Annotated in this window: 48 protein-coding genes and 1 tRNA gene (1 of these 49 only partly in view); 17 read left to right on the top strand and 32 right to left on the bottom strand. The window is 71.3% G+C overall.

Annotated features, from left to right (window positions below; translation table 11 throughout):
• Positions 1-19: 19 nt before the first annotated feature.
• From QSK30_RS17300 to QSK30_RS17280, 5 genes are all read left to right on the top strand, one after another.
• Entirely contained in the window at positions 20-994 is a 975-nt protein-coding gene (locus QSK30_RS17300; protein WP_285503981.1) for a helix-turn-helix domain-containing protein, read from the top strand.
• A 63-nt stretch (positions 995-1057) separates the two neighbouring features.
• The gene (locus tag QSK30_RS17295) at positions 1058-2005 is read left to right on the top strand and encodes a helix-turn-helix domain-containing protein (protein ID WP_285503980.1); all 948 of its coding nucleotides are present in this window, start codon (positions 1058-1060) and stop codon (positions 2003-2005) included.
• Between the two features lie 141 nt (positions 2006-2146).
• Positions 2147-2500: a VOC family protein gene (locus tag QSK30_RS17290; protein ID WP_285503978.1), complete on the top strand. Its 354-nt coding sequence runs from the start codon at positions 2147-2149 to the stop codon at positions 2498-2500.
• Positions 2501-2631: 131 nt separating this feature from the next.
• The gene (locus QSK30_RS17285; RefSeq protein WP_285504019.1) at positions 2632-5091 is read left to right on the top strand and encodes an ATP-binding cassette domain-containing protein; all 2460 of its coding nucleotides are present in this window, start codon (positions 2632-2634) and stop codon (positions 5089-5091) included.
• Between the two features lie 73 nt (positions 5092-5164).
• Positions 5165-6619, top strand: a complete 1455-nt coding sequence (locus QSK30_RS17280) for a caspase family protein (RefSeq protein ID WP_352231584.1) — start codon at positions 5165-5167, stop codon at positions 6617-6619.
• A gap of 9 nt (positions 6620-6628) precedes the next feature.
• On the opposite strand, the gene QSK30_RS17275 is transcribed toward QSK30_RS17280, so the two are convergent.
• Positions 6629-7600, bottom strand: coding sequence for a helix-turn-helix transcriptional regulator (locus tag QSK30_RS17275; protein ID WP_285503975.1), 972 nt, complete (start codon positions 7598-7600; stop codon positions 6629-6631).
• A 92-nt stretch (positions 7601-7692) separates the two neighbouring features.
• On the opposite strand from QSK30_RS17275, the gene QSK30_RS17270 reads away from it, so the two are divergent.
• The 3 genes from QSK30_RS17270 to QSK30_RS17260 all read left to right on the top strand — a co-directional run bounded on the left by QSK30_RS17270 (position 7693) and on the right by QSK30_RS17260 (position 11307).
• Positions 7693-8253, top strand: coding sequence for a DinB family protein (locus tag QSK30_RS17270; protein WP_285503974.1), 561 nt, complete (start codon positions 7693-7695; stop codon positions 8251-8253).
• A 44-nt stretch (positions 8254-8297) separates the two neighbouring features.
• Positions 8298-9395 carry a winged helix DNA-binding domain-containing protein gene (locus QSK30_RS17265; RefSeq protein WP_285503972.1) on the top strand — a complete coding sequence of 366 codons (1098 nt, stop codon included), beginning with the start codon at positions 8298-8300 and terminating at the stop codon, positions 9393-9395.
• Positions 9396-10326: 931 nt separating this feature from the next.
• Positions 10327-11307, top strand: a complete 981-nt coding sequence (locus QSK30_RS17260; RefSeq protein WP_285503970.1) for a YdcF family protein — start codon at positions 10327-10329, stop codon at positions 11305-11307.
• Between the two features lie 16 nt (positions 11308-11323).
• On the opposite strand, the gene QSK30_RS17255 is transcribed toward QSK30_RS17260, so the two are convergent.
• Entirely contained in the window at positions 11324-12271 is a 948-nt protein-coding gene (locus QSK30_RS17255) for a TIGR01777 family oxidoreductase (protein WP_285503969.1), read from the bottom strand.
• A gap of 245 nt (positions 12272-12516) precedes the next feature.
• Here QSK30_RS17255 and QSK30_RS17250 point away from each other — a divergent pair, with 245 nt between their 5' ends.
• Positions 12517-15330 carry a polysaccharide lyase family 8 super-sandwich domain-containing protein gene (locus QSK30_RS17250; RefSeq protein WP_285503967.1) on the top strand — a complete coding sequence of 938 codons (2814 nt, stop codon included), beginning with the start codon at positions 12517-12519 and terminating at the stop codon, positions 15328-15330.
• A 51-nt stretch (positions 15331-15381) separates the two neighbouring features.
• Here QSK30_RS17250 and QSK30_RS17245 read toward each other — a convergent pair whose 3' ends face one another.
• The 5 genes from QSK30_RS17245 to QSK30_RS17225 all read right to left on the bottom strand — a co-directional run bounded on the left by QSK30_RS17245 (position 15382) and on the right by QSK30_RS17225 (position 20857).
• A complete protein-coding gene (locus QSK30_RS17245; protein WP_285503965.1) occupies positions 15382-15636 on the bottom strand; it encodes a hypothetical protein in 255 nt (84 codons plus the stop codon).
• A gap of 598 nt (positions 15637-16234) precedes the next feature.
• Positions 16235-17392 carry a cystathionine gamma-synthase gene (locus QSK30_RS17240; protein ID WP_285503963.1) on the bottom strand — a complete coding sequence of 386 codons (1158 nt, stop codon included), beginning with the start codon at positions 17390-17392 and terminating at the stop codon, positions 16235-16237.
• 105 nt (positions 17393-17497) lie between these two features.
• Positions 17498-18049 carry a hypothetical protein gene (locus tag QSK30_RS17235; RefSeq protein WP_285503962.1) on the bottom strand — a complete coding sequence of 184 codons (552 nt, stop codon included), beginning with the start codon at positions 18047-18049 and terminating at the stop codon, positions 17498-17500.
• Positions 18050-18139: 90 nt separating this feature from the next.
• The gene (locus QSK30_RS17230; protein WP_285503961.1) at positions 18140-19360 is read right to left on the bottom strand and encodes a hypothetical protein; all 1221 of its coding nucleotides are present in this window, start codon (positions 19358-19360) and stop codon (positions 18140-18142) included.
• A 117-nt stretch (positions 19361-19477) separates the two neighbouring features.
• The gene (locus tag QSK30_RS17225) at positions 19478-20857 is read right to left on the bottom strand and encodes a cystathionine beta-synthase (RefSeq protein WP_285503960.1); all 1380 of its coding nucleotides are present in this window, start codon (positions 20855-20857) and stop codon (positions 19478-19480) included.
• A gap of 136 nt (positions 20858-20993) precedes the next feature.
• Here QSK30_RS17225 and QSK30_RS17220 point away from each other — a divergent pair, with 136 nt between their 5' ends.
• From QSK30_RS17220 to QSK30_RS17205, 4 genes are all read left to right on the top strand, one after another.
• Positions 20994-21809 carry an SGNH/GDSL hydrolase family protein gene (locus QSK30_RS17220; RefSeq protein WP_285503959.1) on the top strand — a complete coding sequence of 272 codons (816 nt, stop codon included), beginning with the start codon at positions 20994-20996 and terminating at the stop codon, positions 21807-21809.
• Positions 21810-21896: 87 nt separating this feature from the next.
• Positions 21897-23117 carry an acetyl-CoA C-acetyltransferase gene (locus QSK30_RS17215; RefSeq protein ID WP_285503958.1) on the top strand — a complete coding sequence of 407 codons (1221 nt, stop codon included), beginning with the start codon at positions 21897-21899 and terminating at the stop codon, positions 23115-23117.
• A gap of 238 nt (positions 23118-23355) precedes the next feature.
• Positions 23356-23604: a hypothetical protein gene (locus tag QSK30_RS17210; RefSeq protein ID WP_285503957.1), complete on the top strand. Its 249-nt coding sequence runs from the start codon at positions 23356-23358 to the stop codon at positions 23602-23604.
• On the top strand, positions 23601-24662 hold the full coding sequence (locus tag QSK30_RS17205; protein WP_285503956.1) for a helix-turn-helix domain-containing protein: 1062 nt from the start codon (positions 23601-23603) through the stop codon (positions 24660-24662). The genes QSK30_RS17210 and QSK30_RS17205 overlap by 4 nt, the downstream gene beginning before the upstream one ends.
• A 539-nt stretch (positions 24663-25201) precedes the next feature.
• Here the strand turns inward: QSK30_RS17205 and QSK30_RS17200 are convergent.
• The 7 genes from QSK30_RS17200 to QSK30_RS17170 form a co-directional block, all read right to left on the bottom strand.
• Positions 25202-25372 carry a hypothetical protein gene (locus QSK30_RS17200; protein WP_285503954.1) on the bottom strand — a complete coding sequence of 57 codons (171 nt, stop codon included), beginning with the start codon at positions 25370-25372 and terminating at the stop codon, positions 25202-25204.
• 12 nt (positions 25373-25384) lie between these two features.
• Positions 25385-26281: a coiled-coil domain-containing protein gene (locus QSK30_RS17195; protein ID WP_285503952.1), complete on the bottom strand. Its 897-nt coding sequence runs from the start codon at positions 26279-26281 to the stop codon at positions 25385-25387.
• Between the two features lie 2178 nt (positions 26282-28459).
• Entirely contained in the window at positions 28460-30454 is a 1995-nt protein-coding gene (locus QSK30_RS17190; RefSeq protein WP_285503950.1) for an SDR family oxidoreductase, read from the bottom strand.
• 75 nt (positions 30455-30529) lie between these two features.
• Positions 30530-31489, bottom strand: a complete 960-nt coding sequence (locus QSK30_RS17185; protein ID WP_285503949.1) for an ATP-binding protein — start codon at positions 31487-31489, stop codon at positions 30530-30532.
• 85 nt (positions 31490-31574) lie between these two features.
• A complete protein-coding gene (locus tag QSK30_RS17180; RefSeq protein ID WP_285503947.1) occupies positions 31575-32714 on the bottom strand; it encodes a polysaccharide deacetylase family protein in 1140 nt (379 codons plus the stop codon).
• 136 nt (positions 32715-32850) lie between these two features.
• Positions 32851-33615 carry a class F sortase gene (locus QSK30_RS17175; RefSeq protein WP_285503945.1) on the bottom strand — a complete coding sequence of 255 codons (765 nt, stop codon included), beginning with the start codon at positions 33613-33615 and terminating at the stop codon, positions 32851-32853.
• 5 nt (positions 33616-33620) lie between these two features.
• Entirely contained in the window at positions 33621-35084 is a 1464-nt protein-coding gene (locus tag QSK30_RS17170) for an MSCRAMM family protein (RefSeq protein ID WP_285503944.1), read from the bottom strand.
• A 427-nt stretch (positions 35085-35511) separates the two neighbouring features.
• Between QSK30_RS17170 and QSK30_RS17165 the strand changes: the two genes are divergently transcribed.
• Positions 35512-36321 carry a Bax inhibitor-1/YccA family protein gene (locus QSK30_RS17165; protein ID WP_285503942.1) on the top strand — a complete coding sequence of 270 codons (810 nt, stop codon included), beginning with the start codon at positions 35512-35514 and terminating at the stop codon, positions 36319-36321.
• 117 nt (positions 36322-36438) lie between these two features.
• Positions 36439-36825: a hypothetical protein gene (locus QSK30_RS17160; protein ID WP_285503940.1), complete on the top strand. Its 387-nt coding sequence runs from the start codon at positions 36439-36441 to the stop codon at positions 36823-36825.
• A gap of 491 nt (positions 36826-37316) precedes the next feature.
• On the opposite strand, the gene QSK30_RS17155 is transcribed toward QSK30_RS17160, so the two are convergent.
• From QSK30_RS17155 to QSK30_RS17095, 13 genes are all read right to left on the bottom strand, one after another.
• Complete coding sequence (locus QSK30_RS17155; RefSeq protein WP_352231583.1) at positions 37317-38036, bottom strand: PDR/VanB family oxidoreductase; 720 nt, start codon at positions 38034-38036, stop codon at positions 37317-37319.
• A 311-nt stretch (positions 38037-38347) separates the two neighbouring features.
• Positions 38348-39190: a metal-dependent hydrolase gene (locus QSK30_RS17150; RefSeq protein ID WP_285503937.1), complete on the bottom strand. Its 843-nt coding sequence runs from the start codon at positions 39188-39190 to the stop codon at positions 38348-38350.
• A gap of 3 nt (positions 39191-39193) precedes the next feature.
• Positions 39194-40963, bottom strand: a complete 1770-nt coding sequence (locus QSK30_RS17145) for an SDR family oxidoreductase (protein ID WP_285503936.1) — start codon at positions 40961-40963, stop codon at positions 39194-39196.
• Positions 40964-41081: 118 nt separating this feature from the next.
• A complete protein-coding gene (locus tag QSK30_RS17140) occupies positions 41082-41831 on the bottom strand; it encodes a MerR family transcriptional regulator (protein ID WP_285503934.1) in 750 nt (249 codons plus the stop codon).
• A 60-nt stretch (positions 41832-41891) separates the two neighbouring features.
• On the bottom strand, positions 41892-42284 hold the full coding sequence (locus QSK30_RS17135) for an ankyrin repeat domain-containing protein (protein ID WP_285503932.1): 393 nt from the start codon (positions 42282-42284) through the stop codon (positions 41892-41894).
• Positions 42285-42769: 485 nt separating this feature from the next.
• Positions 42770-42843: transfer RNA gene (locus QSK30_RS17130), tRNA-Leu, on the bottom strand.
• 90 nt (positions 42844-42933) lie between these two features.
• Positions 42934-44259, bottom strand: a complete 1326-nt coding sequence (locus QSK30_RS17125; protein WP_285503931.1) for an NAD(P)/FAD-dependent oxidoreductase — start codon at positions 44257-44259, stop codon at positions 42934-42936.
• A 104-nt stretch (positions 44260-44363) separates the two neighbouring features.
• Positions 44364-44873, bottom strand: coding sequence for a hypothetical protein (locus QSK30_RS17120; protein WP_285503930.1), 510 nt, complete (start codon positions 44871-44873; stop codon positions 44364-44366).
• On the bottom strand, positions 44870-46207 hold the full coding sequence (locus QSK30_RS17115) for a DUF58 domain-containing protein (protein ID WP_285503928.1): 1338 nt from the start codon (positions 46205-46207) through the stop codon (positions 44870-44872). The genes QSK30_RS17120 and QSK30_RS17115 overlap by 4 nt, the downstream gene beginning before the upstream one ends.
• Entirely contained in the window at positions 46204-47151 is a 948-nt protein-coding gene (locus QSK30_RS17110; protein WP_285503926.1) for an AAA family ATPase, read from the bottom strand. The genes QSK30_RS17115 and QSK30_RS17110 overlap by 4 nt, the downstream gene beginning before the upstream one ends.
• On the bottom strand, positions 47148-47609 hold the full coding sequence (locus QSK30_RS17105) for a hypothetical protein (RefSeq protein ID WP_285503925.1): 462 nt from the start codon (positions 47607-47609) through the stop codon (positions 47148-47150). The genes QSK30_RS17110 and QSK30_RS17105 overlap by 4 nt, the downstream gene beginning before the upstream one ends.
• 43 nt (positions 47610-47652) lie before the next feature.
• Positions 47653-48330, bottom strand: a complete 678-nt coding sequence (locus QSK30_RS17100) for a DUF4129 domain-containing protein (protein ID WP_285503924.1) — start codon at positions 48328-48330, stop codon at positions 47653-47655.
• An 811-nt stretch (positions 48331-49141) separates the two neighbouring features.
• Positions 49142-49327, bottom strand: coding sequence for a DUF397 domain-containing protein (locus QSK30_RS17095; protein ID WP_285503922.1), 186 nt, complete (start codon positions 49325-49327; stop codon positions 49142-49144).
• A gap of 385 nt (positions 49328-49712) precedes the next feature.
• Between QSK30_RS17095 and QSK30_RS17090 the strand changes: the two genes are divergently transcribed.
• The gene (locus tag QSK30_RS17090; protein ID WP_285503920.1) at positions 49713-50558 is read left to right on the top strand and encodes a helix-turn-helix domain-containing protein; all 846 of its coding nucleotides are present in this window, start codon (positions 49713-49715) and stop codon (positions 50556-50558) included.
• A 24-nt stretch (positions 50559-50582) separates the two neighbouring features.
• Here QSK30_RS17090 and QSK30_RS17085 read toward each other — a convergent pair whose 3' ends face one another.
• Both QSK30_RS17085 and QSK30_RS17080 read right to left on the bottom strand, forming a co-directional pair.
• The gene (locus tag QSK30_RS17085) at positions 50583-50786 is read right to left on the bottom strand and encodes a hypothetical protein (RefSeq protein ID WP_285503918.1); all 204 of its coding nucleotides are present in this window, start codon (positions 50784-50786) and stop codon (positions 50583-50585) included.
• A 227-nt stretch (positions 50787-51013) separates the two neighbouring features.
• Positions 51014-52621, bottom strand: coding sequence for a S8 family peptidase (locus tag QSK30_RS17080; protein ID WP_285503917.1), 1608 nt, complete (start codon positions 52619-52621; stop codon positions 51014-51016).
• A 177-nt stretch (positions 52622-52798) separates the two neighbouring features.
• On the opposite strand from QSK30_RS17080, the gene QSK30_RS17075 reads away from it, so the two are divergent.
• On the top strand, positions 52799-55483 hold the full coding sequence (locus QSK30_RS17075) for an AAA family ATPase (protein WP_285503916.1): 2685 nt from the start codon (positions 52799-52801) through the stop codon (positions 55481-55483).
• A 197-nt stretch (positions 55484-55680) separates the two neighbouring features.
• Here QSK30_RS17075 and QSK30_RS17070 read toward each other — a convergent pair whose 3' ends face one another.
• The 3 genes from QSK30_RS17070 to QSK30_RS17060 all read right to left on the bottom strand — a co-directional run.
• On the bottom strand, positions 55681-55896 hold the full coding sequence (locus QSK30_RS17070) for a hypothetical protein (protein WP_285503915.1): 216 nt from the start codon (positions 55894-55896) through the stop codon (positions 55681-55683).
• Between the two features lie 166 nt (positions 55897-56062).
• Positions 56063-57238, bottom strand: coding sequence for a helix-turn-helix domain-containing protein (locus QSK30_RS17065; protein WP_285503913.1), 1176 nt, complete (start codon positions 57236-57238; stop codon positions 56063-56065).
• Between the two features lie 108 nt (positions 57239-57346).
• Positions 57347-57671, bottom strand: the 3' portion of a protein-coding gene (locus QSK30_RS17060) for a S10 family peptidase (protein WP_285503912.1). Its footprint extends 1148 nt past the window's final position; the window shows 325 of its 1473 coding nt (coding positions 1149-1473); its start codon lies beyond the right edge, outside the window; the stop codon is at positions 57347-57349.

The raw sequence follows: 57671 nt of genomic DNA, 5'->3' as shown, positions 1-57671 counted from the left end.
GCACACGAGGGTGGTCAGCATGCAGACAGATCTCGACGTCGAGGCCGCCACCGAGCAGACGCCCCCGGAACCCCCGACCGCCGGACGGCCGCTCGCGCCGCGCGACGACGCCTTCCCGGAGGCGCTGCGGCGGGCCGTCGAGGCCAGGGGCTGCACCCTGGAAGAGATGCAGGGGTGGCTCGCCGAGCACGACGTCCGGGTCAGCCTCCCTACCCTGAGCTACTGGCGCAGCGGACGCAGCCGCCCCGAGCGGTCCACGTCGCTGCGGGCGGTGCGCCTGCTGGAGCACTACCTGGGACTGCGGTCGGACGCGCTGGTGTCGCTGCTGGGTCCGCGCCGCGCCCGGGGCCGGTGGGCGGCCGGGCGACCGGGCGGCACCGCCCGGGCCGCCGTGCCCGACGACCCCGCCCTGCTCGACGCGCTGGCCGCGATCGGGATCACGCCGCTGGGCCGGGTGCGCCGGGTCAGCACCAGCGTGACCGTCACGGTCAACAGCGAGCGCCTGGTCACCGCCATCCACCTGCGCGACCTGGTGCGGGCCGACCGGGACGGGAACTCGCGCTGCGCGGTGACTCACCTGACCGACGAGGACCCGAGCAACACCCCAGTCCTGGAACAGGTCCGGAACTGCCGGATCGGCCGGGTGCACGTGAACCGGTCCACCGGGATGACCGCGGCCGAGCTGATCCTGGACCGGGTGCTGGAGCCGGGCGAGCCGGCGCTGCTGGAGTACCAGTGGCGGTTCCCGAGCGGCCTGGCGATGGTCAACTACGAACACCGGTTCGCCCAGCCCGTGCGGGAGTTCGTGCTCCAGGTGCGGTTCGAACCCGACGCCGTCCCCGCCCAGTGCCGCCGCTACGTCCGGCGGACCCCCGCCGCGGCCGAGGAGAGCCGCGGCGACCTCTGGATCGGGGGTTCGCACACCGCGCTGCTCGCCGAGTCCGGACTGCCCGCCGGGGTCTTCGGGGTCCGGTGGGCCTGGCCGTCCCCGTGACCGCGGGTCACGGGCCGAATCCGACGAGTCGGGACACCGGCTCCGGCAGTGTCCCGAACGGCCATGCGCACTGAGACCGATCCGGGCGCCCGGCAGGCAGATCGCGCGACGACCGCGGACCTGTTGCGCACCGGGCCGTTCCACGACGCCCTGCGCGCGGCCATCGAGGACAGCGGCCTGAGCCTGGCGCACCTCTGCGACCGGCTGGCGCGCGCGGGCATCAAGGTCAGCCCGGCGAGCGTGAGCCACTGGCAGCGGGGGCGCAGCCGCCCCGAGCGGACCGACTCGCTGCGCGCGGTCCGGGCCATCGAGACCCTCCTCGGGCTGCCCGCCCAGTCGCTGCAGGCCCTGCTCGGCCCGCCGAAGCCGCGCGGCCGGTGGGCGGGGCGCAGGCCCAGCGGGTACGGCGGGCTGCTCGACCTCGCGGCCGAGATCGCCGAGACGGCCGACGGCTCCATCGGCATCGACGGCCGGTCCCTGCACACGCTCTGGCAGGAGACCACCGTCTCGCTGGGCGCGAACCGCGCCATCAGCGCTGTCCGCAGCCGGTTCCTGGTCCGGGCGCTGGCGTCCAATGTGGACAGGCAGGTCGCGGTCTACTGCGCCGAACCGCTCGCCACCCCGGCGAAGCTGACCACGCGGGCGCTGGAGAACTGCCGGGTCGGCAAGCTGCGCAGGCACCGGACGAGTCCGCTCTCGGTCACCGAGCTGCTCTTCGACCGACCGCTGCACGTCGACGAGACCTACCTGTTCGAGTTCGAGTGCGCGGGCAGCGACACGGTGGACGTGGACTACCGGCACGCGTTCCGCACCAGGGCCGACAGCTTCCTGCTCTCCGTGCGGTTCGACGCCGCCGCCCGCCCCACGCGCTGCTACCGGCTGCTCCAGGAGTCCCCACACGTCGAACTCCACCACGACGGCGACCTGACGCTCTCCCGTGCGCGGTCGGCGCACGTCTTCCGCCACGACGTCGGCCCCGGCGTGGTCGGCATCGGCTGGGACTGGGACTAGCGCCGCCGCGTGGTGGTGGCTGCTTGGTCGTGATGATGGTGGTGGTGGTGGTGGGCGGACCGGTCAGGATTCGAGAAGCGTCGGCGCCGGGCTTCACCTAGCGTGACCGGCATCGACGCCACCACGACCTCAGGAGTGACCATGACCGGTTCGCCGACCCAGGGGATCAAGACCGTGCTGCACCCTGTGTCCGACCTCGCCGCCGCCAAGGCCGTCTACACCGCGCTGCTCGGCGTGGCGCCGCAGGCCGACGAGTCCTACTACGTCGGCTTCGAGGCCGCGGGCCAGCACATCGGGCTGGTGCCCGGGGGCGGGCAGGGCATGACCTCGCCGGTGACCTACTGGCACGTGCCGGACATCGAGGCGAAGCTGGCCGAGGTGACCGCCGCGGGCGCCACCGTCAAGGAACCCGCGCACGACGTCGGCGGCGGTCGGCTGGTCGCCACCGTGACCGACCCGGACGGCAACGTGCTCGGGCTGCTCCAGGACCAGTGAGGTCGGCACCCGCCAGGGCCTCGGGCGGCGGGTACCAGAATGCGCAGGAACCAGATCCACCGCTCGACGAGCGCGCCAGGCGACACCGACGGCCCGACCGCGCGCGGTCCGGCCCCACAGATGGAGACACGATCAGCATGGCCACCAGGAAGGGCACGCAGTCGCCTGCGCCGCGCGGTGCCAACAGCCGCAGCACCGACAACCGCCGTACCGACAACCACGGTGCCGACAACCACGATGTGATCCGGGTGCATGGCGCGCGGGTGAACAACCTCAAGGACGTCAGCGTCGAGATCGCCAAGCGCGAGCTCACGGTGTTCACCGGCGTCTCCGGCTCGGGCAAGAGCTCGCTGGTGTTCGGCACGATCGCCGCGGAGTCGCAGCGGTTGATCAACGAGACCTACAGCGCGTTCGTGCAGGGCTTCATGCCGACGCTGGCCCGGCCCGACGTCGACGTGCTCGAGGGGCTGACCACCGCGATCATCGTCGACCAGCAGCGGCTGGGCACCGACCCGCGCTCCACGGTCGGCACCGCCACCGACGCCAACGCGATGCTGCGGATCGTCTTCAGCAGGCTGGGCAAGCCGCACATCGGCTCGCCCAAGGCGTTCTCCTTCAACGTGGCCTCGATCAGCGGCGCGGGCGCGGTCACCGTGCAGCGCGCCGGGAAGGCGGTGAAGGAGCGGCGCAGCTTCAGCATCACCGGCGGCATGTGCCCGCGGTGCGAGGGCCGGGGATCGGTCACCGACCTGGACCTGACCCAGCTCTACGACGAGACCAAGTCGCTCAACGAGGGCGCGATCCTCATCCCCGGCTACAGCATGGAGGGCTGGTTCGGCCGGATCTTCAACGGCTGCGGGTTCTTCGACCCGGACAAGCCGATCCGCCGGTTCACCAAGCGCGAGCTCAACGACCTGCTGCACAAGGAACCGACCAAGATCAAGGTCGACGGCATCAACCTGACCTACGAGGGTCTGATCCCGAAGATGCAGAAGTCGATGCTGGCCAAGGACGTCGACTCGCTGCAGCCGCACATCCGCGCCTTCGTGGAGCGCGCGGTCACCTTCACCACCTGCCCGGAGTGCGACGGCACCCGGCTCAGCGCGGCGGCCCGGTCGTCGAAGATCGACGGGATCAGCATCGCCGACGCCTGCGCGATGCAGATCAGCGACCTCGCCGACTGGGTGGGCGGCCTGGACGAGCCCTCGGTGGCACCGCTGCTGGCGGCGCTGCGGCACGCCCTCGACTCGTTCGTGGAGATCGGTCTGGGCTACCTCTCGCTGGACCGGCCCTCGGGCACGCTGTCCGGCGGCGAGGCGCAGCGGGTCAAGATGGTCCGCCACCTGGGCTCCTCGCTCACCGACGTCACCTACGTCTTCGACGAGCCCACGATCGGCCTGCACCCGCACGACATCCAGCGGATGAACGACCTGCTGCTGCGGCTGCGGGACAAGGGCAACACGGTGCTCGTGGTGGAGCACAAGCCGGAGACGATCGCGATCGGCGACCACGTCGTCGACCTGGGCCCCGGCGCGGGCACCGCGGGCGGCACCGTCTGCTTCGAGGGCACCGTCGACGGGCTGCGGTCCAGCGGCACCATCACCGGCCGCCACTTCGACGACCGGGCCAAACTCAAGGACGCGGTGCGCACGCCAACCGGCGTGCTGGAGATCCGCGGGGCGACCGAGCACAACCTCCAGGACGTCGACGTCGACATCCCGCTCGGCGTGCTCTGCGTGATCACCGGCGTCGCGGGTTCGGGCAAGAGCTCGCTGGTGCACGGGTCGATCCCGGCGGGCGCGGACGTGGTGTCGATCGACCAGGGCGCGATCCGCGGCTCGCGGCGGAGCAACCCGGCGACCTACACCGGGCTGCTCGAGCCGATCCGCAAGGCGTTCGCGAAGGCCAACGGGGTGAAGCCCGCGCTGTTCAGCGCCAACTCCGAGGGCGCCTGCCCCAACTGCAACGGCGCCGGGGTGATCTACACCGACCTGGGGATGATGGCGGGGGTCGCCACCACCTGCGAGGTGTGCGAGGGCAAGCGGTTCGACGCGTCGGTGCTGGACTACCACCTCGGCGGCCGCGACATCAGCGAGGTGCTCGCGATGTCGGTCACCGAGGCCGAGGCGTTCTTCGGCGCGGGTGATGCGCAGCTGCCCGCCGCGCACGCGATCCTCACCCGGCTGGCCGACGTCGGGCTCGGCTACCTCAGCCTGGGCCAGCCGCTCACCACGCTGTCCGGCGGCGAGCGGCAGCGGCTCAAGCTAGCCACCCGGATGGCCGAGAAGGGCGGCGTCTACGTCCTCGACGAGCCGACCGCGGGCCTGCACCTGGCCGATGTCGAGCAGCTGCTCGGCCTGCTCGACCGGCTGGTCGACTCGGGCAAGTCGGTGATCGTCGTCGAGCACCACCAGGCGGTCATGGCGCACGCGGACTGGATCGTCGACCTCGGGCCCGGCGCGGGCCACGACGGCGGCCGGGTCGTCTTCGAGGGCACCCCCGCCGACCTCGTCGCCGACCGCTCCACGCTCACCGGCGAACACCTGGCGGCTTACGTCGGCGCCCGCCCGAAGACCACCAGGAAGCGCTGAGCCGAGGTCGCCGAGGTGGGTCACCGCGCCAACCTCGGCGACCTCGCGGTTGGGCCGGGCAGGCGGAATCCGCGTGTCGGACCGGTCGCGTTGTGTAAGTTGGGCCGCGACTTGTCGTCCTGACAGGAGCCCGCTTGCCGTGCCGCTGCCCAACCGAGCCCGTTCCCGCGCCGTCCTTATCGGGACCAGCGTGTACCAGGACAGTGGGCTGTCGGACCTGCCGTCGGTCTCGAACAACCTCGCCGACCTGAAGGCGGCGCTAACCGACCCGGCCACCGGCGGGTTCACGCACTGCGCGGTCCTGGAGAACTGGTCGGATCCGGCGCGGGTAGCCAGAGAGCTGTCCGAGATCGCGGGCCAGGCCGAGGACGTGCTGCTGATCTACTTCGCCGGACACGGTGTGCTCGGCACCCGGCAGCACGAGCTGTTCCTGGCGCTGGCGGGCACCGACCTGACGCGGCCGCGCTACTCCGCGCTGCCGTTCGAGTGGGTGCGCGACGAGTTGTTGGAGAGCACCGCCGCCACCCGGATCCTCATCCTGGACTGCTGCTACTCCGGGCGGGCCATCGAGGACGCCATGGCCGACCACGAGGGCACGGTGATGGGGCAGGTCAGCGTGCGCGGGACGTACACGATGACCTCGTCGTCGTCGAACGTGCCCTCGCTCGCGCCGGTCGGGGCGCGTCACACGGCGTTCTCCGGGGAGCTGCTGGCGCTGCTCCGCGAAGGGGTGCCCGCGGGCCCTGAGGAGCTGGACCTGCACCTGCTCTACCGGCACCTGTCGCTCAGGATGCGCGAACGGGGCTTGCCCGCGCCGAAGCAACGCGGCACCGACAACGTCCACGAACTCGCGCTCAGCCTCAACCCCAGCTTCTCGACCAGCCGCCCGGTTCCCAGGGCAGAACCCGAGAAGCCCGCCGAAGGAGCTGACCAGGCCGCCTTGACCGAGGCCCGCCGCGACCTCGCGCGGGCGATCCGGGCACTGGCGGTCAAGCGCGAGCAGCGGGCGCCGAGCCCGGCTCCGGCCAAGCCGGCGCCGAGGGCGCCCCGGGTCACCGCTCGCCTGCCGACCCCGGTGTCGACCGGGCCAGCGCCCAAGGCGGTGCCGTCGCACCGGAAACAGCCGCAGGCCAAGCGGGGCAAGGGCTCGGTGCTGCTGGACGTCTTCGCCTACACGCTCACGTTCATCATGTTCGCGATCATCCTCACCTCGCCGTTGCTGAGCCTGGTGCTCGGGGTGGCGGTGTCCCACGTCGACGAGCTCAAGGAGCTCCAGGCAGGCAACTACGTCGCCCTGGTGGTCTCGACACTGCTGGTCGTGGTCATCGCCACGGGCACGGTGGCGATGTACCGGTCGGTGTTCCTCGGCGACGCCGGGACGCCGACGACCCGGCGGGTCACCACCCTGCTGCTGATCGCCGACGGAATCGCGCTCGTGATCGGTCTCTGGTTCTCCGGGTTCATCTGGACCTGGCCGCGCGAGCTGGGCATCGGTCTGATCGAGGCGTTGGCGGGCCGCTTCTCCTGACCGCGCCGCTCAGCGCGGGAGCGCGGCGGCGGCGTACCGGCGGGCCAGGTGCGCGAAGGCGTCCTTGAGCTCGACCGGCCCGACGACCTCGATGTCGGCGTCGAACCTGCCGATGGTGGCGGCCAGGCCGGGCCAGGACCACGAGCCCAGGACGAGCCTGCACCGGTCCGGCCCGAGCTCCTCGACGATCCCGTCCCGGGTGTACTGGGACACCTCGGCCGCGGGGAGGTCGAGGATCACCTCGCCGCGGCAGGGCCAGTCGGTCGAGTCCGCGGAACCGCGGAACCTCGCGGCGACGAAAGCGGCCACGTCACCGCCGGGCAACTCGCGCGGGGTGAAACGGGGGCCGGTCGGGACGCGCGGGGTGATCCGGTCGGCGCGGAAGGTGCGCCAGTCCGCGCGGTCCAGGTCCCAGGCGACCAGGTACCAGCGCCCGCCCCAGGTGACGAGGTGGTGCGGCTCCGCCCGGCGGGGCGGGACGTCCCGCGCTTCGGCCGCTGGGTAGTCGAAGCGCAGCACCTCGCGGGCGTGGACGGCGGCGCTCAGTCCCAGGAGGACACCGCTGTCGACCTGGGGTCCTGGTCCGGCCGCGGAACGTTCGACGGCGGTGAACCGGAGGGTGTCGATCCGGTGGCGCAGCCGTGCGGGCATGACCTGCCGGACGGTGGTCAACGCGCGGGCCGCGGCCTCCTCGATCCCGACGCCGGAGGTCGTGGCGATCTGCAGGGCGACGGCCAGCGCCACGGCCTGCTCGTCGTCGAACAGCAACGGCGGCAGTTCCGTGCCCGCGTCGAGCCGGTAGCCGCCGTCGGGGCCTTTGCTGGCCTGGATGGGATAGCCGAGCTCGCGCAGGCGGTCGACGTCGCGGCGCACGGTGCGCGGACTGATGTCGAGCCGCTCGGCCAGCAGCGCCCCAGGCCAGTCCCGGCGCGCTTGGAGCAGCGAGAGCAACGACAGCAGTCGCGCTGAGGTCTTCGGCATGCCCCGCATTCTGCCCCGAGAAGCGGCCACAACCTGTCCGCTTCTGCTGCGACTGTGGTCCCGTGCCAGTTCAACGACCCGAGGGACTCGACGTGACCACGATTCTCGACAGCGAACGGACCGACCTGATCGCCGAGCTGGCGACCACCCGAGCCGCCCTGACCACTACCGTGCACGGGCTCAGCGACGAGCAGGCCACCGAGCGCCCCACGGTCAGCGCGCTCTGCCTGGGTGGGCTGATCAAGCACGTCACGTCCGTGGAGGAGGGCTGGCTGCGCTTCGTGGTCGACGGCCCCGCGGCGCTGCGCTACGACCTGCCAGAGGGTGTGACCTGGGCCGACATCGCGGCGGGCACCGCGACCGAGTACCCGAAGTGGATGATCGACCACCAGGCCGAGTTCCAGGTCGCACCCGGTGAAACGCTGGCCGAGATCCTCACGCGCTACGAGCGGGTCGCCGCCCGCAGCGCGGAGATCATCGCCGCACTCCCCGACCTGTCGGCGACCTTCCCGATGCCAGACGCGCCCTGGAACGAGCCAGGCGCGGTCCGCAGCGTCCGGCGGGTGTTGGCGCACGTCATCGCCGAGACCGCACAGCACGCCGGGCACGCGGACATCCTGCGCGAGGCACTGGACGGGCAGCGGTCGAGCTGACCGCACGACAGGAGGAGAACGCCGACGACCGGCAGGATGAGGCGATGACCGTTTTGGACAACCGGGCGCTCAACCGGGCAACCCTCGCCCGGCAACTCCTGCTCGACCGCGCCGACCTGCCGGTCCTCGACGCCGTCGCGCACCTGGGCGGCCTGCAGGCGCAGGAACCGCAGGAGCCGTTCGTCGGACTCTGGTCACGACTGCGCGCGTTCGACCCGGCGGTGCTGTCGGACCTGCTGACCGACAGGCAGGTGGTGCGCACCCACCTGATGCGCCGCACCGTCCACTTGGTCACGGCCGAGGACGTGCTCGCCTGGCGATCCCGGCACGACGCCATGCTGCGCCAACGGGTACTCGGGGTCTACCGGGCCGAACTCGCCGGGATCGACCTCGACGAACTCGCGGCCGCGGGCCGAGCGGTCCTGGCCGACGACCAACCGCGCTCGATGACCGAACTCTCCCGGGCACTGGCCGACCGGTGGCCCGCACCGGGCCCACGGGCGCTGGGGGAAATGCTGGTCGCCGCCCTCATCCCGGTGGTACAGCTACCACCGCGCGGCATCTGGCGGGCGAAGGGAGGAGTACGAAACCTCCCGATCTCATCATGGCTCGGACGCGAGGTAGACCCACCTGCCCCAACCGGCACGGACCCGGTCGGCCAGACGATGGTCCGTCGCTACCTGGCCGCCTTCGGCCCCGCGGCGACAGCCGACCTCCGGTCCTGGAGCGGCCTCGCCGGCCTACCCGCCGCGGTGTCCGCCGTACGGCCAGAACTGGTCAGCTTCCGCGACGAACGAGGCCGAGAACTACTGGACCTCCCCGACGCCCCCCGCCCAGACCCGGACACCCCCGCCCCCGTGCGCTACCTACCCGCCTTCGACAACGCCCTCCTCGGCTACGACGACCGCACCCGAATCGTCGACCAGGCCCACCGCGGGCTATCGGTGGACGGTGTCCGTGTCGTCTTGGTCGACGGCCGGGTAGCGGCGAGCTGGATCGTCAGGGACGACACCGTGATCGTCACGCCGCTGCGCCGGTTCACCCGAGCAGAACGGACTGCTGTGACTGAGGAAGGACACGCACTGGCATCATTCCTCTCCGAAAACGACAGCGACCGAGTAAAGATCACAGCCAATCCCTAGCCTTCTCGAAGCCGACGGCCACATCCCAAATCTCGCGGACCCGAAGTCTTTCACTCTTTAAAGAAGAGCCCGCTGGTACGCAGCACCCGTTACGTTTGTGCTCGATTGGGTGGACTGTCTTCGTGTGGGGGGAGGCGACCGCTAAACTTGACCAGTGGTGGGGATGCCCTTCTCCCCACGCTTTTTCCCCACGCGGTCGCCTAGGGGCCCCGCGCGAAGGCAGTCCAGCCAATCGAGCCCTGCTCTTACTTGGGCAGCTCGTGGGGTGTGCCGCACACCGACCTACGGTCGACCGTCTTCGGCGGCTCATCGCTGGGGTTGCCCGAGGAAAAGATGAGGGGCTCGATCCAGTGAACTCGCTTCGTGCGGGGCCCCTAGAGCACCGCGGTGGAGAGAAAAGGGCAGGGTAAGGGCATCCCCACCCACGGCAAGTTTAGCGGCACTCTCCCCCCACACGAAGCGAGTCCACCAGATCGAGCATCCGTAGCGGGCGTTGCGTTCCAGCGGGGTCGGCCTCACCGCTGCGGTTTGCTGGGGGGCAGGATTCACTCGGGTGCCAGCAGGGTCGGCCTATCCGCTGCGGTTTACTGGGGACGGGACCCTGTCGGGTGCCAGCGGGTCGGCCTCACCGCTGCGGTTTGCTGGGGGACAGGACCCTGTCGCGTGCGGCGGGGTCAGCCTATCTGCTGTGGTACCAGTGGGGTCGGGATTCCGCTGGGTATTAGCGGGGCTGGATTCCCTTGCTCACCGGGCGAGGTAGGGATCCTGTTGCCTACCAGCGAGCCGTGCAGTGTCGCGACTAGGTTTGGAAGGGACAGTTGGCGGGGAACTTGCCTGTGGTCCGTGCTCGCTGGTGCGGTGCTACCGTCGCGGTTTCAAGCCATCCCTGGCTTCGAGTGGCGGTGGGGTGGTATCGGGGTGACGGAGGACCATGGCTTTCGCGTTGCTCGCCCTGGTGGCGGCAGTGATCTTCGTCTATCGGGTCTACCGGGAGCCGAGGCGGCTCGGTAACGCCGTGTGGCTGGGCCTTGCCGTGGTGTTCGGTGGGCTGTGGTTGCTGGACTCGCTCTCGGGTGTCCCTTGGCTGCGGGACAGCGCGGTGGTGGTCGGGGTGTTGGTTGGGCTGGTGTTGCCCTGGGCGTTGGTCGCCAACGGTGTCGTGATGTGGCGTAGGGAGGGGCACACGCTCGGGAACCTCCTGTCCCTGCTCGCGGGTCTGGCGATGCTCGGCCTGTTCGGGGTGACCGCAGCGACCATCGGGTTTGGTGGGCCGCGGTGGTTGGCTGTCGGAGTGACGTCGTTGGTGCTGGTGGCGGGGTATCTCGCGTTCCTGTTCGCCGCGCTGCTCGTGTATTCGGTGCTCTACGGCAGGCTCGGGCGCGGCAGGCAGGCGGACGCGATCATCGTGCTCGGCGCGGGCCTTGACGGTGACAGTGTGCCGCCGCTGTTGGCGAATCGGCTCGATCGGGCCGTGGAGTGCCGTGCGCACGCGGCCGAGACTGATCCGGTGTTGGTGGTCTCTGGTGGGCAGGGGTCCGACGAGCAGGTCTCCGAGGCCGAGGCGATGGGCACCTACCTGCGCGCGAACGGGGTGCCCGCGGAGCGGATCCTGTTGGAGGGCAAGGCGGCGACCACCGAGCAGAACCTGCGCTACAGCATGGAGCTGCTGGCCGAGCACGGGCGCGCGGGCACCATCCTGGCCGTCACCAACAACTACCACGTGTTCCGAACAGCGGTGCTCGCTCGACAGCTGCGGTTGCGGGTCCACGTCGTCGGAGCCCGGACGGCGTCGTACTTCGTGCCGAGTGCGTTCCTGCGCGAGTTCGTTGCCCTGCTCGCCCAGTACCGCCGCGCGAACGTGGCGGCCATCCTGGTCCTCGCGGCGCTGCCGCCGTTGCTCGCCGTTTTCTGATCCCCGCAGCAGGGCGTCAACGCCGTTGGACGAGGTCGGCGGCAGCGTCCTCCCAGCGCGCGAAGTCGAAGGTGAAACCGGCGTCCGAGAGGCGGCCCGGGACGACTCGGCGGCTCTTGAGCAGTAGTTCGGTGTCGGACCGCAGGGCGAACGCGCCGATCTCGGCCATCCACTTCGTCGCCAGCAGGCCGACCGGTCTCCGCCACGCCCGGCGCAGGGTGCGGGCGAACTCGCGCTGGGGGACCGGGTCTGGCGCCGCCAGGTTGACCGGGCCGGCCAGGTCGTCCCTGGCGAGCAGGAACTCGACCGCGCGGAGGAAGTCGCGGTCGTGGATCCAGGACACGTACTGCCGCCCGCCCGCCACCGGGCCGCCGAGGCCGAGCCGGGCCATCCAGGACAGGACGTCGAAGACACTCCCCCGGTCCGGGCTCATCACCATGGCCGTCCGCAGCGCCACCTTGCGCGTCGCGGGTGTCGACGCCCGCTCCTGGGCGAGCTCCCACTGCTTGGCGATCTCGACGCTGAACGCCCAGTACCCCGGCACCCCCGGCTCGGTGCCACCGATGACGCCGGTCGCCTCGTCGTTGGCCGCGTCGTGCCGGTGGGCGTAGATCGTCGCGGTGCTCATCTGCAACCACACCCGCGGCGGTGCCGAGGCCGCGGCGATCGCCTCGCCGACCACCCGCGCGGAGTCCACTCGCGACGCCATCATCTCGCGCAGGTTCGCCTCGGTGTAGCGGCAGCTGACGCTGCGCCCGGCCAGGTTGACCACCGCGGCGCACCCGTCGAGCTCGTGCGCCCACGGCCCGAGCGAGCGCCCGTCCCAGCGCACCGAGCGCACCCCGGCACCGAGGTCGACCCCGGCCCGCCTGGTCAGCACCACGACCTCGTGCCCGGCCGCGGCCAGCGACCGGCTGAGGAAACCACCCACGTTCCCGGTCCCACCGGGCAACACGATCTTCATGATTCGGACACCCCCAACCGACACTACCGCCGCGACGGCGGGGCGTCCGAGTCTGGTCGGCCGAGTCACACTGAACGCAGGCTCACGCGCACACAGCCAAGGCGGGTTACCCGGAGGTCTAGACCGGATGGCCGGAACGATCTCGTCTCCCCGAGCAACCAAGGCGCGGTCGGGGGCGTTCAGTCATCGGTGATCTTCACCAAGTCGCGCGCCTGCGCGGACGGTGCGGACGAGAGGTTGATGACATGGGTGTGTCCCGAAGGGGATTCCTGCTCGCCGGATCGGTGGTGGCGGTGGCGCTGGGCGCGAACGTGCCCGCGTTCGCCACGGCGCCCTACGACGCGTTGCGCACGAGGTGGCGCGATCTGCTCACCGGCACCGGGTACGACCCGGCCGCCGAACCGTTCCACACCGCGTTGGTGGCCACCGGGAACGCGGCCCTGAACTACCAGAGCACGATGAGCACCACGGGATCGGGTCTCTGGCCGGAGTACCCGATCGGCACCGTGTCGGCCAACGTCACCAGCTCCTACGCCCGGTTGCGCACGATGGCGCTGGCCTACGCCCAGCCCGGCACCGGCCACACCAACTCACCGGTCATGTCCACCGCGGTCCTGGACGGGCTGGAGTGGATGCAGAACAATGCTTACAGCGCCACGAGAAGCCCCTACGGGAACTGGTGGGACTGGCAGATCGGCGCCCCGCAGAAGTTGCTGGACACCTGCTTCCTGGTGGCGCTGCCCGGCACGCAGCTCACCGACCACCTCGCCGCCGTGGACTACCACGTACCGGTCTCACGGCTCTCGGCGTACACAGACACGAGCACCGGCGCGAACCGGGTCGACCTGTGCCAGGTGGTCGCGTTGCGCGGGGTGCTCGGCGAGGACGCGGCCAAGATCGCCGCGGCCCGTGACGCGCTGTCGCCGGTGTTCCCGCCGGTGCTGTCCGGGGACGGCCTGTACTCCGACGGTTCGTTCGTCCAGCACGACTCGGTGCCCTACGCGGGCGGGTACGGCGTGGTGCTGCTCGGCGGGCTCTCCCGGGTGCTGCACCTGCTCGCCGGGTCGACCTGGGCGGTGACGGACCCGAACCGGCAGGCGCTGTTCGACTCGGTGGACTCGGCGTTCGCGCCGCTCATCCACAATGGACTGATCGTCGACGGGGTGTCCGGCCGGGGGATCGCCCGGTCCGACCAGAGCGACCACCGGCGTGGGCACGCGGTCATCGCCGCGGTGCTGCTCCTGGCCTCGACCGGGCTGGCCTCGCCGACCGAGTCGAACCGCTGGCGGGGGTTGGCGAAGGGCTGGATCACCCGCGACACCTACTCGCCCTACGAGGACCACCTACTGGTCCCGGATCTCGCCCGGGGGCGCGCGCTGCTGGCCGACGGGAGCGTGCCCGCCGCGGCGCACCCGACCTCGAGCCGGGTGTTCGCGGCGATGGACCGCGCCGTGCATCGTCGTCCACTGTGGACCTTCGCGGTGTCGATGCACTCGAACCGCACGACGTTCTACGAGACCGGCAACGGCGAGAACCTGCGCGGCTGGCACACCGGCAGCGGGATGACGTACTGGTGGGGCCAGGACTACGGCGCCGACCAGTACTCGGACGCGTTCTGGCCCACTGTGGACCCCTACCGGCTGCCAGGAGTGACCGCGTCCCGCAAGCCGCTGGCGGACGCGGCGGGCGGCGAGTGGAACGCCACGATGCCGACCAACACCTGGGCGGGCGGGGCGTCCGACGGCGTGGCGTCGGCGATCGGCCAGCACGTCACCGGCCTGCAGTCGACGCTGACCGGCCGCAAGTCGTGGTTCTGCCTCGATGACGCGGTAGTGTGCCTGGGCGCGGGTATCACCGCGACCGACGGCGCTTCTGTTGATTCCATTGTGGACAACCGCAACCTCGGTGCGGCGGGCACGAACGCCCTGGTCGTCGACGGCGCGACCCAGCCGGGCACGCTCGGGTGGTCGAAGAAGTTCACCGGCGCGCAGTGGGCGGCGATCGCCGGGTTCGGCGGGTACGTGTTCCTCGGCGGCGCGACCGTGACCGCGGCCCGGGCCGCCCGCACCGGCTCGTGGGCCACCATCGACACCGACGGCCCGGCCGACGCGATCACCCGGCGCTACCTCACGTTGTGGCACGACCACGGCACGAACCCGGTGAACGCCTCCTACGCGTACCTACTGCTGCCTGGCGCCACGGACGCGACCACCGCCGCCCGCAGCGCGTCCCCCGGCGTGACCGTGGTGGCGAACACCGCGACCACGCAGGGGATCTCGGCGGGGACGGTACGCGCGGCGAACTTCTTCGCGGCGGGCACGTGCGGAACAATCAGTGCGGACGGCCCGTGCTCGGTGCTGGTCCGGCAGGACGGTGCCGTGCTGAGCGTGGCTGTCGCCGACCCGACCCGGCTAGCGACCACGGTGACCGTCACGTTGTCGGACAATGGTTTCGCGACGGCCACGGCCGACCCTGGGGTGACCGTGTTGCAGACCTCCCCCACCACCAAGCTCTTGGTCGAGGTCGGCGGAACCCTCGGCGCGACCCGGATCGTGCGACTCGGCACGGGATCGGCGGTGTCCACGGGCACCGCCTCCACCTTCAGCCCGGTCGAGGACGCTTACGTGCGCGACGGCAGCTACGCCGACCAGAACTTCGCGACCGCCGCGCTGGTGGTCAAGACCGCGGCGGTGGGTTACGCGCGTCGGTCGTTCCTGCGGTTCGACCTGGGCTTGGCCACGGTGCCCAAGCGCGCCGTGCTGTGGGTGCACGGCCGGGTAACGGACAGCGAGAGCACGCACTCCACCGTGACGGCGCACGGGGCGACCGGGGCGTGGACCGAGACCGGAGTGACCTGGAACAACCAGCCCACGCTCGGCGCCCCGCTGGCGACCGGCCGGATCAGCGCGCGCGCCGACTGGATCGGGCTGGACGTGACGTCGTTCGTGCGGGCGAACCACGGCACGGTGTCCCTCGGCCTGTCCGGCGGCGCGTTCGGGGTGACCCTGGACCAACGGGAGGCGGGGGCGAACCGGCCAGTGCTGGAGGTCGTCAGCTGACCTGGCGCGCGGGGTGCGCTGAGTCAGCGCACCCCGGCAGCCGGGTGGCGGTCAGCCGTTCTGCCACTCGCCGCTGTGGTAGTAGTAGCCGCTCGCCTCGTGGTCGCAGTCGGCGCCCAGACCGGGGTAGATCAGGTACTGGCCCTCGATGATGTCGCGGTTCTTGGAGTACACGCAGGCCTCGTTGGTCTGGAACGGGCCGACCTTGGTGAAGATGATGCTCTGGGTGGCGTTCGCGGTGCCGGGCAACAGGAGCACGGCCAGGACACCGGTCACGAACGCGGCGGCGATGGAGCGACGGGGCACGAGGGGTCTCCGATCGTCTGGTGGGTGGATCATCCGACGGTAGGGTGGTTGTTGGGGCGTGGGATAGGTCCGGATGGGGGGGCCTGCGCCTCTGGTGCTGCTGCGTGGCCGTCTTCGTTGCTTGGGTCGCGAGGGTGGGCTGGATCTAGGACGAGCGTCGTGAGGTTGCCGTCTTCGTTGCTCGGGTCGCGAGGGTGGGCTCGGCCTGGGGGTTTTGCGGCCCTGGGTTGCCCGGGTAAGTGCGGGGGCTCGATCTAGTGAACTCGCTTCGCGTGGGGCCCCTAGAGCACCGCGGTGGCGAAAAAAGGGCGGGTGAAGGGCATTCCCCACCACCGGCAAGTTTAGCGGTGCTCTCCCCCCACACGAAGCGAGTCCACTAGATCGAGCATCCGTAGCGGGGCCGGCGGTACCAGCGGGGTCGGCCTATCCGCTGCGGTTTGCTGGAGGGCGGAATTCTCTTGCGTTCCAACGGTGTCGGCATTTCCGCTGCGGTTGGGTCAAGGTCGTGGGCGGATCCGTGGAGTCTGCGCGTACGGATCTAAAAGAAGGCCCCCGAACCGGTGGCCGGGTCGGGGGCTTTCGTTTGGCTTTGCCGTAATCAGTTCAGTGCGTCCAGCAGGTCTCGGACGAGGTCCGTGCTGTCCTCGATGCCCACCGAGAGGCGCAGGATGTCGCCTGCCACCTGCAGTGGGGAGCCCGTGGTGCTGGCGTGGGTCATCTTGCCCGGGTGTTCGATCAGGGACTCGATGCCGCCGAGGGACTCGCCCAGGATGAACAGCCTGGTGCGGGCCGCGATGTCGAGGGCGGCTTGTTCGCCGCCGGTGACCGAGAAGGAGACCATGCCGCCGAAGCGGCGCATTTGCTTTGCGGCGATCTCGTGGCCGGCGTGGTCGGTGAGGCCGGGGTAGTAGACCTTGGTGACCTTCTGGTGGCTCTGCAGTGCCTCGACGACGCGCTCGGCGTTGTCGCTGTGTCGTTCCATGCGCAGGGCCAGGGTCTTGGCGCCGCGCAGGACGAGCCAGGAGTCGAAGGGGCTTGGGACGGCGCCTACGGCGTTGCGCAGGAAGGAGAACTTGTCCTGGAGTTCGTCATCCGAAGTGACCAGTGCGCCGCCGACGACGTCGGAGTGGCCGCCTAGGTACTTGGTGGTGGAGTGCAGCACCACGTCCGCGCCCAGGCCCAGTGGGGACTGCAGGTACGGGGTGGCGAAGGTGTTGTCGATGACCAGCTTCGCGCCCGCGTCGGCGGCGATGGTGGCCAGTGCGGCGATGTCGGCGATGCCGAGCAGCGGGTTGGTCGGCGTCTCCGACCAGATGACCTTGGTGTTCGGTCGGACCGCGGCCCGGGTGGCGGTGGTGTCGGCCAAGTCGACCGAGGTGTACTCGACGCCCCACAGGGACAGGACCTTGTCGAGCAGGCGGAATGTGCCGCCGTAGGCGTCGCTGCCCAGGATGACGTGGTCGCCCGGGCGGGCCATCGAGCGCAGCGCGATGTCGGCCGCGGCCATGCCGGAGGCGAACGCCAGGCCGTGCTTGCCGCCCTCCAGCGAGGCCAGCGCCTCTTCGAGGGCGGTGCGTGTCGGGTTCGCGGTGCGGGAGTACTCGTAGCCGCCGTCCCGCACGCCACCCACGCCGTCTTGGGCGAAGGTGGACGTGGCGTAGATCGGGACGATCACCGACCCGGTGCGCGGGTCGGGCGCTTGGCCAGCGTGGATGGCCCGGGTCTCGAAACCCCAGCGGGACGTGTCGTCAACCATGAGTCCCAGGTTACGGCTCAGGCCGGGCATGACCATCATGTGGGACTAATCCCACTATGAGGAATATTCGCCCATTAGAGGGTATGCACGGCGCGCCGGTCATGCTCAGTACTGAGGGAAGCTCACCTGACGGCCGCGGCACCACCGGAACGTGGACGGCAGTACCGCGAACAGGAACGCGAGCGGTGCCGCGATCACGCCGAGTGCCAACAGCGTGCCGTAAGTGGAGTCGAACGCGAACAGCCCCTCGAGGTACTGTCCGAAATCCACGCCCACCATGGCGAACAGCTCCGAGGTCATCGGCTCGACCACCACCGTGACCAGCCCGGCGATGGCGGCCAGGATCGTGAGCACCGCCCCGCCCGAGCGGCGCGCGAACAGCAGGATGGCGCCGAGCAGGGCGAACACCGCCACCGCCGCCCGGGCGACCAGGATCCCCAGCATCCCGCCCGGGATCTGGTCCAGGTTGTCGATCAGCTTGAACTCCACCAGCAGGTCGACCACCGCGCCGCCGAAGGTGGCCGCGAGGCCCAGGGCAAGGATGCCCGCGATGATCGCGGTGCCCGGGCTGCCCACCTGCGCGGGTTGCTGCTGGTAGCCGTAGTACTGCTGCTGCGGCTGGTAGGGCTGCTGGTACGGCTGCTGCTGGTAGCTCATGGTTCGCGCCCCTCGTCCGGTGTTTGCCCACTACAGACGCAGATGGGCCCCGACCGGTTGGTCGGGGCCCATCGAAAAGGTGTTACGCGCTCACCACTGCTGCGGCGGCTGCTGCTGCCCACCCTGCGGCGGCTGCTGGCCGTAACCGCCACCGGGCGGCGGGCCGTAGCCCTGCGGGGGCTGCTGGCCGTAGCCGGGCTGCTGCGGCGGCTGCTGCCCGTAGCCCTGCGGCGGCTGCTGGCCGAAACCACCCTGCTGCGGGGGCTGCTGCCCGAAGCCGCCGGGCTGCTGCTGGCCGAAGCCACCGGTGGGCGGGTTCGTCGGACCGCCACCGCCGCCGAGCGAGCCCAGCGGCGGGCTGGCGACCAGGTAGTCCTTGGTCTGCGGGAAGAACGCCAGCGCACCGGCACCGGCGATGATCAGGCCGAACACCAGCGAGGTGGTGACGCTGCCCGCGAAGCTGAAGGTGGCGCCGTTGAGGATCGCGAACAGCACGACCGCGCCACCGCCACCGGCGATGAGCAGGTGCCCGTAGTTGGTCTTCTTCAGCGCCAGCAGCACCGCGCCCGCGACCGCGGCCACCGCGCCGAGCACCTGCAGCCAGGAGAACAGCGTGTTGATGCCGGTCGGGCAGGCAACGCCCGCGAGGAAGCGGGAGTCGACGCCCGAGCAGTAGCCGCTCACGCTGGAGATGTCCGAGGCCAGCGAGAGGCCCATGATCGCGGTGATCACGCCGAGCAGCGCCACCGCGCCCAGCACGATCAGCGAGATCATGCCGGTGTTGGAGCCCTGGCCGCCGAACGCGGGCGGCTGACCGAGCCCACCCTGCTGGGCGAAGCCGCCCTGGGGCGGGTACCCGCCCGGCTGCGGCTGGCCGTAGCCCTGGCCGGGGAACCCACCGGGCTGCTGGCCGAAGCCACCCGGCTGCTGATGCCCGTAGGGCTGGTTGAAGCCCCCGGGCGGCGAGTCCGCCGCGCTGGGCGGCGGGGCGTAGGGCGGGGACTGCGGGACGGAGCCCGGGGGCACCATCTGGGTCGCGTCGCCCTGACCGGGGCGCACGGCCTGGGTGCGGTCCTGGCTGTCGTCCTCCTGCCCGAACGGCGGCTGCTGGCCCGGGCGGATCGCCTGCGTGCGCTCGACGCCGTCGGCACCGGTGTTGTCACCGGGCGGGGGCGCGTACTGCGGCTGCTGGGGCGGGTAGCCCTGCGGCGGTTGGCCGTACGGCGGCTGCCCTTGGTCCTGGCCTTGACCAGGCCACTGCTGGGGCTGTCCGCCCTGCCATGGCTGGTTCGGCGGCTGGGGAGCACTCATCGGGTTTCCCACCCCTTTGACCTGGTGTGTCAACTTGCAACGCGGATAACACTGCGGGTAACGCTATCGGATGGTGTGCCACGGTGCCGGTATCGGCTCGCGGCAGACCCTAGGGGGTCAGCGGCCCGCGAGGAACCCCAGGAGATCTTGCCTGGTCACCACACCCGCGGGCTTGCCGTCCACCAGGACCAGCGCACCGTCCGCGGCGGAGAGCGCCGACATGGCCGCGGACACCTGCTCACCTGCGCCGATGGTGGGCAGCGGGCCCGACATGTGCCGGTCGAGGCGGTCGGCCAGCGCGGCCTTGCCCGCGAACAGGGCGTCGAGAAGATCACGCTCGTTCACCGCGCCGACGACCTCGGCGGCCATCACCGGCGGCTCCGCGTTGACCACCGGCATCTGGCTGACCCCGAACTCGCGCAGGATGGCGACCGCGTCGGCCACCGTCTCGGCGGGGTGGGCGTGGATGAACTCCGGCAGCGTGGTGCCCGAGGCGCTCTTGCGCCGGAGCACGTCGCCGACGGTGGCGCCGGAGTGCTCGGGCGGCAGGAAGCCGTACTGGGCCATCCACGAGTCGTTGAAGACCTTGGACAGGTAGCCGCGGCCGCCGTCGGGCAGCAGCACGACCACGACGTCGTCGGGCCCGAGCCGCTCGGCCAGCCGCAGCGCCGCCGCGGCCGCCATCCCGCACGAGCCGCCGACCAGCAGGGCCTCCTCGCGGGCCAGCCTGCGGGTGACCTCGAAGGACTCCGCGTCGCTCACCGCGATGATCTCGTCGGCGATGTCGCGGTCGTAGGTGTCCGGCCAGAAGTCCTCGCCGACCCCCTCCACCAGGTAGGGCCTGCCGGTGCCGCCGGAGTAGACCGAGCCCTCCGGGTCGGCGCCGATGACCTTGACCCGGCCCCCGGAGGCCTCCTTGAGGAAGCGGCCGGTGCCGGAGATCGTGCCGCCGGTGCCCACGCCCGCGACGAAGTGCGTGATCCGCCCGTCGGTCTGCTTCCACAGCTCCGGGCCGGTGGAGTGGTAGTGGCTCTCCGGGTTCTGCGGGTTGGCGTACTGGTTCGGCTTCCAGGCGCCCTCGATCTCGCGGACCAGCCGGTCGGAGACGTTGTAGTAGGAGTCGGGGTGCTCCGGGGCGACCGCGGTCGGGCACACCACGACCTCGGCGCCGTAGGCCTTGAGCACGTTGCGCTTGTCCTCGCTGACCTTGTCCGGGCAGACGAAGACGCACTTGTAGCCCCTGCGCTGGGCGATCATCGCCAGGCCGACGCCGGTGTTGCCCGAGGTGGGCTCGACGATCGTGCCGCCCGGGCGCAGCTCGCCGGAGGCCTCGGCCGCCTCGACCATGCGCAGCGCGATCCGGTCCTTGACGCTGCCGCCGGGGTTGAGGTACTCGACCTTGGCCAGCACCGTCGGCGCCAGGCCCGCGGCCAGCGCGTTCAGCTTCACCAGGGGCGTGTCGCCGACGAGATCGCTGATGTGCTCGACGTACTCCACCGGGGCTCCTTCGTGAGGTCACTTGGCCTGCGCCGGAAGCCTAACCCGGGGGTCGTGGGACACCCGGGGTGACGCGGAACCAGGGGTGGGCGCGATACGTCTGGAGTAACCACGTTGACCGAACGGGGGTAGACAGGTGATCTGGGTTCGTGCTCTCCGGGTGGCCGCGCTGGCCGCCGGGTCGGTCGGCGGCCTCTCGGGAGCGGCGTACACGTTGTTCACGACGCAGGCCAAGCAGGCCAGGTCGGTGATCGGCAAGCCGCTTGAGCAGCCGTTCAACGCCGACGGCGGCTACCTGCCCGACGGCACGGGTCCGGTGTCGGTGGTCGGCGGACTGCGGTTCGGGATCTTCGGCGACTCGAGCGCGGCAGGCCTGGGGGCTGAGTCGCCGGAGGCTCTGCCTGGTGTGCGCTTGGCGCGGGGGCTCGCGGACGAGGCTTTACGACCGGTGAGACTCACCACGTACGCGGTTAGCGGCGCGCGGACGACAGACCTAACGGCGCAGGTAGACCGGGCTGTAGCGGACGCGCCGGACGTGGCTCTTGTCATGATCGGCGGCAACGACGTGACCGCGCGGCGCAGCATCGCGGAGTCCGCGGCACTGCTCGCCGCCGAGGTCGCGCGGCTGCACGCGGTCGGTACCGCCGTAGTCGTCGCCACCTGCCCGGACCTGGGCGCGATCCAGCCGATCCCCCAGCCGTTGCGCGAGCTCGCCCGACGGCGCAGCCGGGCCCTCGCCCGTGCGCAGGCCCGCGCGCTCGCGGCCACCCCCGCGCGGGTGGTGCCGTTGGCGGCCCTGCTGTCCAGGCACTTCGCGACCCGGTCCGGCGAGCTGTTCAGCGCCGACCGGTTCCACCCCAACGGCGCGGGCTACGGGCTGGCCGCCGAGGTGATCCTCGCCCCACTGTGCGCGGCGGTCGGGGTGTGCGACAGTGCGGTGACACCTGGCTGAGCAGCGCCGCTCCCCCGGGTCGGGCCCGGTTACCAGCGAGTAGCCTCGGCGGTGTCGTGCCCAACCGGCCACCGCGAAGGAGCCCCCATGCCCGAGGCAGTCATCGTCTCCGCCGTCCGCTCGCCCATCGGGCGCGCCGGGAAGGGGTCCCTGGTCGACATCCGGCCCGACGACCTCACCGCGCAGATGGTCCGCGCCGCCCTGGACAAGGTGCCCGCGCTGGACCCGGCCGAGATCGATGACCTGATGCTCGGCTGCGGCCTGCCCGGCGGCGAGCAGGGCAACAACATGGGCCGGATCGTCTCGGTGCTGCTCGGCTACGACTCCCTGCCCGGCTGCACGGTGACCCGGTACTGCGCGTCCTCGCTGCAGACCACCCGGATGGCGCTGCACGCGATCAAGGCGGGCGAGGGCGAGGTGTTCATCTCGGCCGGGGTGGAGACGGTGTCCCGCTTCGTCAAGGGCAGCTCCGACTCCTGGCCGGACACCCACAACCCGATCTTCGCCGACGCCGAGGCGCGCACCGCCTCGGTCGCCGCCGAGGGCGCGGGCGACTGGCACGACCCGCGCACCGACGGCCTGGTCCCCGACGCCTACATCGCGATGGGCCAGACCGCGGAGAACCTGGCGCTGGCCAAGGGCATCACCCGCGAGGAGATGGACCACTTCGGCGTCCGCTCGCAGAACCGCGCCGAACAGGCCATCAAGGACGGCTTCTGGGCCCGCGAGATCACCCCGGTCACCCTCCCCGACGGCCGCGTGGTGGACACCGACGACGGCCCGCGCGCGGGGATCACCTACGAGAAGACCGCGACGCTCAAGCCGGTCTTCCGCCCCGACGGCCGGGTGACCGCGGGCAACTGCTGCCCGCTCAACGACGGCGCCGCCGCACTGGTGATCATGTCCGACACCAAGGCCGCCGCCCTCGGCCTGACCCCGCTGGCGCGGATCGTGGCCACCGGGGTGTCCGGGCTCTCGCCGGAGATCATGGGCCTGGGCCCGGTCGAGGCGTCCCAGCGGGCACTGGCCCTGGCCGGGCTGACCATCGGCGACATCGACCTGGTGGAGATCAACGAGGCCTTCGCCGCCCAGGTCATCCCCTCGGCACGCGAGCTCGGCGTCCCCGAGGACCGCCTGAACGTCAACGGCGGCGCGATCGCGGTCGGCCACCCGTTCGGCATGACCGGCGCCCGGATCGCCACGACGCTGATCAACTCGCTGCAGTGGCACGACAAGCAGTTCGGCCTGGAGACCATGTGCGTGGGCGGCGGCCAGGGCATGGCGATGGTGTTGGAGCGCCTGAGCTGACCACCGGTGTCCGCGTCACCACAGCGGACAGCGCAACGACCACGTCGGACCGCCATCAGCGGATACCCGACCTGGGTCGGTCGGTGTTGCGCGGGCGTTGCGGCGTGTCCGGATGCCCCGTGCAACACCTGGTAGCGGACTGAGTGTCAACGGCGATGCCTTCACTGCCCCGTCAGGCGTGATCAGGATGGAACAGCGCGGCCGATCGGCCGCGCCACTTCCACCCGAGGGAGAAACCGTGAGCAAGTCCGTGGTGCGCAGGCGCGCTTCCGGCCTGTGCCAACCGGAGACAACCGCCACGTGGCGGGTCTTCCTGTTCGTGTTCGTCTTCGTCGCCGCCGGATCACTGGTTGCCGCGGGCCACTCGGTGTACGCCGCGGCGGCGGCCGTGATGCTGATCGGCGGCGTCGCGGTGACCCTGGCTGACCGGCTGCTGCCGACCAGCGGGCGAGCGCGGCACGTGCTGCGCGTCGAGGTCTCGCTGTGACCCAATCGACGGACGACCGCGGGGAGACCCTCCCCGCGGTCTCCGCGCTCGCCGCCGAACTCAAGCGGCTCCAGAAGAGCAGTGGCCACACATTGGGTGACCTCTCGGACAAGGTCAAGTACTCCCGGTCGGCACTCTCCAGGATGCTCAACGGCAGGTCAGCGGTGTCGGAAGCCACAGCCCTGGCGATAACCGAGGCACTGGGCGGGGACGCCGACCACATCCGGGAGCTGTGGCGCCGCGCCGAGGACGCCACCCGAACCGCTCCCGTCTCGGCAGGCGGCACCGACGTTCCCCTGCGCGCGGTGGCACGCGCGTTGGCCTCGGAACGTGCAGGGCGGGGGCTGAGCGTGCGCGAACTGAGCCGAGCCGCCGGCTGGGGGAAGACGGTGGTCGGCGACCTGTTCACCGGCAAGAAGCCCCCCAACCGGGTCGCGCTCGCTGCGGTCCTGCCCGCGATGGGCATGACGACGGAGGAGGTCGAACTGTGGACCACCCGGTTCGAAGAGGCAGCAGCGCAGGACAGCACTCCACCGCCTGCCACTGATAGCTCGCTACTGGAGGAGATCGCACTCCTGCGCAGGCGGAGCCGTCGCGCGGGCAAGGTCGCATGGACTGCGGCGGGGTTGGCGAGTGCGGCCCTCATCTTGGCGGCTTCGGCGTGGTGCGAGGCCACCACCGGACCCGTCGACTCCTACAGCGGCAACTACCCGACAACGACGACCACGAGCCCGTTACCCCCGGGAACGATCACCGCGACGGTGTACGCCACCAGCTCCTCCGGCTACGACAGCACATCGGTGGCTGTGTTCAAGACTCCCGACACGACCGCGGAGGTCACCACGGTGATCTCGTCCGGGCGGATGGTCGTAGTGCAGTGCCAGGTGACTACCGAGGTCCCGGTGACGGACCCGAAGGTCAACGACACCACGGCTGCCGAGGAACGGACTTGGGGGCGCGTCTCCCGCGATGGCGCGGAACTGGGGTACGTACCCAAGATCTACCTGCGACTCGACGACTCCAGGCGCCCTGTCCTGCAGCCACCCGCTTGCTCGTGAACCCGGGCGTCTCGGCCCTTTCTGACCCACGGCACGCCGTCCGCCTACCGACCGATGAGGCGCTGCCCGCGGATTCGGTCTGGACAAGGCTCCGCTAGCGGGCGGGAAATCGCACGGCTCGCGAGACAGTGCCACCCAACCGCTTGTACCTGCCCGGGGCGATCCTGGCAGGACCACACTCCGCTAGCGGCTGGGGCTCTCCGCGGCTCTGGACAGGCTGGGTCTGAGCGGCAGGGATTCACCAGCAGCGGGACTTGGGCAAGTTCGACTTCGATCGGCTGCAGCAGCTTCGCCGTTCGGTCGAGCGGGTCGGTGGTACCGCGCAAGCATCGGGCAAGCTGTCCGTGCGGACCTGTGTTCTCCAAGCAGGCCGGGACCTTTTACGCTTGCGGATCGGCTGGGCCTGGGCGGCGGGAGGCTCAGCGGACAACGGGAGCTGGTCGAGTTCGGCCTCGGCCTCGATCGGCTGGAGCAGCTTCACGCTCTGGACGAGCAGGTCCCAGGTGCCTCACAGGCGCTCGGCGAGCGGTCCCGCTCTGCTAGCGAGCTGGGGCCTTCTGCGGCTTGCGGACCGGCTGGGTCTGGGCAGCGGGAGCCTCAGCGGGCAGCGGGGGCTGGTTGAGTTCGGCCTCGGCCTCGATCGGCTGGAGCAGCTTCGCGCTCTGGTCGAGCAGCGGTACCACGCGAGCGTCGGCTAACTGTTCGCGCACGGCCGCATTCTGCTAGCGGGCCGGGGCCTTCTGCGGCTTGCGGACCGGCTGGGTCTGGGCAGCCGGAGGCTCAGCGGACAACGGGAGCTGGTCGAGTTCGGCCTCGGCCTCGATCGGCTGGAGCAGCTTCGCGCTCTGGTCGAGCAGGTCCGAGGTGCCCCGGAGGCGTCCGGCGAGCTGTTCGCGCAGGGCGGTGAGCTGTTCGACGTGGCTGGTGGCGGTGGCGATGCGCTTGTCGGCCTCGTCGGTGGCGGCGCGGAGGCGGCGGTCGGCCTCCTGCTCGGCGGCGCTGTGGGCGGCGGCGATCTCCTCGGCGAGGTGGTCGCGCTTGCTGGTGAGGTCCTGCTGGAACTGCTGCTCGAGGCGCTGGCGCTCGCGTTCGGCCCGCTCGTCGACCTCGCGCTGGCGCTGCTCGGCGACGGTGGTCATCTGATCCACCTTGGCCCGGGCCTCATCCATGATCGTCTTGTGGGCGGCGTGGATCTCGGTGTGCTGCTTGTCCAATTCGGCCAGCAGGCGGCGGTAGCGCTCGCGCAGGGCTGTCGAGGCCTCTTCAGCTGCCGACCACGCCGTGTCGGCGGCGGCTTGGGCTCGGCTGGTGATCTCGGCGGCCTGGGCCTTGGCGACCACGTCCGCCCGGGCCGAGCGCTCGGGCGCGTTCGGCGCCGACGACGCCGCGGCGGCGGTGCCGATCTTGTCGAGTCGGGCGTTGAGGGCATCGATCTCGCGGCGGGCCAGCTCCAGCTGCCCGGCCAGCTCCTCGGCCTTGGCCACCGCCTCGTCGCGCTGGGCGAGCGCGGTGGTGGCGGTGGTTTCGAGGTCCTGGATGTGCTGCTTCACCTGTGCGCGGTCGAACCCGTGCCGCACGACCGTGAAGCCGACGTGATCACGATCCTGTTGGGAAGCCATGAGATGACGGTACCTGCGACACCACGAACGGCAACATGGTGGGCACGCGATCAGGTGAATCTCACCCAACGGTGCGGGGTTGACCAACAGAATACCGCGCGGCTCGCACAACACCCACGATCACGCGCGGGCCGTCCGCGCCCACCGTTCCCGACGGGAAAAGCAAAGCGGCGCAAGAACAACAAGGGCCATCGCTTTCACCTTACGGTCGAGCCCTGACACATCAACCCCGGTCACCCGATCGTGGACGTGCTGGGAAGGGATTGGGAATACCCGACTCGCGGCCAGACGCGGGCCGAATCGATCGGCCGGAATCGAACAGCGGGCGCCGGACGAGGCGGGGTCGCGTGGTCCAGGCACGGCGCGATCGAATGCGACCAGGTTCGATCGCGGCCTGGTTCGGGCACGGCACGGGTTCAGGTGCGGGGGTGGTTCGGGCAGGACACGGTTCATTGCGAGACGGGTTCGGGCGCGGGGTGGCCAAGCACGAACCCGACGCGAGCGGGATCAAGAGCGGGGTGGTTCGAGCGCGGGGTAGGCCCGCACAGCACGATTCGGGTGGGGACCAGATTCGGGTGCGGGGTAGCCATGGCACGAAACGGGCAAGAGCGGGGTGGTTCGAGCGCGGAGTAGGTCCGCACAGCACGATTCGGGTGGGGACCAGATTCGGGTGCGGGGTAGCCATGGCACGAAACGGGCAAGAGCGGGGTGGTTCGAGCGCGGAGTAGGCCCACACGGCACGGTCCGGGTGCGGGACCAGGTCCGGGCGCGGGTTGGAGCGGCGCGGCACGGGTTCGGACGCGGCACGGCGCGTCCGAGTGCGGGACGAGGACGGGTTCGGGTGCGGGTGGATTCGGGCGCGGGATGGGCTAAGGCGCGAACCCGGCGCGGCAGGGATCAAGAGTGGAGTGGTTCGGGCGCGGGGTAGGCCCGCACAGCACGGTCCGGGCGCGGGACCAGGCTCGGGCGCGAGATGGCGCGGGGCGACACCGGGTTCGGGTGCGGGATGGACAGGGCACCGGGCACGACAGGGATCAAGAGCGGGGTAGGTCGAGCACGGGATCGGCACAGCACGGTTCGGGTGCGGCGCCAGGTCGAGCGCGGCAGGGCACGGTGCGGCACGGGTTCGGGCGCGGGGCGGCCGCCGGGCACGACACGATCAAGTGCGGCATGGGTTCGAGCACGAGGTAAGTCCGCACAACGCGGTTCGGGTGCGGCGCCGGGTTCGGGGCGGGGGCGGCCATGGCACCAACCGGGCACGGCACGGATCAAGGGCGGAGGTGGCTCAAGCGCGGGGTAGGTACGCACAGCACGGTTCGGCTGCGACACCAGGTTCCGGCGCGGGAAGGCGCGGTGCGGCACGGTTCGGGTACGCACGGGTTCAGGCCCGGTATGGCACGTTCCCGTGCGCCACAGGTTCGGGCGCGGGATGCCCAGGGCACCGACCGGGCGCGACAGGGGTCAAGTGCGGGATGGGGTTCGAGCGCCGGGTAGGTCCGCACAACATCGTTCAGGTGCGGCACCAGGTTCGAGCGGGATGGCACGGTGCGGCACAAGTTTCGGCGCGGGCGGCCAGAGCAGGAACTGGACGGGACACGATCAAGTGCTAGATGGGTTCCAGCGCGAGATGAGGCCGCACAACACCATTCAGGTGCGGCACCAGGTTCGAGCGCGAGATGGCACGCTGCGGCGGGGGTTCGGGCGCGGGCGGGGCGGCCATGGCACCAACTGGGCGCGGCAGGGATCAAGAGCGGATGGGTTCGAGTGCGGGATGGGGCTCGAGCGCGAGGCGAGTCCGAATAGCGCCGTTCGGGTGCGGTACAGGTTCGGGCGCGGATGGCGCGGTGCGGCACGGTTCGGGTGCGAGGTGGCCAGGGCGCGACCCGATCAAGTGCGGGATGGGTTCCTCGAGGTAAGGCCGCACAGCACGGTTCGGGTGCGGCACCAGGTTCCGGCGCGGCACGGTTCGGGTGCGGAGTGGTTCGAGCGCGGGGTAGGTCCGCACAGCATGGTTCGGGTGCCGCACCAAGTTCGGGGACGGCGCGGTGCGGCACGGTTCGGGTGCGGAGTGGATCTAGCGCGGGGTAGGTCCGCACAGCACGGTCCGGGCGCGGCACCAAGTTCGGGCGCAGGATGGTGCTGGTGTGGCACGTGTTCGGAAGTCCGGGGGTGGGTGGGTTACCAGTGGAAGCCTCGGGTCAGTTTGGCCAGGGCCCTGGCTGCGGCGGTGAGGTTGCGTTCGCCCTTGCCCAGGCGGAGGGGGGATTGCGGGGTCCCGGGGGCCGTGGAGTCGGGGAAGATCCGGTAGGCCTGGTAGGCGATGGCGTTCACCAGGGCGGGGGACACCGCGTAGGCGGCCTGGATGGCGTAGCCGGTGGGGGTGCCGATGTGGGCGGGGCGCTCTACGAGTGCCTTGAGCACCATGTCGGCGGCTTGTTCCGGGGACTTGGCCGGGAAGGCGTCGTAGATCTTGGTTGGGGTGATCATCGGGGTGCGGACCAGCGGCATGTGCACGGTGGTGAACGTGATTCCGGCGCCGTGGGTTTCGGTGGCGACGATCTTGCTGAAGTAGTCGAGGGCGGCCTTTGAGGCGACGTAGGCGGAGAAGCGGGGGGCGATGCCCTGGACGCCGATCGAGGAGACGTTGACGATGTGGCCGAAGTGGCGTTCGGTCAGGTGGGGCAGCAGGGCCAGGATCAGCCGGACGGCGCCGAAGTAGTTGATGGCCATGGCGCGCTCGTAGTCGTGCATGCGGTCGTAGGACAGGCGGGCGGCGCGGCGGATGGAGCGGCCGGCGTTGTTGACCAGCATGTCCACCGCGGGCTGGTCGGCGAGCATCGCGGAGACCGTCTTGGCCACCGACTCGTCGTCGGTGAGGTCGCAGGGGTAGGCGTACGCCTCGCCGCCCGCGGCGACGATCTCGGCGCGGACCTCCTCCAGCTCGGACTCGCGGCGGGCCAGCAGCAGCGGCACGCCACCGGCGGCGGCGACCTTGAGGGCGGTGGCGCGGCCGATGCCGGAGGACGCGCCGGTGATCACGACGCGGCGGCCGTCGAGGGTGCCGCGGTGGCCGTGCCTGCGGGCGCGCAGCGGGTCCAGGTGCTCGCGCCAGTAGCGCCACAGGACGCCCGCGTAGTCGTCGAGGTCCGGGACCTCGATGCCGCTGCCCGCGAGCGCCCGCTGGGTGCCCGCGGAGTCGAAGGTGGGTTTGAAGGTCAGCGTGGTGAGCAGGACCGGGGGGATACCGAGGCGGTCGAGGGCGGCGTCGACGGCGAGGGACACGCCGGGGACGTTCTCGGCGAAGCGGAGCAGGCCCAGCAGCGGCGCGGAGATCCGGCGGTCCAGTTCGGCGGCGGCCGGCGGGGCGCCCGCGGCGCGGGCGAAGGCGTTGTAGACCTGCTTGGCCGACTGCGGCTCCGGCGACACCAGGTGGAACGTCCGGCCGTCCAGCCCGGGCTGGTGCACCAGGTGAGCCATCGCCCTGGCCACGTAGTCGACCGGGACGATGTTGGTGTCGCCGATGTCCGGGAACAGCAGCGGCAGGCCGGGCACCGACTCCAGCCGGGACAGCGCGGAGAAGAAGTAGTACGGGCCGTCGACCTTGTCCATCTCGCCGGTGACCGAGTCGCCCACCACGACCGCGGGCCGGTAGACCCGCCACGGCACCGCGGACTGGCCGCGCACCAACCGCTCCGACTCGAACTTGGTGCGGTGGTAGGCCGTCGCCAGGCGCTGGCCCGCGTCGAACATCTCCTCGGTGAAGCGGCCGCGGTAGTCGCCCGCGACCGCCACCGAGGAGACGTGGTGCAGGCACCCGGCGCCCAGCTCGGCGGCGAGCTCGAGGACGTGCCGGGTGCCGTCCACGTTCGCCGCGACGCTGGCCTCGTCGCCCGCGGTCACGTCGTAGAGCGCGGCCAGGTGGATCACGTGGTCGACGCCTGCGAGCTCGGGCAACTGGTCGGCGGCGATCCCCAGGCCGGGCGCGGAGACGTCACCGACGACCGGGCGCACCCGCTCGGCGCCGGGCAGGGCGCTGGTCGCGCGGGTCAACCGCTCCCGGGACTGGGCGCGCACCAGCAGCCACACCCGCTCGGCGTCGGCGCGCGCCAGCAGTTCGCGCACCAACCGCCCGCCGATGAGCCCCGTCGCGCCCGTGACCAGGTAGGTCGCCATGTTCTCCGCCCTCTCCTCGCTGGTGGACCGAGCATGGCAGCTCGGGCGGAACCGGGCGACGAGTTGTGCACAGGGTCAGGAGGCGAGCGGGACCGGGCCGAGCACGAAGTCGGGGTCGACCTGGTCGGCCAGGTCGCGGCCCGCGCGGTCGCTGCCCCAGGCCGCGGCGTTGCGCAGGTGGAACTCGACGGTCTGGCGGTGGAAGCGGGTCCAGTCCTGCTCGACGCCGTCCACGAGCTCGCGCATGGTCCGCAGCGCCACCCGGTTCTCGGTCTCCAGGGCCTCGATCGGGCGAACCTCGCCGCGCTCGGCGGCGCGGACGTGGTCGGAGCGGCCGACCCAGGCGAGCAGGTCGCGGCCGACGTGCTCGCGCAGGAAGCCCAGGTCGTCGGCGTCGATGATCTTGTTGCCGATGACCGCGACGCGCACGTCGAAGTCGCGCGCGTACTCGAGGTACTGCCGGTAGACCCCGACGCTGCGCACGGTCGGCTCGCAGACCAGGAAGGTGACGTCGAAGCGGGTGAACAGGCCGGAGGCGAACGAGTCGGCGCCCGCGGTCATGTCGACCACGACGTACTCGCGCGGCCCGTCGACCATGTGGTTGAGCAGCAGCTCGACCGCGCCGATCTTGGAGTGGTAGCAGGACACGCCGAGGTCGGACTCGGCGAACGGGCCGGTGACGGCGAGCCGGACGCCCTCGACCTCGTGGACGAGGTCGCGGTAGAGCGGGTTGTCGTCGTCGACGCCGATCAGCCGCGAGCCCGCGCCGGGCGGGGTGGTCTTGATCATGTCGTCGGTGGACGGCACCCGCGGGTTGTCACCGCGCAGGTAGTCCTTGATGCGCGGCAGGTTGGTGCCCAGGGTCGGCATCGAGTGCGACTCCGGGGCGCCGAGCGCGGCGGCCAGGTGCTGGTTGATGTCCGCGTCGAGGGCCAGCACGGGTGGTGCGGGCCGCTCGGCGGCGAGGTGGCGCAGGAACAGCGACGCGAGGGTTGTCTTGCCGCTGCCCCCTTTGCCGACGAAGGCGATCTTCACGGGAGGTCTCCACGGAGGGGGAAATGGGACCTCATAGTGGTATCGGTTGTCATTTCCCAACGCAACTTCCACCACTCGAATGTGATCAGTTCGGCGCGATCACCTGGGCGTGCGGCTGCATACGGTAACTGTCAAGTACTTTCGGGTCTTGCAACTTCATCCATTCGATGACTTCGCTGTAGGTGGCGCACACGGTGTCCGGCTTTCCGCAGACCTCACCCATGAACTTCTCGGTGGCCGTGATGAACGCGCCGCCGGACCACTGGTTGAAATGGTTCCCGACGACCATCGGGGCCCGGTTGCCCGCGTAGGCGGATTGGTACACGTGCTCGTAGGTGTCCAGCACGATCTTGGTGAACTCCGGCGCCCGGGCGGGCTCGTCCTTGGCGCGGTTGAGCGAGAACCAGAAGTTGTAGTCCATCATGATCGTCTTCTTGTACCCCAGACCGGGCACCCGGACGGTGGGCATGGCGAACTCCCAGACGCCGGACTGCAGCGCGGGCCAGGCCAGGCCGTCGGAGACCTGGCTGGAGTCGTAGTCCATGCCGCGGGCCGCCAGCGCCGGGAAGAGCTGGTCGAAGCGGCCCTCCAGGCACGGCGTGCGACCGCCGCGGATCGCCTTGGGGTCGATCTTGAGGCCGAGCGGACCGGCCCGGTCGACGTAGCCGAAGAACTGGTCGAGCTCGTTGTTCCACTGCGCGGTGCTCCACCGGCCGACGCTGGGCTCGGCACCCTGGCAGAAGTGGCCGTTGTAGTGCGTGCCGATCTCGTGGCCCTGCGCCGCGGCGGTGTTCAGGTCGCCGATCAGCGCGCGCACGTCATCAGGGGAACCGCCGAAACCGATCGACGCCTTGCCGGGTTTGTGCCCCGGACCGGTGTAATCGGCCTTCTGCGAGTCGTCGAGCAGGTAGATGCCGGAAAGGAAGCCGGAGAAATGCGCGTTCACACTGCGCGCGAGCGGCAAGAACCGCTGCCAGTGCTCGTGCGAACCCGCGCCGTCGAAGGAGAACAACACGAATTGGGGAGGCTTTTCTCCCGGATTGAGCTTGCGCATCCACGCGGGCGGCCCTTGTGGACCGGGTGCGGCCTGCGGGCTCGGGGCGCCGACGGGCACCGGCTTGCCCGGTTCGTCCGGCCGGACGGTGCCCAGGACCAGCAAGACGACGAAGGTCAGCACCAGACCAGCGCCGATCCCGACGGTCTCCCAACGCCTGCGGATCCCCATGTGTCCTCCCCGATGGACTGCGGTGTGTTCCTCCCGAACGGATAGACGCGTACGCCGTGGGCTCGTTGCCCACGGTAGTTACACCACGGTCGACAGTGGCCCAACGACACGATGTGGTGCCACCAGGTCGTGTGGATCACTCCGGAAGAGCGATCACCACGCGGTTGGACTCATAGCCGTCCTGCCCACCGACCCACTGGCCCCCGCAGGTCACCAGCACCAGCCGGTGCGCGCCCGCCTGGCCGAAGAACTCCTCGGCACGGTCCGGGAGGTGGCGTTTGTCGACTGTCTCCACCCGCGCGACACGATAGCGCCACTGCCGCCCCGCTGCGTCCACAACGGACACCGCGTCACCGGTCCGGGCGTCCCAGAGCTCGGCGAACGGGCCGGTCTGGCCCTTCCAGTTCACGTGCCCGGCGAAGACGGTGGCGCCCTGGGCCGCGTCCAGCCCGGCGCCCCACCAGGTGGCCTCGCGGACACCGCTGGGCACCGGCAGCGTGGCGTCGGCGCTGAGCTCCTTGCGGACCAGAGTGGCCGTCCCGCCCTTGGCCAGCCGCAGCGTGCCCGGCTTCTGCCCGGCGGGCTGGGCCGCGGGCTTGGGCGCGGGCGGGGCGGGTTGGTTGGCGGGCTGGTCAGGCGGTGCGGCTGGGGCTTGCGCGGGGGGCACCGCGGAGGGCGCCGCGGTGGGCGCGGGCTTTACCTGCAACTGCATCTCGGCGAGCACGGACTTGCTGTCCGCCGCCGCCTTGCGGACATCGGCCGCGGACATCCCCGCCTGACCGGGCAGCGGTAGACCTACCACCCGGTCGGGGGAGATGTTCAACGCGCAGATCAACACGACAAGAGCGCCCGCCCCACCCGCCGTGGCGAGTGGGGCGAGCTTGGAGCCTCGGCGAGCCATGCCCGTCAGTGCCCCCAGTCCTTGCGCATCTTGCGGCCGACGACCTGCGGTCCACGGGCCCGGCGGACCAGCGTGGCGCCCGCACCGGCGGCCAAGAGCAGCAGAGCACCCAACGAGACCAAGAGGCCGGTGGAAGGACCGCTCTCGTCCACCAGCGCGGCAGCCGCTACGGCGGGGTTCTCGCCCGCGGGGATCGTCTTGGGCACCGTGGGGACGTTGGGCTTGTTGGCCACCTTGAGCTCGAGGGTGCCGCCCGGGTCGACCTTGCCGCACGCCGACGGCGGCGCGTTCGGGTCGAACGACTGCTCGTAGCCCGCGGGCGCGGCCACCTCGACCACGCAGATCTCCTGCGGGGTGCGCAGGTTCGGCACGACCGCCTTGCCGTCGTCACCGGTCACCACGACCAGCGCCTTGCCGTCGGCACCGAGCAGCGGCTTGCCGTCCTGGCCGACCGCGGGGGCGGTCTTGTCGGCGGCGGTGACGCGCAGGGACACCTTGGCGATGCCCTTGCCGGTCTTCTCGTCGACCTTGGTCACCGCGGCGTTGCCCGGGGCGGTGGTGGCCGTGGTGTCCTCGCGCGCGGTGAGCTCCTTCTCACCACCGGTGCTGACCACCCGCTGGGTGTTCTCGTCGGCGGCGGGCCGCACGACCGGGCGGTCGGCCGGGCTGAGCAGCGAGATCGCCACCGCGGGCTTGGGCCCGGTCGGGGTGACCTGCAGCGCGATGCCGCTGCCGTCGTCCTTGGTGTTGAGGGTGGCGGTGGTCTTGCCGTCCACGGTCGCGTCGGTCAGCGTGATCTTGACCGGGACCTTGCCCACCCCGGTCTTGGCGTTGCGGACCTCGACGGTCCAGGTGTCGGCGGTGCCGATGACCTGCGGCTTCGTCGGCTTGGTCAGCGCCGCGGTCCACGGGCCGTGGTTGGCCGTGGCGTCCGCCTTGAGCCGGTCGACCGCGGCCACCGCGCCCGCGCTCTTCTGGGCCAGGGCGTTCTGGTGGAACGGCACGTCGTAGGCGACGTGCCGGAAGTCGTTGGTCGGCAGGAGCTGGTCGGGTGTCTGCGGGGCCGCGGTCCACGAGTGCAGCAGGTGGGCCAGCGCGGCGGCCTCGTCGACGCTCTTGGTGTCGGAGTAGCGCAAGAGCAGGTACGAGATGTCCGCGGCGACCGTGCCGTCCAGCTCGGTGCCCCACTTGGTCTTGAGCGGCTCACCGCCGCGGTAGGGCTCGTCGGAGTCGGGGGCGAGGTAGGCGTACTGGACGCACCAGACCTGTTTGCCGTCGACGGTGTAGGACCCCAGCCAGTCGGTCGGCTCCGGGTTGTTCTTGTACGGCTGGGCGGGTGTCGCGATGCCCAGCCCCGGCTGGACGGTGGCGACGGCGGTAGGCGCGGCGGCGGTGGTGAAGGCGGCGGACAGCACTGCCGCGCCCGCCACCCCCGCGACCAGCCGGGCACCCAGTGTGGTTCGCCCCATTGTGCAGTCGGCTCCTTGCCGCGCCGCGGCAGCGCACGCCGTCGGCGCTTGAAGTGCGTGGATCTCCTGGCGGTGTGGGCCGCGTACCGGGGAACGCCGGGCCACCGCTAGTGACCGGACGGGCACAGGGCGCGCACTGCTGCGAGCCTGCTGCGTTCGAGCGGATGAGGCAATCCGCCAGAAGGAGCGCGAATCGAGATCACACCCCGGCATCGGCCCAGGTCGACTTCGACCCGACCCGGGCGTTACCGCACGAACGGCGTAACTTCCAGCCAGCATGATCACGCTACGCGCCGGTCCGGGAATCGCCTGTCGCGCCCCGGCGTTGAGCCGAGTGTGGGTAAAGTAGGTTTTACCCACCGGGAACCGGTTGGCAGGCTCGATCGTTGACCGTGGTGCAGGCGCCATTCAGGCCCAGGAGGATCAGGTGCGTTCTACCAGCAACCCCGCGTTCCGCAAGCTGCCCAGCGGCGGATACGCGGGCTTCCAGCCCCAGGCCCAGGGCTACCAGCAGCCGGGCCCGCCCGGGTACGGCGGCTACCCCGCGCCGCCTGCGGCGAGCAACGACCGACCGATGACCGTCGACGACGTGGTCACCAAGACCGCGACGACCCTCGGGGTGGCGCTGGTCATCGGCGTCATCACCGCCATCGCGGTCCTGAGCCGCAGCGTGCCCCCCTACCCGCTGGTCATCGGCGGCGCCATCGTCGGCTTGGTGCTCTCCCTCGTGGTGATCTTCAAGCAGAGCACCAGCCCGGCCCTGATCCTGGCGTACTCCGCCGCCGAGGGCGTGTTCCTCGGGGCGATCACCGGGGTGTTCGAAGCCTTCGTGCCGGGCATCGCCTTCCAGGCGATCCTGGGTACCGCCCTGGTGTTCGTGACCATGCTGGTCGTCTACAAGACCGGCGCGGTCAAGGTCACCCCCAAGCTGACCAAGTGGATCATCGGCGCCACCGTCGCGGCGGCGGGCCTCATGCTGGTCAACCTGGTGCTCTCGCTCTTCGGCGTCAACACCGGCCTGCGCGAGGCGGGCCCGCTCGGCATCGGCATCAGCCTGCTGTTCATCGGCATCGCCGCGTTCAACTTCCTGCTCGACTTCGACATGGCCGACCAGGCCATCCGCAGCGGCACCCCGGCCAAGTTCGCCTGGTACGTCGCCTTCGGCCTGATGACCACCCTGGTCTGGCTGTACCTGGAGATCCTGCGCCTGCTGTACATGCTGCAGAGCAGCGAGTGACGCTAGCGAAGTAGGGAACAGGGCGTCCGGCACCAGCCGGGCGCCCTGTTCCCTTTCGCGCTCCTGGGGTCATCGCCGCGGTTCCCGTCGTGCCACCAGAGCCCTAGAGTCGACGACGTGCGCGCACTGATCTCAGTAGCCCTCAGCCTGGTCGGCGTCGGGTTCGTCGGCTACGGGACCTTCCGGTCGTGGTACGAGGACCGACCGGGCAACACACTGCCGCTGAGCGACCTGTTCGTGGGCGTCCAACGGGAGACGGCCACGGCCCTGACCTCGATCCTGCTGCCACTGGCCCTGGGCGCCCTGTTCGCCGTGGTGGGAGTGGTCCGCTCCAAGGGAATCCTCCAACTAGGCGGCGTACTCCTGGTCCTGACCTGCGGTGTCTGGGTGTGGCAGGCCCGGGAGGTCGTGGACATCGGCGACCTGCAGGTGGGGGTGTGGAACGCGACGTTCGGGAGCATGTTGGTCCTGGCAGCCGGAATCATGCGCCCAGGCCGCATGTGACCCAAAGCGCGGAGGAAAGGAAGAGGGGGAAGGGAAGGGAAGGGAAGGGAAGGGAAGGGAAGGGAAGGGAGAGGAGCTCCAAGAAAGAGGACCAGCAACAGCCCCACCCACCACCCAGCACCCACCGCAGCCAGGCTCGCTGATGCCAGCAACCATGGACACCAGACCCCCACCAAACCGCAGCGGAGAGGCCGACCCCGCTGGAACGCAAGGCCCGCTACGGATGCTCGATCTAGTGGACTCGCTTCGTGTGGGGGGAGAGCACCGCTAAACTTGACCGGTGGTGGGGAATGCCCTTCACCCGCCCTTTTTTCACCACCGCGGTGCTCTAGGGGCCCCACACGAAGCGAGTTCACTAGATCGAGCCCCCGCACTTACCCGGGCAACGCAGGGCAGCAAAACCCCACCAGACCAAGCCCCGGGCAACGAAGACGGCGACCCGAAGGCAACACCCAGGCAGCAGGCGCGCTAGATGGGCACGGCGCCCTCTTTCACATGTCCAGCACGACGCGGGCACCCGCCGCCCGCGCGACGCAGATGAGCATCCCGTCCTCAGTGGAGGGTAGGTAGCCTCGGTGATCAACTGCTCCGGGCACCACGCGGACCTCGCACGTACCGCAGAACCCTTGCCTGCACGAATAAGCAACATCCGGGTTGACCCGTCGCAGCGCGGTCAGCGCGGACTCGTTGGCGGCGACTGGGACCACCGGACCGCCACGACCCAGTCGCAGCTCGAACGGGTCGCCGTCCTGGATCGGTGGCGGTGCGAACCGTTCAAAGTGCACCGGCCCGGACCACGCGTGGCGGAGTGCTTCGAGCAGTGGGGTCGGGCCGCAAACATACAGCGAAGCGCCTTCGGGCGCGTCGGCGAGCAGCTCGTGCGAGGTCGGTAGACCTGCCTCGTCCGTTCGGACACGGACGCGCGCCGAGATCGGCAGCTCGTCCAGGAAGGGCATGGCCGCGCGCGAGCGTCCTGTGTAGACCAGTCGGTAGTCGTGGCCGTGGACAGCCGACCAGTGCACCATCGGGAGGATGGGGGTGATGCCGATGCCGCCCGCCACGAACAGCAGCGGGCCCTTGGGAACAAACGGAAACGCCTGCCGTGGGCCGCTGACGAGCACGACCGCGCCAACCGCGAGCGCGTGTGCCTCGGCCGAGCCAGTGCCGCCGGGCACCAAGCGAACCGCGATCCGATAAGTCAACCGGTCCATCGGGTCACCGCACAGCGAGTACTGACGCCGCGCACCAGAGGGCAGCGTGACATCTAGGTGACAACCGGGTCGCCAGCGCGGCAGCACTCCCCCGGAAGGATCCGCTAACCGCAGTGCGACAACGTCTTCCGCCTCAACGGTCACCGCTTGCACTACCAGCGCAAGGTCACGTTCGACCGCCCGCACAGGCGGTTGTCGCCGCGCGCCGCGCGCGCTCAACCACTGGAATGCCGACACCACAGGGACAAGCGAGCGAAACGCCCTATCCGGTCTTGCGCGCCCATAGAGGTCTGGCGGCGGTAAGAGGCCGTTCATCCGGCCGCCCGGGCCGCAGGGGACTTGGCCAGGTACGCCACGGCTAGTTCGGTCGATCCCTCCCGGCTCGGGTGGTACGACCGCGGCAGGTAGCGCCAAGTGGCAGGTAGCAGCTCACCAAGCGCGGGAAGCAGTCCACGGCGGGAGACCCGCAGGTAGTCGCGCCACCGAGCGCGGCCGGGACGCAGCGGGTCGTGTGCCATCAACCAGCGAGTCGAGCGCGCGAACAGCCAGAACAGCACTGGCCCGGCGACGAGCATCGCGCGGAGCCTGCGCAGGTAACGCCCGTCGAGGTGCATGTACAGGTCGTAGGCGGCCGCCCGGTGCTCCACCTCTTCGGCGCCGTGCCAACGGAGCAGGTCCAGCATGGTCGGGTCCGCGGACTCCAGTGGCGCGGTGAGCACCCAGTGGCCGAGCACCGCGGTGAAGTGCTCGATGGCCGCGATGACCGACAGCCGCTCCAGCAACCACTGGTGTCGCGCGACACCAGTCAGGTCCCGATCACCTAAGAGGCCGCGGAACAGCCATTCGATCTGCGCGACGAACGGTGCCGGGTCAAGTCCTTGCGCGGCAAGGTGATCGGCAGCGCCTTGGTGCGCCTCTGCGTGCATGGCCTCTTGGCCGATGAAGCCGAGCACGTCCTCGCGCAGCGCCTCGTCACGGATGAGCGGTAGCGCCTGCTTGAACACCCGCACGAACCAGCGCTCGCCCTCGGGGAGGACTAAGTGCAAGGTGTTCATCGCGTGCGTGGCGAGGGGTTCGCCGGGCACCCAGTGCAGCGGCACCGCCGACCAGTCGAACCGGACGTCGCGGGCGTGCAGGACCAGGTTCTCGTCCACGGTTCAGCCGATCACGTTGAAACGGGCCGCGCGGCGCATCAGCGCGGGGGCGAACCGCGCGCCGAGCCGGGCGATCTTGGCCTCGGGGGTCACCGGCACGACCGGTGTTCCGCGCTCGACCGCGCGGACGATCGCGGCGGCCACCAGCTCGGGTCCGAAGCCGCGGCGGGCGTAGGCCTTGGTCGCCTTCTGCCGCAGGCGCTGCTGCTCGACGTCGTCGGTGCCGGTGAACCGGGTCGTGTTGGTGATGTCGGTGGCCACGATGCCCGGACACACCGCGCTGACGCCGATGCCGTGGTCGGCCAGCTCGGCGCGCAGGCAGTCGGACAGCATCAGCACGGCGGCCTTGCTCGCGGCGTAGGCCGACATGGCCCGGCTGGGCGTGTAGGCCGCGGCCGAGGACAGGTTGACGATGTGCCCGCCCTCCCCCGCCTCGGCCATCAGCGCGCCGAAGACCCGGCAGCCGTTCGCCACGCCGAGCAGGTTGACGTCCACGACGCGCCGCCAGTCCGCCGCGGTGGTGTCCAGGAACGGCCCGGCCATGCCGATGCCCGCGTTGTTGACCACCACGTCCGGCACGCCGTGCTCGTCGACGACGTCCTCGGCGAAGCGCCGCACGGCCTCCTCGTCGGCGACGTCCACCCGGTACGGGTACGCGGCGGGCCCGATGTCGGCGGCGGTGCGCCGGGCGGCGTCGAGGTCCACGTCCGCCACCACCACCTCGGCGCCGCGCTCGGCGAAGGCCAGCGCGGTGGCCCGGCCGATCCCCCGGCCGGCACCGGTGATCACCACGAGACGGTTGGTGAAGCCCTCGTCCGGCTCGCCGACCTTGGCCCGTTGCAGGCTCCGGGTCGACGGCGCGCCGCCGACGTGGTCGACGAACTCCTCGACCATCCGGGTCAGCGCCTCCGGGTGCGAGAGCGGCACCCAGTGCCCGGCCACGACCTCGCGCCGCCACAGCCGTCCGATCCAGCGATCCAGGTCCTCCGCGAGCCGCGCGGTGACGAACCGGTCGCGGGTCGGGATGACGACCTGCACCGGCACCTCGGCCGGACGCGGGCGCGGCCGGGAGATCCGGTTGAACATGTTCGCCCGGTAGAGCTGCACCCCGCGCGCGGCGTCGGCGCCGATGGTGGGCGCGGGCACGTGACCGGTCACGCCCTCGACGCGGCGCAGGATCTCGCCCCAGCGCGGGCCGATCACCGTGCGCCAGGCGAGGCCGGGCAGCACCGGGATGTGGAACAGGTAGATGTACCAGGAGTGCACGAGCTGGTTGACGACCTTGGCGACGTTGGCCGGGGTCGGGCGGGACAGCCTGCGGCGGACCCAGTGGCCGACGTGGTCGAGGCTGGGGCCCGAGACCGAGGTGAAGGACGCGATCCGGGTCTTGGCGCGCGAGTCGGTGACCGCCTCCCAGGACTGGATCGAGCCCCAGTCGTGCGCGACGAGGTGCACGGGCAGGCGCGGGCTGACGGCGTCGGCCACGGCGAAGAGGTCCTCGGCGAGCAGCTGCGTGCGGTACGCGGAGCGCTTGCGCGGCGCCGTCGACTCGCCCGCGCCGCGGGTGTCGTAGCGGACGACGTGGTAGTTCTCGGCGAGCCGCTCGGCCATCCCGTCCCACAGCGCGTGCGTGTCGGGGAAGCCGTGGACCAACAGGATCGTGGGCGAGCCGGGGTCGCCCTGGGTGAACACGGCCAGTTCGGCCTCACCCGAGCGCACGGTGCGGCGGCGCACGGTCATCGCCGACTCGGGGAATCGGAGTTCGCTGGCCATGGCGGCTCCCGGGCGTGCGGCACCGGCCCGGGGCGGGCGCCGCGGGCCGCGGGTGACATCGGTGTTACGTGACAATGGCGAACGTTACAACCGTCATTGTCAATGTGCAAGGGTCCGCTCAGTCCACCGCGCGCCTGGCCCGCTCGGCCAGCGCGATGAGCCGGTCGCCCATGATCTCCGGGATCACCCGGCGCGCGGACCGGTCGACCGCGGCGCTGAGCGCGGACATCACCAACGGGTGCAGGCGGGAGATGACGTCGGCGTAGTGCGGCAGCTCCTCGCCGCTGGGCAGCCAGTCCGCGCCCTTCGGGTCGAGCACGTACTGGCGCACCAGGCCGATCAGCAGGCCGGTGATCCGGTCGGTCTCGGTCTGCAGCTCCGCGGCCAGGGTCAGCGCCTCGGCCAGCGGGACGTCCAGCCGGACCAGCTCGTAGCCCGCCTCCAGCAGCTTCGGGCTCGGCGCGACGAACTGGGCGCCGCGCCGTTCGAGGACACCGAGCTGCACCGCCTTGCGCAGGTTGGCCGGGGTGAGCTGGGTGCCGAACATCCGGACCAGCTCGCCCATCGGGATCACCGCGGGCTGCTCGTGCGACCAGGCGGCCCCCGCGGCCGCCTCCAGGCCGAGCACGTCGGCGAGGCTGTGCCCGGCCTGCCAGGCGTCGAGCATCTCCTTGATCTGGGCGAAGGCGTAACCGCGGTCGAGCATGTTGAGGATCAGGCGCAGCCGGGACAGGTGTGCGTCGCCGTAGAACGCGGTGCGACCGCGCCGCGCGGGCGGGGGGAGCAGCTCGCGGTCCTGGTAGACCCGGACGTTGCGCACCGAGGTGCCCGCCGCCCTGGCCAGGTCGTCGATCCGGTATTCGGCCACCCGGCCGAGCTTAGAGGGTCCGTTCGCGCTCCACTGTGGACACACTCGCCACCGGAGACCCTATTCGCGGGTTTGTTCGAAAAGCGCCAACAGCTCGTCGCGGCCGAACATCCGCGCCGTGTCCACCGCGGACGGCTGTCCCGCCGCCGGGTCCGCACCGGCCGCCAGCAGGACTCGCACGATGTCGTCGGAGGTCTTGAACACCGCGCCCGCCAGCGGGCTCTGCGCCTTGTCGTTCAGCCGGTTCGGGTCGGCACCGCGCTCCAGCAACACCTCGAGCGCGGCCAGGTGCCCGTGGTAGGCCGCCAGCATCACCAGCGTGTCGCCGGACTGGTTGGCCAGGTTCACCGCCACCCCCGCCGCCAGCGCGGCCACCAACTCCGCCGTGTCGCCCGCGCGCACGGCCTCGAAGGCGCGCGCGGCCAATTCGAGGTATTCCCCGTCGCTCGTCACGGCCCCGAGGTTGCCACACCGGGCCCGCGGTGAACCCGGGTGGTCGCATCCCCGCCGGCGAGGTCCCTGACCACCACCCCGAGGGCGCTGACGCGATCCAGTTCGGTTCGGACAAGTGGGCGTTCGCCGGCGAACTGGCATTTCCGCGACAGCAGTGTCCACTTGCCGCACCGCGGACACCGGGCACCGCCAAGACCCGCGAGCGGGCAGGCGAACAGCATTTCAATCGTCCCTGAACTCGCCCGCCAATTGCCTTATGGGACAGGAAGAAACCAACCAGGCGCACAGATCGCGGACCCCCGGTGACACCGATGACACTGGGTGACGAGTCGGAAGCGGACGGACGCCGGCGCGCGGAGTTCGGCCCGGATCGGGCGCGACTGTCCGGATCCAACCGTCGCGGAACGTGTGCGGCCGGTGTCGCGGAAACGGCCCCGCACCGGGTTTTCCCTGGTGCGGGGCCGTTCCTGTGTGGTCTTGCGCTGTGCCCCCGACCGGATTCGAACCGGCACTCGACCCCTTTTAAGGGGGCTGCCTCTGCCTGTTGGGCTACGGGGGCAGCCGCAGCCTAAGGCGCGATTACAGGGCTCGGGACAGGTTCGCGAGAACTCCGGCCGGAAGGCCCAACCCGAGTTGGGCCGTTTGCCGGTCAGCCTTTGGAAACCCTGGCGAACTCCGCCTTCGGGTCATTGATCTGACCCATCGAGATGACCTCGCGCCGGAAGAGTCCGCCGGTTAACCAGTCCAGCGTGATGCGGACCTTGCGGTTGAAGGTGGGCATCGCCTTCACGTGGTAGGCGCGGTGCATCGCCCAGGCGATGAACCCCTTCGCCTTGACGTTGAAGACATCGCCGACACCCTGGTGCAGGCCGAGGCTGGCGACCGAGCCGATGTTCTTGTGGAAGTAGTCCTTCGGCTCGCCGCCGCGCAGCGCGGTGACGACGTTCTTGGCCAGCAGGCGGGCCTGCCGGACGGCGTTCTGGGCGTTGGGCGCGCAGATCGCCGTCGGGTCCTCGTCCGTGCGGGACAGGTCGGGCACGGCGGCGCAGTCGCCCGCGGTCCAGGCGTCGGTGAGGCCCTCGACGCGCATCGCGGCGGTGGCGCGCAGCCTGCCCTGCTTGGTCAGCGGCAGGTCCGAGGCGGCCAGGACCGGGTTGGACTTGACGCCCGCGGTCCAGACGATGGTGTCGCTGTCGAACTCGGTGCCGTCGGAGAGCACCACGTGGCCGTTCTCGAACGACTTGGCCAGCGTGGACAGGTACACCTCGATGCCGCGCTTCTCCAGCTGCATCACCGTGTAGACGCCCAGGCTCTCGCGCACCTCGGGCAGCACCCGGCCCGCCGCCTCGACCATGACGAAGCGCAGGTCCTCGGGGGCGACGTTCTTGTAGTACTGGGTGGCGAAACGGGCCATGTCCTCCAGCTCGCCCAGCGCCTCGATGCCCGCGAAGCCGCCGCCGACGAAGGTGAAGGTCAGCAGCCGCTTGCGCGTCTCGGGGTCGAGCGTGCTGTCCGCCTCGTCGAGCTTGGACATCACGTGGTTGCGCAGGTAGATCGCCTCGCCGATGGTCTTGAACGAGATGCCGTTCTCGACCAGGCCGGGGATCGGCAGCAGCCGGGCGACCGAACCGAGGGCGACGACGAGCACGTCGTAGCCCAGCTCCTCGGTGTGCCCGTCCGGCGCCTCGATCGTGACGACCTTGCGGGCGTGCTCGATCGAGGTGGTCCGCGCGGTGATCACGTGGCAGCGCTTGAGCGTGCGGCGCAGCGGCACGACCACGTGCCGCGGCTCGATCGCGCCCGCCGCCGCCTCGGGCAGGAAGGGCTGGTAGGTCATGTGCGGCTGGGGGTCGACGACCGTCACCGACGCCTCGCCGGAGCGCAGCTTCCGCTGCAGGCCGAGCGCGGTGTACAGCCCGACATATCCGCCACCGAGGATGAGGATCCGGGTGGGCTCCGACTTTCCGTGCGCCATGCCTCAATGGTGGCACTGGTTTCCCGCCCCCGCGAGGCGCCCCCGCACTGGTGTGACCGGGGTCGCTGGCACGTTTGCGCTGGTGTGACGCCCGTCGCGGGGTTTCAGCGGGATCGGTCAAGAACGATCACCACGGCGGCCAGCCCGGCGATCGACAGCAACGCGATCAATTCCACCGGTTCGGGTGTACGACCGGCCGGAATGACCATGGCCAACACCGCCAGCGCGGCCACGACCAGTTGGACGACGGCCACCCGGCGGGCCGCGGGCCACAGCGCGCGCGGATCTAGGCGAGCGCCTTTCGGCAAGAGGGCGCCAATAGCGCAATTAATGTGCAATAGGTGCACGAGAGGCACCAGGACCAGCACGGCCGGGCGCAACGGGTCCGGCCCGCTGACGGTGATCAGCAGGGCCGCGAGCGCGATCAACAGCAACGGCGCCGGTGACGCGGGGAGGAACACGCAGGCGACCGACAGCAGGACCGCGGCGCCCAGCACGACGACGCTCGCCCGGTTGAGCGCGAGGTCGGCCACGATCCCCGCGCACACCACGGCCACGACGGCGCGCAGCAGTCCGGCGGAGACGCCCCTGCCGACGTCGAGGCCGTCGGTCACCGCCTGCCCCGCACCCGGCGCAGGACGGCGGCCACACCGTCCACGCCGGTGACCACGAGCACGCCGTTCGACCGCAGTGCCGCCGTGCGAGCGCGGTGCTCGGCGGTGATGACCTGGGCTACCACCGCACCCCATTCCGCCTCCGGGTCGGGGACGAGCGGCGTGGGCAGCATGTCCACGGCCACCACGGCGTGCCCGCGGCGAGCCGTGCGGATGGTGGTGTCGGCGACGGCGTCGTCGAGGAACGGCGAGAGCAGCACGACGACCGCCCCCGCGGGGACCTGTCGGGGCAGCAAGACCGGCTGCGGGGCCCACCCCGCCGAACGGCTGCACGCGACGAGCTGGTGGCGCACCCGAGCCAGCTGGCGGTGGCCGACGCCCGCGCCGATGCCCAGCTGCGGGCGTCCCAGGTCGACGAGACCGACCCGGTCGCCCTGCCTCAGGTAGGCGGCGGCGAGGGAGGCGGTAGCGCGGACTGTCGCGTCGAGACTTCCCCGCGTGCGGACCGCGCGGGCGGTCGCGGTCGACCAATCGGACAGGTTCGCGCTGACGTCCACGCGTGAGTCGATGACGAGCAAGAGGTCTGCGTCAGCCTCAGCGTGACGCTCCCGGACGTGCAGCGTGCCGGGGGCTAAGAGCTCACCGGCAGCGGCACCCGCTCTGAGCGAGACCCGCCAGTCGACACGGCGAACGCGGTCCCCTGGCTGGAAAGGGCGGATTGCGCGCAGTTCGGTCCCATCGCCTGGCCGCGGCGAGCGGTGGGCGCCGACAAGGCCCGCGGCGCGAGGGGGCAGTGGACCGGGTCTTAGCGGCTCCACCGGCGGTAGGACTGTGCGGCGTGCCTCGTGACCGACGACGGGTCCGGAGATCACCAACGCGTCGCGACCTGCGGCGAGGTGGTCCGGGCGCAGATCGAGGCCCTCACCCCAGGCGTTCCAGCGCAGGCTCGCGCGCAACTCGCGGGCGGCGCCGGGCACGAGGTGGACCGGACCGATGCCCTGCGCCCCGGGCACCGGCAGCCGGACGGCCATGAACTCCACACCCGGGCCCGCCTCGACCCGGACGGCGAGCCTGCCGCGGTCGCCCGCCTCGACCGTGCTGGGCAGCCGTTCGGCCCGCACGACCGGGACGGCGCCGACCGGGGCGGCCAACGCGAGGACGGTGCCGAGCAGCAGCGGAGCGCCGAGCAGCACGAGATCGACCCGGTGCAGCACGACTCCGGCCCCGACCAGACCGAGGCCGCCGACGGCGCCGCGGAAGAGGGCGTCGGTGCCGCGCCAGCCCGCCGCACCCGCGGCGCGGCGCGCGGTGGCCCAGGCCAGGACCCGGTTCACCGCTGCCTGCCCGCCGCCGGACCGGGGACGCTGCGCAGCAGCTCGGTGACGACCTCGGTGGCGACCACGCCGGAGCTCCAGGTCTCCGCCCGCAGCGTCAGGCGGTGGGCCAGGGCGGGGACGGCGCACTCCTTGACGTCCTCGGGGAGCACGTAGTCGCGGCCGTCGATCGCGGCGAGGGCGCGGGCGACCAGCAGCAGCGCCTGCGAGCCGCGCGGCGACGCGCCGACCTCGACGCTGGGGTGCGCCCGGGTGGCCCTGGCGAGGTCGACGCAGTAGCGGATGACGTCCTCGTCGACCTTGATCCGCTCGATGTCGTCCTGCAGCGCGGTCAGCGTGGCGGCGTCGATGACCGCCCGCGGCGCGTGGTCCTCGGACTGCCGGGCCAGCCTGCGGCGGAGCACCTCGACCTCCTCCTCGGCGGGCGGGTAGCCGATGTCGAGGCGGAGCAGGAACCGGTCGAGCTGCGCCTCGGGCAGCGGGTAGGTGCCCTCGTACTCGATCGGGTTCGCGGTGGCCAGCACGTGGAACGGCCGGGCCAGCGGGAAGGTGCGGCCCTCGACGGTGACCTGCCGCTCCTGCATGGCCTCCAGCAGCGCGGACTGGGTCTTGGGCGGGGTGCGGTTGATCTCGTCGGCCAGCAGCAGCCCGGTGAACACCGGCCCGGGGCGGAAGGCGAACGCGCGCTCGACCGGGTCGAACAGGAAGGAGCCGGTGACGTCGGCGGGCTGCAGGTCGGGGGTGCACTGCAGGCGCGCGAAGTCCAGGCCGATGGCGGTGGCGAGGGTGCGCGCGAGCAGGGTCTTGCCCAGGCCGGGGACGTCCTCGAGCAGGACGTGCCCGCCCGCCAGGATGGCGGCCAGCGCCAGCCGGACCGACCGCTCGCGGCCGACCACGTGCTTGGCGACGGCCTCGACAATGTCGTCCACAGTGGACTTCGTCACGATTCCTCCAGTCGGGCCAGCAGTTCGACGACCCGTCGCGCGGGTGGCAGGACCGCCGTGGGCGAGGTGACCAGGTGGTGCAGCTCCGCGCCGAGCACGGCCACCGCGCGCGGATCGTCCACAGTGGATATCCGATGGGCGTGCAGGTGCGCCTCGGCGAGCTTGCGGAGCCTCGGCTGGATCCGCGTGCGGAAGCGGTAAGGATCTTGATGCGCCTCGGCCAGGCGGGTGGCCAGGTTGGCGGCCTGCGGCATCGTCGCCGAACCGTGCTCGTCGGGGACCGCGCTCCAGACAGGTTCGAGCGGGCCTGCCGCGCGGGCGCCGACCGCGGCGATCGCGGCGGCGGGGACGGCTAGGGCGATGGCCCAGAAGAGCGGGATGTCGCCGGGCCAGACCCCGACGGCCACGACGGTGGTGCCCGCCAAGAGCGCGATGGCGGCGGTCTTGAGGGCGTTCACGGGCGGCTCCGGCACGCCTGCGGGTCGGCCCGGGGGCGGCGGGTCACCGGGGTGTGCCCGTGGTGAGGGAGTTCTCGATCCGGGTCAGGGCGTCGGTGGCGGCCGCCGTGTCGGCTTCGGTGACGGTGTCGGCGAAGCGGGCTCGGTGGTAGCACGTGCGCAGGATCTTGAGCGCGGTGGCGTCGGGGGTGTGGGCGGACAGCACCGCCTCGGTGAACTCCGTGGGCGTCTGGTGGGCCGCGCGGGGGGTGCCGAGGGTGGCGGCGGCTCGTTCGAGGGTGAGCCAGGCGGTGATGATGGCGTCGGCGTCGGTGCCGTCGCGCCTGCTCAGCTCCAGGCGGGCGGCCTGGGCGGCGGTGGCGAGAGCGTGCGCCACGGCGCCGGTAGTGGCCTCCGGGGTGTCGGCACGCTCGAACTCGGGCCGGGCCAGCCGGACGCGGCGCCTGCGCACGCCCGCGAGGGTGGCCAGCAGACCCGCCAGACCGATCAGCAGCATGGCGGCGATCAGCACCAGCAGCACGCCGGTGCTGATCCCGTTGATCAGGTCGAGCAGCGGGTTGCCCTCGGTGGCCTCGGTCGCGCGCGGCGGTGGCGGGGGCGGTGGGTCCGGCCGTGCGGCCAGGCCCGGACCCGCGGGGATCGCCGACTCGCCGCGGGCCGCGACGACCGCGAGCACCAGGAACGCGGCCACCACCAGCAACGACGGCAGGCGCGACCTCATGCAGGGCAGCATGCCGCACCGGCGGCCCGGAAGCGATCAGGAATCCGGCGGAGCACGTCGCCGCCTCGAGTAGCGCCTGCCTGCGGCGCTCCCCCCTGGGGTGCTGCCGATCAGCTCGGGTCCGCGACGCGACGGGCGGGGTGGGGGCCGGCCCACCGCCGAGCGCCACACACCGAACCCACCGATGCTCGGCGGCGGTGACCGCGCGGCGCGAACAGGGAACCGCCGCGGACGGCATCGTCGACATCGCCGACGATCCGGTGGACATCGCCGGTTCGCGAGCCACCAGCCGGGCCGGGAGAGAACCGACCGGTACCCCGCTCCGCCCGAGCTGTGGCACCGCCGCGCGCCAAGCGAACCCACCACCGACGACCAGTTCGGACCCGGTGTCCGCACTCGCACCGGGCAGGCAATCGGGTCGGGGGAACCGACTGGCATTCCCACACTTCACACGGACTGGACACCCACGGACTGGACACCACTGTGCGCCACTGTGCGCCAGGTGAAACGACTACCGGGTACCGGTGCGCACTGGTGCTCGCGCCTAGACCGGGTACCCAATCGGAACGGAAGAGAACCGACCGGTATCCGAACACTCAAGCCGCGTGCGCTCACTGCCGCACCAGCCGAAACCGGTTGTCGACCGGCGGGCGTGGACCGCGGTGTCCAAGCCGCCGGGCGGTCGAGCGGGGTGGCGAACGAACCGAGCGGTATGCCGATCAGGTCGCCGTCGGCGGGTTCGGGCAGGTCGGGCGGTGGCCGGGGCGCCGCGGTGCGATCGCGGGCGGGCCACCGGGGTGCCCGCGGCTGATCAGGCCTGCCTCTCGGCACGGGCGTAGGCGATCAGTCGCGCGACTGATCGGGGTGAGATGTCCAATTTCTGTCCAGGATTCTTGGAGTCCCGAACTGAATTGCCGCCGGACCACCTGGCGAGTTCCACACAAGCGTGCGAGTCGCTGTAGGAACTTTTTCGCCAGACCGGACACGCCGCCGTCATCAATGCTCCCTCGTCGGGTCTCGCTCCCCGGGTGGGAGCGAATACCCGGCGATTATTACGTCATTGGCGGGCCGGAGAGAATCCGCTGCCCGGGTAAGTCAGGTCGGGTGCTCGCGCACCTGCACGACCACATTTGCCACTTGCCACCTTTTCCCACGCTGCGTAATCGGGGTAGTTGGGACGAGCGGCCCTCCAACCGGTGACAAACGTGAGGACTGTCCACATCAGCCAAACCCTGCGCATACTGCCGTCGAGCGTGCTACCTTGCCAAACGCTGGGGGCAAGCCGTCCGGGGCAGAGTGCCACGTGGCAGATCGCCAGGTGGCCCCGCGCACGGACGGATGACACCCAGTAGCAGAGTCGATCAGGCAGAGCGGAGTTGACGATGACCCGGCGACGCGACCCGCGGTTCTCCAAGCGGCAGCTCGGCAGGCTGCTGCGCACGTTCCGCGAGCAGGCGGGCATGACCCAGCCCGAGGTGGCCGCGACCATGGACTGGTCGGTCTCGAAGCTGATCCGGATCGAGAAGGCCGCGGTCGGCATCTCCACCAACGACCTCAAGGCGCTGCTCGCCGAGTACGGCACCACCGACCCCGAGGTCGTGGCCGACCTGGTGGACGTGGCCAGGGAGAGCCGGGAGCAGCCCTGGTACGCCCGCTACGACGCGGTCACCACCGAGCCCTTCCGCAGGCTGCTCGCCTACGAGGGCTCGGCCGCGGCCATCCACCAGTTCCACCCGCTGCTGGTCCCCGGGCACCTGCAGACCCCCGACTACGCCCGCGCCGTGCTGGCCACGGTGTACTCCGGCGACGAGCTCGACCTCGCGCTGGAGGCGCGGATCAGCAGGCAGGCGCAGCTGGAGGGGCCGGACCGGCCGCGGCTGGTGGCCCTGGTCGACGAGTCCGCCGTCCGGCGCGCGGTCGGCGGGCCGGACGTGCTGCGCGAGCAGCTGCGCTACCTGCTCGACCGCACCCTCGACGACCTGGTCACCCTGCGCGTGGTGCCGCTGGCCAAGGGGGCGCACCCCGGGCTGGCGGGCGCCTTCCTGCTGATCGAGCTGGACGAGGAGATCGCCGACACCGTCCTGTTCGAGGAGAATGTCGGCCAGGATTACCTCGCCAATGGAGACAGCGACAAGGTGACCGCGGCCTGGGAGCGCTTCCTGGCGATCGAGCAGGTGGCGCTCACCGAGCAGCAGACGCGGACGCTGCTGGAATCCCTGGTGGCGTGACCGTTGCCATTTCCCGTTCAGCGGTCAATGGTCCGGTGAATGGACGGAAATGGACGGCGGCGGGCTGTCCGAAATCCGCCTGCGGAGCCGCACGTCCACCTTCGGCCACGGTGTCACCGACAGGCTGAGGCTGACCTCCTCGACCGGCTTGCCCAGCAGCCAGCGCAGCAGCAGGAACAGCGACCCCCACGACGACATGACGACGAGCAGCACGACAAGAGCTGTCACGGTTGAGTCCTCGACCCGCCTGGATACCGGTTCCCCCCGGAGCGCGGCGGTAGCGCTGTGGTGCCAACACTACCGGTTCCTGTCAAGGGTGTGCAGCGGGAAGGCCGTCGAGGCAACGGTTCCGCGCGATCACAGTGGTGAGACGGCAGTTCGGCGGTGTGGCGCCCACGAGCCACACCGCCGAACCGGGTCGGTCAGCCGACGGTCACACCGTCGGCGCCTGGGCCTCAGACGGTGAGCGTCCAGGAGTTGATGTAGCCGGTGTCGTTGGCCGCCTTGTCCTGCACCCGCAGCTTCCAGGTGCCGTTGGCGACCTCGGTCGAGGCGTTGACGGTGTAGGTCGCGGTGATGTTGTCCGCGCTGTCGTTGGCGCTGAACGGCTTGAGGTTGTAGACCGAGCCGTCCGGGGCCACCAGGTCGACGACCAGGTCACCGCGGAAGGTGTGCTTGATGTCGACGGCGACCTTGGCGCCGCCCGAGGCGTTGCCCGAGCAGCCGGACACGACCGCGGAGCTGGTGACCGCCGCGCCGTTGTCCGGGATGTTGACGTCCGCGCCGTTGGTGACGGCCGGGCAGGTGGTCGGCGGGGTCGTGCCGCCCGAACGCGCGTAGAGGACCTTGTTCGGCGACCCGGCCTTGGCGTCGCCGACGGTGATCGTGCTGGCCTGGGCCACCAGGGCGTCGCGGACCTGCTTCGGGGTCGCCGAGGGGTTCGCGGACAGGTACAGCGCGGCGGCACCGGCCACGTGCGGGGCGGCCATCGAGGTGCCGCTCATGGTGCGGTTGCCGGTGTCGTTCTGGTAGTTGACCGAGACGATGTTGTCGCCCGGCGCCCAGATGTCCAGGCAGGACCCGTAGTTCGAGTCCGACCGGCGGGTGTCGGTCTTGGTGATGTTGCCGACCGTGATCGCCTCGGCGATCTTGGCCGGCGAGCTCTGGCAGGCGTCGGAGTTGAAGTTGTTGGCCGAGAGCACCCAGGTGACCCCGCCCGCGATGGAGTTCTTGATCGCGGTCTCCAGCGCGGGCGCCGAGCTGCCGAACTGCAGGCTCATGTTGGCGACCGCGGGCTTGGCGGCGTTCTTGGTGATCCAGTTGACGCCCGCCACGGCGTCGTCGTCGGCGACGGAGTCGTTGCAGGTCAGGATGCGCACCGAGACGATGTTGACGGCCTTGGCCACCCCGTAGCCGCTGCCGCCGATGGTGCCCGCGACGTGGCTGCCGTGGCCGAGGCAGTCACTGGCGTTGGTGTCGTCGTCGACGAAGTCGTAGCCGCTCTTGGCCCGGCCGCCGAAGTCCTGGTGGGTCATCCGGATGCCGCTGTCGATCACGTAGGCGGTCACGTTGGACGCGGTCGTGTCGTAGGTGTAGCTGCTGTCCAGCGGCAGGTTGCGCTGGTCGACCCGGTCGAGCCCCCAGGACGGCGGGTTGGGCTGGGTGCCCGAGCCGTGGCCGATCTGCACCGGCTGGACGTAGCTGACCGACGGGTCGGCGGCCAGCTCGCGCGCCTTGCTCTCGCTCATCCGCACCGAGAAGCCGCGCAGGGCGCTGTCGTAGACCCGGCGGACCTGGCCGCTGTAGCGGCCCGCGAGGGTCTGCGCCTGGCTGCTGACCTGGGCCTGGGCCGCGCCCGCGGTGTCGGCGAGCACGACGATGTAGCGGTCCGGGACCGTGTTCTGGGTGGCGGCGCTGAGGAACTTCGCGGACGCCGCGGGGGCGGCGGGGGCCGTCGGGGCGGCGTTGGCCATCGGGACCCAGGCGAGGGCGCCGGTCGCCGCCAGCGCGCCCAGCACCAGGGTCGTTCGGTAACGCTTGTGCATGGTCAGTCCTCTGATCATGGTCAGTCCTCTGCGGGCCGCGGGACACGGCCCGGTCGCAGGGAGAGGGGATGCCCGGCCGGAGCGCCTAGAACAGTCGCCCGGCGACCCCGGGCTGGACAACGGGCTGCGAAATACCTGCGTATACGTAAACAACGGGCACTACCGCGGGTGGTTCGGCGCGGATAGGTTGCCGATATGGCGCCGACCGGGACCTCCCGCGCACCGCTGCCCGCCGAGCTGGCGGAGCTGGTGCGGCAGCCCGGTGCGGTGGTGCTCGTGCGGGGTGAGCCGGGGATCGGCAAGACCCGGCTGGTGCGCGAGGTCGTGCGGCAGCTGGGCGGGCACGGGGTACTGGTCTCCGGGTGCGTGCGGGTGCGCGCGCCGTTCCCGTACGGGCCGGTGGTGGAAGTGCTGCGCGGCTTGAAGATCGACGCCGCCGGGTTGTCGCCGGTGGCCGGGGTGTTGCGGTCGCTACTGCCGGAGTTGGCTCCCGTTCTCCCGCCCGCGCCACCGGAGGACGCCTCGACCCACCAGGTTTTCCGCGCGGTGCGCGAGCTGTTGACCGGTCGCGGCGTGCTGGTCGTGGAGGACCTGCACTGGGCGGACGAGGGGACCGTGGAGCTGCTGCGGTACCTGGCGGGCGATCCCCCACCGGGCCTGTCGTTCCTGGTGACCTCGCGCCGGTCGGTGCCGGACCTGCGGAGCGCGGCCGACCGGCCGCGGGCCGTGGTGCGGCTGGGGCCGCTCGACCGCGGCGCGCTGCACCTGCTCGCCGCTGGAGTGCTCGGTACCGCGGACATCCCGGCCGACTTCGTCGCCGACCTGCACCGGCGTACCGGCGGGATCCCGCTGGTGGCCGAGGAAGTCCTGCGCGCGGGACCGGACGGGGACCTGCCCCCGTCGCTGCGCGAGGCGATGGCCGAGCGGCTGGCGTGCGCGGGGCCGGAGGTGACCGCCGTGGTGCGGGCGGCCGCGGTGCTCGACGAGCCAGCGCCGGAGGCGGACCTGGCCGCGGTCGCGGACCTGCCACCGTGGCGCGCGGGTGCGGCGATCGAGGCGGCACTGGCCGCCGCCCTGCTGACTGAAGTCTCATGTGGACGGTACGAGTCTCGGCATCCCGTTGCCCGACAAGCGGTCTACCTGGCGATACCGGGACCCCCGCGGCGCCGGATGCACGCCCGCGCGGCGCTGACCGAGCGGTCGGCCGCACGGTTGGCGCAGCACCACCGGAAGGCGGGCGCGCTCGCCGAGTGGGTGCGGTGCACCCAAGCCGCGCTCGGGGAGGCCGACAGCGCCACCGCCGTGCGGTTGCTCGACGACGCCTTGGCCGACCCGGAGCTGCCCTCCGCCACGCGTGGCGTGTTCGCCGTGCGGTTGAGCCGGGAAGCGCTCTCGGGCGTCGCGCACCAGGACACGCTCGACCGGCTGCGCGCGGTGCTGCGCGACGAGTCGCTGCCCCGGTCCGCGCGCGGCGAGGTCCGGCTGAACCTGGGGCGCCTGCTCATCAACCAGGCGGGTCAGCTCGACGCGGGCCAGACCGAGATCGAGATCGCGCTGTCGGACCTGCGCGGCAAGCCGGCGCTGGCGGCCCGCGGGATGGCGGCCCTGGCGCTGCCGCTGTTCGGGACGAAGCCGGTCGAGGTGCAGCTGCGCTGGCTGCGCGCGGCCGAGGAGACGGTGACCGGGACCGCGGACGCCGAGGTGATCGCGGCGGTCCAGGCGAACCGGATGTCCGCGCTGATGGCGACCGGCGACCCGGGCGTGTGGGCCGAGGTGGCGGCGCTGCCGCGGCCGATGGGCCCGGTGAAGGTGCGCAGGCAGCTGGCGCGGGCGTACCTGAACCTGGCGGACTCGGCCACCTGGATCGGGCACTACGACACCGCGCGCGGCTACCTCGAGCAGGGCAGGCGGCTCACCGGGGACGGCTCGTTCCTGCCGATGCTCGGCGACGGCACCGCGCTGCGGCTGGGTGTGGCGACCGGCGAGTGGGCGTCGCTGGAGCCCGACGGCGAGCGGCTGATCGACCAGGCGGGCGAGATGACCTTCCTCGCGGGCGACGCCTGGCTCGCCCTGGGCTGGCTGGCGCTGTGGCGCGGCGACCGCGCGGCCGCCGTGCTCCGCTTCGACGCGGCCCTGGCCGCGGCCCAGGACAACGTGCCGCTGATGACCTCGGCCCGCACCGGGCGCGCGGCGACGCACCTGGCCGCGGGCGACACCGCGGCGGCGTGCGCGACCGCCGACCGGGCCGCGGCCCAGGTGCGGCACAAGGGGAACTGGGTGTGGGCCGCCGAACTGGTCCCGGTCGCGGTGCGCGCGCTGACCAGGGGGAACCGCCTGCCGGACGCGGTCCGGCTGCTGGCCGAGTACGAGGCGGGCATCGCCAGCCGGGACGCCCCGCTGGCGGTCGCCGCGGTGGACACCTGCCGCGGCGTGCTGGCCGAGGCGGGCGGCGGGCACGACGCGGCGCGGGCGCACTTCGCCCACGCGGCGCAGCGCTACGCGGCCCTGCCGCACCCGCACTGGTCCGCCCAGGCCGACGAGTGCGCCGCCCGCTGCGCGGCCGCCGCGGGAGCGACCGCGATGGCGGCCTCGCACTGGTCCTCGGCGATGGCGACCTACTCGGGCCTGGGCGCCGACCGGGACGCGGCCCGGTGCCACCAGGCGTTGCGCCCGTACGGGCAGCGCAGGCGCGGTCGCAAGGGCTACGGGACGCGACTGTCGCCGCGGGAGCGCGAGGTGGCGTCGCTGGCGGGGTCGGGGCTGACGAACCGCGAGATCGCGGACCGCCTGTTCCTCTCACCGCGGACGGTGGAGCAGCACGTGGCCACCGCCCTGCGAAAACTGGGCGTCCACTCCCGAACCGCGCTCTCGGAGCAGTGACCGCCCATCCCCGTGATTGGTCCGAACATTTCCCGATGTGGTCCAGACAATCAGTCCGCGCGCCGCACCGACCACACTCGACCATTCCGAACAGACGCGCGGACGAGCCGCACCGGGCCGGGAACCGGTTCGGCGGACATGACAGTGGACCCCGCCGAGGACGTCGACGAGGCCCACTGTTCTGCGGTGGTGGAGGGTTATTCCATCGTCAGCACGAACTGCGGTCGGTTGAGGCGCACCTGCCGTGCTGTTTCCTCCAGGGCGTCGGCCAGGGCATCGGCCTGCTCGGGCGAGGCCCAGCCGATGATCAGACCGGAGGCGTAGTCGCGCAGTCGCTTGGGCAAGAACTCGAACTTGGCGGCTAGCAGGACGAGCGCCCGTGCTGTGTCGACCTGCTCCGGGGTCGCCGTCACGTCGGCTCACCCGCACTAGCTCCCGCGGACCCGATCTCCCCGACCACGCCCATCACCTCCTCCACCGCGTTTCACGCTAAGCGCGGTCGGACAAGGGAATTTGCCACCGAGGCAACTGTCGCCCGTTTGGATCAGGACAACGGTGCTTACCAACATACCCGCGCGATCACGACATGAGCCCCGACCGATAAGCGAGTCCGCGCAGTTCCCGGCCGATGGCGTCGTCGCGCGCCCTGGCCAGCAACTCCGCCAGCACGGAATGCATGAATGGGTGCCGGTGCACCCGCGCCGGGGAAATACGCTCCGCTTGGCGCAGCATGAGAACGGCCTGGTCACGGCGGTTCGGCAAGCGGGCCAGCGCCCGGCCGTACTCGCGCCAGTAGGCCGAACGGCGGGTCGGCGAGGGCAGGGCCGCCGGGTCGACGGACTGGGCTATCCGGGCCGCCTCGGCGTGCTCGCCCGCCTCCAGCGCCACCGTCATCCGCCACACGCCCACGTTCGACGGGCCGAAGCCGAACCACAGCGCGTTGCCCTCGCCCGCGTGCGCGGCCAGGTCGGCCGCGTGGTCGAGCGCGGCCGCCCGCTCCACCCGGTCGCCCCGGGCCGCGGCGACCAGCGAGCGGGTGAGCGTCAGCATCCCGGACAGCTGCTGCTCGGTGTTGCCCACCGTGCCCGGGTCGGTCTCGGCCAGCACCCGCCCGGCCAGCTCGAACCCGCCCGCGCCGATCAGCCCGAACGCGGTGCCGAACCCGCTCACCGCTAGGGAAACCGGCTCCTCCAGGCGCTGCGCGGCGGCCGAGGCCAGCGTCGCGGCCTGCCAGGCGAGGTCCTGGCTGGCGCCGATATCGCCGAGCCAGGCCTGGGTGCCCTGCACGTGCGTGATCACCAGCAGCCGCAGCAGCGCGCGCTCGTCGCGGCCGTGCGCCAGCGAGGTGTGCAGGTCCGCGATCAGGGCCGGTAACTGCGCGCCGACGGTGGCGTAGTCGCAGTCGCGCTGCCGGTCGAGCAGGTCGTCGGCGCGGGTGGTCAGCTCCTCGACCGGGCACACCCGGCCGCGCGGGGCGTTCATCGCCGCGGCGAACAGCGCCAGCCGGACCGCGCCGAGGGCCCGGTCGTCGTCGGCCTCGCCGGGGGCGATCAGCGCCGCGTTGGTGATCTCGGTCGGCGCCACCTCGAGCGCCCGCGCCAGCGCGACGATCAGCGACCGCCGGTCCAGGGCGCGGTGCCCGGACTCCAACCTGCTCAGGTACGAGGGCGAGATCCCGGCCAGGCCCGCCACGACCGCCAGCGACTTGCCGCGGGCGTTGCGGATCTGGCGCAGTCTTCGTCCGATGTCGCTCACGCTTGGACCCCTTCGCCGAAGGGAGGCTCAGCTGAGACAGGCCCCCGGCCGGATCCGGTCGGGGGCCTGCGCTCAAGCGTACGGCGTCGAGGTCGTGCGGGGCACCGCTCAGCGGTTGGTGCTCTTGTTCACAAATGCCGCGATGTCCTTCGACTGCTGCACCCGCGAGGGCTCGTGCAGGTACATCATGTGCCCGGCGCCGTAGTAGGAAACCTCGATGTTGTCGCGCAGGACTGCTGGGATGTTCAACCGCGCCAAGGAGTGCTCGGTCGCGAAGTACGGCGTCGCGCCGTCGGTGTACCCGGATGCGACATGCACCCGCAGGTGCGGGTTGGCCCGCATCGCCGCCGCCAGCTTGTCGGTGACGGTGACGTGGGCGTTCTCGAACTCCTTCCACGACCAGTTGCGGTTGACGTCGAGGCTGAGCACCTCG

Source organism: Actinokineospora sp. NBRC 105648 (assembly GCF_030269645.1).
In the GTDB taxonomy this organism is placed as follows: domain Bacteria; phylum Actinomycetota; class Actinomycetes; order Mycobacteriales; family Pseudonocardiaceae; genus Actinokineospora.
The sequence above is the reverse complement of the archived record's forward strand: the minus strand, read 5'-3'. Positions and strand labels throughout refer to the sequence as shown.

What these genes read in the sequence shown, in the direction of transcription:
- QSK30_RS17300 (WP_285503981.1), top strand. Translation starts at nt 20, where the DNA reads ATGCAGACAGATCTCGACGTCGAGGCCGCCACCGAGCAGACGCCCCCG.
- QSK30_RS17295 (WP_285503980.1), top strand. Translation starts at nt 1,058, where the DNA reads ATGCGCACTGAGACCGATCCGGGCGCCCGGCAGGCAGATCGCGCGACG.
- QSK30_RS17290 (WP_285503978.1), top strand. Translation starts at nt 2,147, where the DNA reads ATGACCGGTTCGCCGACCCAGGGGATCAAGACCGTGCTGCACCCTGTG.
- QSK30_RS17275 (WP_285503975.1), bottom strand. Translation starts at nt 7,600, where the DNA reads ATGCCGAAGACCTCAGCGCGACTGCTGTCGTTGCTCTCGCTGCTCCAA.
- QSK30_RS17265 (WP_285503972.1), top strand. Translation starts at nt 8,298, where the DNA reads ATGACCGTTTTGGACAACCGGGCGCTCAACCGGGCAACCCTCGCCCGG.
- QSK30_RS17260 (WP_285503970.1), top strand. Translation starts at nt 10,327, where the DNA reads ATGGCTTTCGCGTTGCTCGCCCTGGTGGCGGCAGTGATCTTCGTCTAT.
- QSK30_RS17255 (WP_285503969.1), bottom strand. Translation starts at nt 12,271, where the DNA reads ATGAAGATCGTGTTGCCCGGTGGGACCGGGAACGTGGGTGGTTTCCTC.
- QSK30_RS17250 (WP_285503967.1), top strand. Translation starts at nt 12,517, where the DNA reads ATGGGTGTGTCCCGAAGGGGATTCCTGCTCGCCGGATCGGTGGTGGCG.
- QSK30_RS17240 (WP_285503963.1), bottom strand. Translation starts at nt 17,392, where the DNA reads ATGGTTGACGACACGTCCCGCTGGGGTTTCGAGACCCGGGCCATCCAC.
- QSK30_RS17235 (WP_285503962.1), bottom strand. Translation starts at nt 18,049, where the DNA reads ATGAGCTACCAGCAGCAGCCGTACCAGCAGCCCTACCAGCCGCAGCAG.
- QSK30_RS17230 (WP_285503961.1), bottom strand. Translation starts at nt 19,360, where the DNA reads ATGAGTGCTCCCCAGCCGCCGAACCAGCCATGGCAGGGCGGACAGCCC.
- QSK30_RS17215 (WP_285503958.1), top strand. Translation starts at nt 21,897, where the DNA reads ATGCCCGAGGCAGTCATCGTCTCCGCCGTCCGCTCGCCCATCGGGCGC.
- QSK30_RS17195 (WP_285503952.1), bottom strand. Translation starts at nt 26,281, where the DNA reads ATGGCTTCCCAACAGGATCGTGATCACGTCGGCTTCACGGTCGTGCGG.
- QSK30_RS17190 (WP_285503950.1), bottom strand. Translation starts at nt 30,454, where the DNA reads ATGGCGACCTACCTGGTCACGGGCGCGACGGGGCTCATCGGCGGGCGG.
- QSK30_RS17180 (WP_285503947.1), bottom strand. Translation starts at nt 32,714, where the DNA reads ATGGGGATCCGCAGGCGTTGGGAGACCGTCGGGATCGGCGCTGGTCTG.
- QSK30_RS17175 (WP_285503945.1), bottom strand. Translation starts at nt 33,615, where the DNA reads ATGGCTCGCCGAGGCTCCAAGCTCGCCCCACTCGCCACGGCGGGTGGG.
- QSK30_RS17170 (WP_285503944.1), bottom strand. Translation starts at nt 35,084, where the DNA reads ATGGGGCGAACCACACTGGGTGCCCGGCTGGTCGCGGGGGTGGCGGGC.
- QSK30_RS17155 (WP_352231583.1), bottom strand. Translation starts at nt 38,036, where the DNA reads ATGGACCGGTTGACTTATCGGATCGCGGTTCGCTTGGTGCCCGGCGGC.
- QSK30_RS17145 (WP_285503936.1), bottom strand. Translation starts at nt 40,963, where the DNA reads ATGGCCAGCGAACTCCGATTCCCCGAGTCGGCGATGACCGTGCGCCGC.
- QSK30_RS17125 (WP_285503931.1), bottom strand. Translation starts at nt 44,259, where the DNA reads ATGGCGCACGGAAAGTCGGAGCCCACCCGGATCCTCATCCTCGGTGGC.
- QSK30_RS17100 (WP_285503924.1), bottom strand. Translation starts at nt 48,330, where the DNA reads ATGAGGTCGCGCCTGCCGTCGTTGCTGGTGGTGGCCGCGTTCCTGGTG.
- QSK30_RS17095 (WP_285503922.1), bottom strand. Translation starts at nt 49,327, where the DNA reads ATGACGGCGGCGTGTCCGGTCTGGCGAAAAAGTTCCTACAGCGACTCG.
- QSK30_RS17090 (WP_285503920.1), top strand. Translation starts at nt 49,713, where the DNA reads ATGACCCGGCGACGCGACCCGCGGTTCTCCAAGCGGCAGCTCGGCAGG.
- QSK30_RS17080 (WP_285503917.1), bottom strand. Translation starts at nt 52,621, where the DNA reads ATGATCAGAGGACTGACCATGCACAAGCGTTACCGAACGACCCTGGTG.
- QSK30_RS17075 (WP_285503916.1), top strand. Translation starts at nt 52,799, where the DNA reads ATGGCGCCGACCGGGACCTCCCGCGCACCGCTGCCCGCCGAGCTGGCG.